Source organism: Vibrio sp. 10N.261.51.A4 (assembly GCF_041471945.1).
Lineage (GTDB): Bacteria > Pseudomonadota > Gammaproteobacteria > Enterobacterales > Vibrionaceae > Vibrio > Vibrio crassostreae_C.
The window spans coordinates 57,672-100,580 of the sequence record NZ_JBFRPJ010000067.1 but is presented as its reverse complement, the minus strand read 5'-3'; the positions used below and the strand labels follow the sequence as shown (position 1 = coordinate 100,580).

The window sequence follows — 42,909 nt, the reverse complement described above, 5'->3', positions numbered from 1 at the left end:
TCCAATTAGGAAACAAAGCCCTGCCTAGGATCAAAATGGTACTCACCTTGCTCATTCACATAATACATATCGGCTTCGACATGCAATGCATCGTAGGTTTTTGCTTTTGTTGATTTGCCAGAACCGGGCAACCCTCGAATGAGTATTAACTTCATCTGTCACTGTACAGGCTAATTTGAAAACATGAGTTTATCGTAAATAGTAACGAGTTGCTCTGATAACTGCCTCTGCTCAGCATACGAAAACCAAGTACTTACACACGACTCAGACAATCACTGAATACAATGAGACTCCCCTCGAAGTGCGTGGATTGCTTCTGATAGAAAACACAAATAATTTACATCTATCCATTTTGCATATCGACAAGCGTACCAAACTACTATAGATTTAGATGTATAGACGTCTACATATCTAGCTTAGGGAGAAAGCTGTGCCTATTCGCATTCCAGACCAATTGCCAGCATCCGATGTTCTTCGTGAAGAAAACATCTTCGTTATGCCGTTATCAAGAGCATCGACACAGGAAATTCGTCCACTTCGAGTCTTGATCCTCAACCTAATGCCGAAGAAGATTGAAACTGAAACTCAATTTTTACGCCTACTATCGAACAGCCCATTGCAAGTTGATGTAGAGCTGCTGCGCATTGATGATCGACCAAGTAAAAACACACCGACTGAACACCTTGATAACTTCTATCGCCAATTTGAAATGGTCAAAGGAAGAAACTTTGATGGATTGATCATCACTGGTGCGCCGCTTGGCTTGGTTCAATTTGAAGATGTTATCTACTGGGACCATCTGAAAACCATCATGGAATGGGCAAACAAGCACGTTACTTCAACTCTATACGTGTGTTGGGCGGCTCAGGCTGGTTTGAAATTACTGTATGATTTGCCAAAACGCACGCGTAAAGAGAAGTTGTCTGGTGTTTATAATCACGAGATACATAACCCATACCACCCTATTTTACGTGGCTTCGACGATACATTCTTAGCTCCGCACTCTCGCTATGCGGACTTCTCTCAAGAGTACTTAGCAGAGCATACCGACCTTGATGTTCTTGCGACTTCTGATGTTGCGGGTGTATATCTAGCGGCGACCAAAGATAAACGAAACGTGTTTGTAACGGGTCACCCTGAGTACGACTCTCACACACTTCACAATGAGTACATTCGAGATTTGGGTGAAGGCATGGAGCCTGTGATACCAATCAACTACTACCCGAATAACAATCCAGACAACAAACCGGTTGCAAGCTGGCGCAGCCACGGACACTTGTTGTTCTCAAACTGGCTAAACTACTGCGTTTACCAACAAACGCCTTACGATCTGGATCATTTCAGCGAAGACAACTTTACCAAAGACGATTAAGTTCTTTCTTCCGATTCACAAACACATAAACCGTGTTCAGTATGTTGTTGATAAAACGACGAATTGGACGCGGTTTTTTTATGGTGTGTGGGTCGCATTCCATGATAGATTTACGACTTCAATGGGTTTGATTTCATATGATGGGTTGGTGTTCATAAGGAGCTTCACATGCCTGCCAAGCCATCATTTTCAAATCCGATTTCGTTGTCCCGCCCTCTTTCGTTATCAAGTGTGGTACTACTTGCCTCGCTTTCCTTGGCCGGTTGTGTCTCTGTCACTGAAGGACCGCCAAAGATTGAAAGTGATCCTATCGCGATGTCTGAATCTCGAATCGAATTAGGTTTGGGCTATATGGGACAAGGCAATATGGTGAGAGCGCGTGAAAACCTTGAGCTCGCGATTAAACACGCACCTAGCTACTACCGTGCTCGGCTTTCAATGGCGCATTACTACGAACAAGTGGGTGAAGTAGATGAAGCGAGAACCACTTACCGCAAAGCACTCAGTCTTGATTCAAGAAATGGCAATGTATTGAACAACTACGGTACCTTCTTGTGTAAACAGGGCGAATACGAACAAGCCGATAATTACTTCAATCGCGCCATCGACCAACCCTACTACTACTTGGTGTCTGCAAGTTATGAAAACGCCGCGTTTTGCGCATTTAAGGCTGGCAATACAGACCAAGCGAAGTACTACTTCAGCAGAGCGATTGACCACGATCCAAACCGCGTGAAATCGATACTACAGTTATCAAAAATTGAAGTGAGTGACGCCGATTACAACGACGCTAGGCTTCGTTTATTCAAATTCCACCAGCGTTATGGCTACCAAATTCCATCGCTTAAAATCTTGGTCGAGCTCGAAAACAAAGCAGGTAACAGTGCTCTAGAGAAGAAATATCAGAGTAAGTTAGATGAGTTACTTTCTGCTTAGCGCATATGAAAAACACAAAAAACGGGCTTGTTGCGTTAACAACAAGCCCCTACGTAATTTCAACTTAATATCTTAACTAAGTGCAGCCGCTATTTTAGCGCGATCCACTCTTGTCTTTGTTCGTCATCCATAAAGGTCCATGCGATAAAGCGACTTACCTTCTGGCCTTGTGACATCTCGACGACTTTCACTTGTTTAGCTCTAAGCTTGCCAAGCTCTGAACGAACCATATCGACGTTATCTTTCTTAGAAATCAATGTCGTAAACCACAAAACTTGAGTAGCAAAAAGTTGACTCTCTCTCGCCATCTTCATAATGAAAGCGGCTTCACCACCTGGGCACCAAAGCTCGGCTTTTTGACCACCAAAGTTTAAGGTTGGTTTATTTTGCGTAGTTGATTTATCTAACTTAGCTAGCGTCTTATTCGTTTCTGGCTTGAATGACTTACCCGCTTTCTTAGCTCGGTTTGCCGCTAGGTTATCCAGTTTACGTTGTGATCCCTTTTCCGCCTCTTCTAGAGAGCTATGGAATGGAGGGTTACAAATTGTGACATCGTAACGTTCATTATCCTTAATCACGCCCTTAAAGATAGATTCTGAGTCAGCTTGTAGGCGAGCTCGGATCTTACCTTTTAGATTAGGGTTACTTTCCGCAATGAAGTTCGCTGTTTTGATGGAGACTGAATCAACATCTGTCCCTGTACAACGCCACTTATACTCTGTCGCACCAATGATTGGGTAGATACAGTTTGCACCGACACCAATATCTAATGCTTTCACAGACGCGTGGTTATAGGGTTCACCTTGGCCATCGCTATTAAGGATGTCGGCCACTCTGTGAATGTAGTCTGCACGACCAGGAATTGGCGGGCACAAGTAACCAGCAGGAATATCCCAATGTTTAACGCCATAGTGATGCGCCAACAAAGCTTTGTTGAGTAGCTTAACGGCCAATGGATCAGAGAAATTAATGGTGTCTTCGCCAACCGGATTCTTGATCAGATGCTCTTTTAGCTCAGGCAAGGCTGCAACTAGTAACTCGAAGTTATAGCGGCCAGTGTGCTGGTTTCTTGGGTGTAATCCACCTTGAGGTTTTTCAGCCGAGCGTCTTTTCTGAGCTGCGTTCTTGTTAAAAGCCGTTTTATTGAAAGAACCCTTATTCGATGATCCTTTATTTGCACCCTGCTTCCCTTTACTGTCTTTTGCAAAAGGTCGCTTTGCTTTGTTATTGCCCGCGCCTTTAGGTGCGCTATTCTTGCGGCTTTTATCAGATGTGTTCTTTGTAGAAATACGCTTGTCGCTGCTTGGCTTAGCTGTACTTGGCTTAACATCAGCTTGGTTGTCTTTTGTTTTTGCTGATGAAGTGCTGTTTTTCGACAGGCTTAGCGTCGTTCTATTTTGTGATTGGCTCATTGGGCTACTTCTTTAAATCTAAATACATCATGAATAAACGGGCATCCAACTCAAGTTGATGATATTCCGGTTCCATGTGACAGCATAGTTGGTAAAAGGCTTTGTCGTGCTCTTTCTCTTTGATATGCGCCAGTTCGTGTACCACCAGCATTCTTAGCAAAGGTTCTGGTGCATTTTTAAAAACACTGGCGATACGAATTTCATTCTTTGATTTGATCTTTCCACCGTGATTCTTAGCAACGTAAGAATGCAGACCTAACGCATTATTGATTAGGTGTATCTTGCCGTCGTAAATCACTTTGCTGATCGGTGGTGTTTTTTTCATGTAGCGATTTTTTATCTCAATCGCATAGTCAAACAGGGCTTTCTCGCTTTTTATTTCATGATTCTTTGGGTAGCGAGCTTCAAACCAAGGCACCAATTTACCCGACTCTACAAGTTGAGTAACAGGATCAAGAATGTGCTTAGGATAGCCTTGAATATAGCGTAAAGAAGGATGCATGCTGAAAGACCGTACAAGTTACACCACGACAATACGTTGTGGTCTTGAAAATTGAGCCGCATAGTGTAACTGATCACACTTTTCTAATCACCTAGGATTCGTTACACTTTAGCGAGATTCACCAAGAGAATGAAAAAATGAAACGTGTTGTATTGTACGTCGCAGACAAATGCCCGCACTGTAAAGATGCCCAAAGGTATTTAGACTCTAAGAAAATTGTTTACCGCCTGACGAATGCAAAGATGCAGCGTGGCCGTAAAGAATTGCAAGCAATGGGTGCTCGTTCTATCCCCGTGCTTAAAATCGGCGATCAAGTGATGGTCGGCTGGAATCAGAAAAACTTCGATAAGATGTATAACTCAAAGAACACCTAACGTGCTCTGAGCCAGTCATACTTCTATACAACAAAGCCCGAATATCCAATCTAGGATGTTCGGGCTTTGTTTATTTAAATCTTACTAAATCACACATACCGCTTAACGAAATCAATAAAGGTTCTGTCAGCTTTCGACAAATACCCTTCCTTTCTCCAGGCCAACGATAGATTCAGTTTTACAGGGTCTTTAAATGGCACGCCTATCACGTCTTTCTCATATTCCGTAACTAAGCTCAACAGCGCGGTGATCGCAAACTCTTGTTTAACGATAGAAAGAATCATCGGGAGCAAGTTGGTTTCAAACGCAATGGTCATATCAAGATCGTACTTCTTACAGGTCGCATCAATAAAATCGCGGTGGAAATAGCCCGATTTAAACATGATCAGCTCTTGAGCAAAAAATTCTTCAAAGGTGATGGATGGTTGCGTTGCCAGTGGGTGATCTTTGCCAACTACAGCTAACATTTCTGAGCTTAACAGATGATCCGTTTCCAAATCATCTGGAACGTTCTCATGATTAATTACGCCAATATCGAGTTCGCCGTTTAACAGCATTTCACGAATCGATGCGGTGCCAGCATCAATCAAGGTCAACTTTAGGTTTGGGTATTGGCTTTTAAATGCCATCACTACTTGGGGGAAAAAGTAACTGCCCATCATACTTGGAGCGCCTAATCGAACCTCGCCTTTTTCTAGCCCCTTTAGTTCATTCATCGCGAGCTGAGCATCATCAAACTGCTGGGCGATTCGCTTTGCATGCTCAAACAGTACTTTGCCCTCCTCCGTTAAAGTGACGGATTTATCGCCTCGACGAAATAGAATCAACTCTAGTGTCTGTTCTAGTTTTTTAATGGAGATACTCAATGCAGGCTGTGCGATATGCAGCGCTTTGGCCGCCTGGGTGAAGTTACCAAACTGAGCAACAGCCAGAAAATGTCGAAGTGGTTTTGATTCAAGCATGGCGATATATTTAATATATAGAGGTGATATTTTTAATATATTTCTTTAATCACACCTGTACTGATAACTTGTTCACAAATAGCTTACTAACTCGCGCAGGCACAACGTAAATGTTTGATAAAGGCAGTCCTCAATACAAACGTATCACTCAATCATTGGCGATTGGTTCATTTATCATTTTCTGTAACCTTTACCTCTTTCAGCCTATCTTGCCGCACATGGCGGAGCACTTCCAAGTATCTGAAACTCAGATCAACTGGTTATTTGCCGCGACAACACTTGGGCTTTCAATCAGTTTGGTGCCTTGGGCAATCGCTTCTGAAACCTTTGGTCGAAAACCCATTATTCTGTTCAGTCTGTTCGCTATTCCTTTGATTGGATTGAGCATGGTGTTCACAACCACTCTACTGCAACTTGTTATTGCCAGAGCATTCATGGGAATCGCCGTTGCTGCTTTTGCGGGCGTGGCTGTTGCTTATATGGTCGAAGAGTTATCACCCAAAGCATTCGCAGTCGCGATCGGCGGTTATATTGCAGCCAACTCATTGGGTGGAATTTTCGGACGTGTACTCGGGGGCTTAATCACGGATTACTTTGACTGGCACGCTACGGTAGTGTTTTTCGTGGTCGGCTCCTTAATCGGCGCACTCTATATTGCGTATAGCCTGCCTGACCAACAAAACTTCAAACCTCAGAAAGGGTTGTTCTTTCATCATAACCGCTCGGTTGTAATGCACTTAAGAAACCGTACCTTGTGGCTCGCGATGTTGATTGGTGGCGCTAACTTCGCGCTGTTCGTTAACTTGTATTCAGTAATGGGCTTTAGGTTGGTATCCGAACCTCACTCAGTGCCTGTAGGTTTAGCTTCACTGATATTCCTATGTTACTTGGCCGGAACGGTAAGCTCTAAGCTCTCGAACAAATGGACACTTCGCTTTGACCCGTTAAGCGGAATATTGATGGGTGTGTGTATTAGCTTAATCGGAATGCTAATTTCTGCCGTCGACAAAGTCCCGTTCATGCTAGCAGGCTTGTTATTGATTAGTGGCGGTGCGTTCTTCGCCCATACCCTTGCCTACTCTTGGGTAAGTCAAAAAGCACCAAGCGCTAAGGCGACAGCAACCGCACTTTACTTGGTTCACTATTATATTGGCGGGAGCTTAGGTGGTTTCTTACTCTTGTATTGCTGGCAACTGTTCGGTTGGAATGGCGTGATTGCGGGCGGTTCAATCTTCTATGTTGCGATATTTGCTTGGGTCTACCAGTTGAAACAGCTACAAGTATCGGCGTCTAAACTTGCACAAGCATAAGTACGACTAAGGTTGTAACTCAATTATTGCTTTTGATTGACGTCCGTTCTGATATCCTACGCAAAATTTCATTTCGGAACCTGTTATGTCGAACACTCAAAGCACAGATCTTCAAACCATCCACGACCAAGTAAAACAGTGGTTAGACGATGTCGTTATTGGCCTAAACCTGTGTCCATTCGCAGCCAAGCCACAACGTAATAAACAGATTAAGATCTTTGTGAGTGAAGCGAATACGGAAGAAGCGTTACTGGAAGACATCATGACGCATTTCGTAGAGTTAGATAATACGCCAGTTGCTGAATTAGAGACGACTTTAGTGGTGGTTCCTAACATGCTGCAAGATTTCTTCGACTACAACATGTTCATTGATTGGGTTGAAGCGTTGATCAAACAGCAAGACTGGGAAGGCGTTTACCAAGTGGCAACGTTCCATCCTGACTATTGCTTTGGTGGTGCGGATCCAGAAGACGATGAAAACCTAACGAATCGCTCTCCATACCCTGTTTACCATTTGATTCGTGAAGCAAGCATGGAAAAGGTACTGAAGCACTACCCTAACCCTGAAGCGATCCCAGACACCAACATCGCAAGAGTTGAGTCTTTAACGCCAGAAGAACGCCGTCAACTGTTCCCTTACTTGTTTAGTTAATAGTTCAGTTAATCGCTAACATGATGGCTCATATTCCTGAGCGCTCTTGATGATATGGACGAGAAATGAACTGATCTCGTCCATTTTGTTTCGCAATGTACAGACACTCATCGGCAACTTTGATGAGCTTATCTAACGCCGACATCCTTTCCCCTTTGGTATCCCCTGTACTCAACTCAAAATGACACGCACCAATTGATATAGTGACAGGCTTTCGATCCAGTGTGATTTTCTTCATCTCTTGCAAAAGAGTCATGAACTTATCTTCAACATAGTTTGGTGTTTTATTTGGATACCAAAGAATGAACTCTTCACCACCAAAACGCGCCACAAACTCACCCTTTTGAGTGTTATTGTTCAGCACGCTCGCCACTTTCTTTAATACAACATCGCCCATTTGGTGACCGTAAATGTCGTTAACCTGTTTAAAGAAGTCGATGTCGACAACCGCCAAGGTTCCCTTTCCTAAAGAGCCTTTTAACTGCTCGACTTCCGCATTCAACGTTTTAAACAAGCAACGTCTATTTGGCAAGTGTGTCAGAGGATCATACAGAGCTTGATACTCCAATTTCTCATTCAACTCTTTGAGTTTTCGTTCTTGCTGCCTTCTAACCAGCTCCACTTCGATCCATGATGCCATTAGTCTCATCACGTCGACATCGAACTCTTTGAACTCACGATGATAGGGTGCTGGGCTTGAAAAGTTTAAGGTGCCATAAAGCTCATCATTAACGAAAATGGGAACCCCAATATAAGACTCCAAGCCAAAAGACTGGTAAGCAGGATGCTTCGCATACTTATCGTGTTTGCCACAATGCTCAATACAGATAGGACCAATCGATTTACAGGTAATTTCGCAATAGGTTGAACGATAATCAAAAGTGTCACCGCTATTGAGTTCTACCCCTTCAGGCGTAACACAATGTTCAACAACATAAGTATTGCCATCGACTTTCGATAAGATACCAATATCAAGGTTGAAGCGTTCAAGCCCCATAATAAGCAGCTGAGCGATCTGAATATCGAAGCCCTTTCGATAATCATTGGTGATTTGATACAAGCGGCGTATAACAATTTCGCTTTCACTGGCTTGGTTCATAAATGGGATTCCACTACTGCTGACATTAATGGCAACATTAATATTTCGTATATTAAGAAGAGTAAAGTGTAAAAAAACATAATAATCAATTAGTTTGTATGCAAAATACCTCATTGGTCCAATGAATAAAAGTCGCGTTCTTCCACTTTGCGTTAGCACCCCATTACTACCTTTGTTAAAATGATCCATTAACGAAACAAAATGGATAGGAATATGAACCTTTCTCAACTAAACCAAGAAATCTACGATCACCTTTACCGCGACATTGAAGAGTTCCGCAGTACTTTTGATCTGCCGGTTGCTGCTCCTGAAACAATGGACGAAAAAGGCGATACGCTACATACCTCTCTAGCGATCGAAGAGCTAACAGAACTTGCAGAAGCTGACTCTAAAATCGAACAAGCGGACGCTATCGTAGACAGCGTTTATGTTTTGATGGGACGTCTGGTTCACCTTGGCCAAGCTAAGGTTGAAGACAACCTAGCAATCAGCTACCTGATCGACCTACTGTTGAATGTTTCTAAAAACCGCTCAATTGACTTCTTACCTTGCTGGGACGAAGTACACTCAAGCAACATGAGCAAAGTATGTCGCAACGAAACTGAATATGCTGAAACAGAAGCTTTCTATGCTGAGCAGAACATCAAGCTGATGGCGGTTCAAAAAGGCGAATACATCATCGCTAAGTGTGCGGAAGATTTCGTATCGGAAGGCAAGACAGTTCGCCAAGGTAAAGTACTAAAATCTGTACACTACCGTCCTGCGAACCTTGAGCCACTAACGGCTTAACTAAGTTTACGACTGAACTAAGGTTATGGCTGTAGCTCTTTAAAGCACCAGCGCACCAAAATAGCAAACGCCACGTTTAAATAACGTGGCGTTTTATTATCTGTCAGTTAATTCTAACTGTGTTAATCGTAGCTGTGTGTTAATCGTAGCTAAATGCTATACCAGTCGAGCCATATGATAAGCCGCCACATATTCGCCATTTCTGAAAGCGAACCCTGCGGACTCTCCTTCAATCACGAAACCGAACTTCTTATACAGGCTGATCGCTCTTTCATTATCGGTGTATACCGTTAACTCCATTCGCTTGATGTTAATCCAGTTATCACACAAGTCGATCGCGGTCGCGAGCAGCTGACTACCCACACCTTTGCCTAGCACATCGTCTTTAACACCCATACCAAATGAAGCCACATGTCGTCTTCTTGGATTCACGCACACTTCCATTCCCAAGTTGCCAACAATCTCATCGTCGATCATCGCGACATACGAGTACACGTTATCAGGCATATTAGAGATTCGTTTTTGCCAGCTTTCCAGAGATGGATTTGGGAGTTGCAGCGTACCGGTATAAGCATTAGTGCATTCGTAAACTTCTTTTATTCCCTTTGCATCTGACGGTTCAGACCGTCTCACTATAATACTCATCGCAACTCCTACTATTTTCATCGCTAAATATGAAACACATCCTTAATGTGCACCTAGACACACTATCAAATAGTGAATATTTAACAATAGGTTAGATGAACTTATCTTATTGGGCTTAATTGATACTGAGTAAACGCCCTCTCTCAATATCTTGCTCAAGTACCTCCGGTGTCAAGTCACCATGTCCATGGTGATCGTGATTATGGTGATGTCCATGATCGTGGCCGTGTGAATGACTTTGATGTTCATTTGATCTTTGAGCTAACTTATCTGAATCCAAATAAGTGTCAGTCAAATCAGCACAATAATCTTGAGTCCATAAGCGACGAGCGTCGTCATCACTCATAATTTGCTCCGCTTTAGGACCCAACTTATCCATGTAGTACATCCCCAACTCCTCACCCTCGACATTGGCATGGTTGATAAGGTTCATAAACGCAGGCTCTTGATTCTCATCTGATAGATGACCATTTTTGTAACACACGGTTAGACCAATAATATCGTCGCCAAGTTTCTCTAATTCAGGGTTAAAATGATTGTGACTATGATTATGTTCGGCAGCGGCGACATGCATTGGAGTAAGTAAAACACATGCGATAGCCAGTAGCTTAATGGTATTTTTCATGGGATAGACCTTCTGTATTTTCGAATACAAATTTGATTAGTTGGCTGACTTAGCTTCTTGTGAGATGAGCTAAGTTAAGGGGAACTTCAAGACCATTTCAGCCTGAGTACCCCTCTGTCTCACTACAAATAATCAATATGATTGGATAACGAGGCTCGATATAACGAGCGTTCTATAGACAAAAATCACTTATCAACTACGATTCTTGCTGGTGCGATGGTGTAAGTCATTGGCTTCACCTCCCATTCACCTTTTGCTTCCAATGCAACCGCTAGTGCTTGCGCCTCTTCACATACCTTCGCTGGTTTTCCGTCAGCCCAGTACGATGGACCCGAGGTGTAGCCGCACATCACTGAAAACGTGTGTTGGCCATTCTTTGTGGTGTATTCCGTCATAATGACACCACCTTCTCCATGCGTTATTTTTAGTGAGCCTTCATCGGCGACATGCATTGCATCGGAAGGATTCGGTTTAACATACGTTGTGTAGGTCCCGCCATCTGACATGGATTGGTTGTCATACATGGTGTAGCCTTCTTTTTCTGAAGGTAAGGTCAGTTCGTAGTTAGGATCAATATCCGCTAAACGTTCTGAGTTATTCGTCGCACCAGGTTGATAGTTGTGAGCATTTGATTGTCCGTTAGCGAAAACAGACGCTGACACTAAAGATAGAATGACGACCGCTAAAATTGATTTTTTCATAATGAACTCCAGATATTCTAAGCAAAGATGTTGTAAGCAATAGTTTTTATGATTGAGTAAGAGAATGGGTTTATTTACCTAACTTTTTAGGATGTGAGGGCAATATCAGCCCTCACTGCAAATACCCTATTTGTTGTCGGTTCCTGCTCCTTCACCAGGCTCAGTTGGACGACTTACCGACTTGCGCTCAAGGTTGTGGTGAGCACGCACTCTATCCATGTATTCTTGCTTGGTGTTCATACCTTGCTTCATTGCTTCTGGTACTTGTTCAGCTGGGATCACGATGTCACGGTCGACTGGCCACTCAGTTAACAGCTCTGGGTGGTAGCCTTCTGGATAGTACAGTTTTGGATCCAACTCTAAATCACGAATCTCTTGTTCTTGTATGTCTTCACGGCTGTTTTTCGGCAGCGGGATTCTAAAGTCAGACCCATCGGCCATATCAAATTGTGGCGCTCGCGCATTCGGGAAATCAGGTAAAATACCTTCACGAACCCACGCATTATCTTTAGTCATGTTAACGACAATGCCATCTGGCGCACCGAAGTGGTAAGGCCCTTGCCAATGGTGGCGAACCTCTGCAACGGTTTCCTCATTGAGATATGGGTCGAATGTCATGTGCGTTGTCATGAACAAGCGCGGTTGTACTTCATTCGCCACATAACCCGCCGCGTACGCTGGTGTATGGTGAGTATCAACGGTGTAACGTGCTAAGAATGGCGGTACACCTTGAATAATCGAAGACACACCAAACGTTTCGGTTTGCAGCTCAGTAATGAACAAGTCTGCACCTTTTGCGTATTTCAAATCCAACTCTGTTGGGCGACCGTCTCCTGTCCAAACAAATGAAAGCACTCGGCCGTCATCTTGAGTCCAATTCAAGCGGTAACCAGACGCGCCATCTTTTGCGTGACTGCGTCGCCAGTGAATCACTTCCACATTGTCTTGGTCATAGATAACGCCACCGTCGTCGCGGAAATCAAACTCGTGAACCACAATGTCGTTGCCTGATGGGAACACATCAAATGCATCGGTGTGCCAGTTCAACATTTGTTGCATGCCTTCAATCATATGACGAGTGCCATATTCTGGAGTCGCACCACTCGGACCATAAATGTTAAGCGGCTTTTCCCAGCGACCATTCCAACCACCAAATTGATACAGGTAAGGTAACGAGCCGTAATGGTCTACGTGTAAGTGAGTAATGAAGATATGGTCGAGTTCATTCATCGCGACACCCGCCGCTACGTAGTTCGCAATTGATCCTTCACCTAAATCAAAGACAAAGTTAGAGCCGTTACCCAATTCGACGTATATCGAGGTGTTTGCCTGCCCCGGGCGAATCATTGGTGATGTCCCCATGAACGTGACACGCATTTCATCCGGTTGAACTTCTTCAGTGCGTGGGAACCAGTTGGCGCCCGACACCATGTGATCGCCATAAGGTGCAATGCCCTCAAACATCAGGCCTTCTTTCCAACCTGAATTGGTTTCTTTGCGATAGTCACCATTGTTTACACCGCCCATTAACACAGAAAGCACTTCTTCTTCTGAAGAATACAAGTTCCCCTTAGGTTGAGTGCTCAGATACTCTTCAAGGGTTTCACCCTCGTGATATTCAAATTTCTCGAGTTTTTGAATATCAGAGTTAGTTTGCTTGGTGTTGTATTGCATCATTGGGTCAGCAGCAAAAGCGGTGGTCGTGATGATCATTGCTGAAGAGATGATTGATAATTTTGCGAAAGTTCTCATAGTTTCACCTATCGGTCTGAGTATTTAGTAAATGAATGAAGTTCCTTCCTCACTCCGATACAAACAAGTTTATTAATAAACAGAACCTTGATATATAGTGTAAACTTTACTTAAAACCTCCATTTCATTTATGAGTTAATAACGACTCCACCATGATTTGGATGAGTGGCAATAAGAATAGAGGGAACTGAATTTGGACCTTAATCTACTGACGACATTTTTGGCCGTTTACAAACACAGCTCTATCACCGTGGCATCAGAGCAGCTCGATATTTCTCAACCCGCGGTAAGCGCGGCGATTAAGAGACTCGAAGGTGTCGTGGGCAAGGCTTTATTTGTGAGAGAAGGACGAGGTATCGCGCCTACTGGAGCAGCGGTATCACTCGCTAATAAGATAGAAGACCCATTGAACATCATTGGAACGGTTGAGCAGCAAAAGAATGACCTTAAAGTCTATTGCACAGAGAGCTTGCTTCATTTCGTTAGCCAGGTTGAAGGCGTAAGCTTTACGGAAGCGCCACTCGAAGAGGAAGAACTGTTTGATGCGCTTACTGCACAAAAAGTAGATATCGTCATTGATGTACTTTCGAGTAAGAAACACTCATTGATTGAAGAAACCATCGTCGATGAGGAGCCCGTGTGTCTGACTCGAATCAACCACCCTCGAATTGGTGAGACACTAAGTAAAGAAGAGTATTTCCAAGAGGAACATATTGCGCTCAAGATCAAACGCGCCAACATGAACACGGTCGAGTTTTTATCAGAGAGCGATATCGAGCCGAGAAAAGTCAGAATTGAAACCAGCTCAATTTCAAGCATGCTGATTTTGGCAAGCACGACAGATTATATCGCCGCTTCTACTCGCTCTTTTGCAGAAATGCTTGCACCAGCGCTTGGCTTACGCGTTCACCCTATCCCCATCAAATTAAGACCGATCACGTTTCGAATGCTCTATCACCGCCGCTACGCTAAAGACGAACAGCACATCAAAACCCGTGAAGCAATCAAATCAGCATTAAGGAAACATAAATGAAACTGAGGTTTTAACTAAAGTTAACCCTATTAATATAAATTCAGTTTAATCACATACTCTCTAGCAAGTTAATTCAATAGAACGACACTGGAGAATCCATGAAAAAACTTAACCTTATTGCTCTACCACTTACGTTACTCAGCAGCGCAGCGTTTGCGACTTCGACTCAAGTTTACATCGAACAAAACGTTGCCTCTAATGCTGCTGATAACGGTGTCTACACCACAGAAGCTGGCGCATTAATCGATACCTCAGAAAATGGACAAGTCTATATAGGTTTTGATGACCAGGGTTGGCTAGCCGCGGGTTACGGACACGACTTTCACATCAGCGAATCCTTCACGTTCAACCTATACGGTGAACTCGGTAAATGGGACAACGGTGAAGAGTTATTAATCGAAGGTATTATCGATTATCAAGTGAACGACAACTTCAATGTATTCGGTGGATTGGGATATAACCAGTCAGGGCAAGTACTCGAGAATGTAAGCGACACCACGATCAACACCAATAAGTTCATCGCCGGTGCGGGGTACTCACTCGCAGGCTGGGATTTAGCTTATCAATACACTCACGAAAACAGTGATGGATCCAATGGCGGGTTTACCCACAACGATGACAACGTAATCTTTCATCAAGGCGACTACCGTACCAATGAGCACGAAGTCGTTCTCTCTAAAAGCATCGACGACTGGACACCCTACGTGAAATACACCTACTTCAATACCAACGAAGGTGACCTTTACTTGAACGGCCAATCGATGGGCCCGATCGACAACGACAATATCATTACGCTTGGTTTGTCTTACGACTTCTAAACATCTCAGATTCAATTCTCATAGGCAGATGGATTTGCCCACCTTTCGAGGGCACTACTATGAAAATGACTCCTCAACGCAACAAAGCCATTAATATCGCTGCAGCGATCAGTATCGTTTTGTTTTCTGCGATTCCCACCTACGTAAGTGCTGATCACTTAGACCCCCATTATCTAGAGCCGAGTCATCTAGAAACCAGCTATCTAGACTCCTCCTCCGTCGAATTTATGACACCAGATTTTGATCAGGGGTATCTTAACGATGAGATTAAAGAAAACCTTATTCTGAAATAATTCTTCAACACATTACAAAACGTTATATAGCTCTTGTTTTCTATATAACTCTCATCTTCTTATAGAGCCGTGCTGAGTGATTAAGACTCCGTTCCTGAATCACTTTTTCTAGGCTGATGACATTCAAAACCGCAAATGCAGACGCTAAAAAAGACACCACACTCGTCAAAAAGTGTGGTGTCTTGGTTATTATTGCAAGGCTAATTAACTAACAATAGTTAAGATTAGTTGGCTGGACGCCAAACGCCCCATTTGTCATTTTCGTAAGTCGCTTTAGGGTTAGTACCACCTTGAACCCACCATTGTGCTTTCCATGACTGGTTCGAGTAAGTCACGACTTCGCCACCAAGGTAAGTCGCTGATGAGTCCCACGTACCTGGATCTGGCGTAGGGTCTGGGTCAGGAGTCGGATCAGGATCCGGCGTTGGATCTGGGTCTGGTGTTACGCCACCTTCATCAGCAATTACTTCAAAAGTGAAGGTTTCAAAACTGTCGCTTTCAATCGAGCTAGCCATAAACGATAAAGTTTCGTTTGCAGTGATGCCAGTGGTATCAACTACGATAGAAGCCGTGCCGTTATTTTGAATGCTTACAGAAGTACCTTGAGTTTGAGTCAATGTCGCCGCTTCGCTTGTTGCAATTACAACTTTGTCGCCAGCATTCACTACGTTGTCACTCTTCACTAGCTCGTAGATGTCGCCTTTTAATGGTTCAACACCACCGTCGCCACCATCAATCAGCGTTAACTGACCAGAAGCACGGCTATCTTTTGAGTTAAAGAAGTTACGTGAAGGATCGTTTTGGAAGTACATGTAGTGCTGCATTTCAGCGTGCCAATCACCAATGAAGATCGCGCCATCTTTAAACTCTTCGTGCCAGCCGTTAATCTCTGAAGCCAACAAGCGAGCCCAATCGTTAACGTTTGAAGCGTCGATAACGATGTCGAAGCTACGCGCGACTTCACCGTACTTGTTGATGATGTCGTACTTAACCGTATCACCAATTTCTGGCGTACCAAACTGGTCAGAAACAAACAGGTCGCCACGGACTAGATCAGGTTGAGGTGTAGGCTCTGGTGGAGGGGTTGTGCCACCCGCGATAGTGATGTCTGAACAGTTGTAGAAGCCTTCGCCCGCAGCATCATCACGTTGCCAACGAACGAATAGAATCGCATCGCCAGAACGGTCTGAAGGAATAGTGACATTAATGCGGTACTTGCTGCCATTAACCGGAACGTTACCCTCTTCTTGGATAAGATCTAAGTCTCCCCACGCTAGGCCTTTGCTTAGGTCCGCGTTTGGTTTCGTTAGGTAGAACTCCCAGAAAGAAGGGTTGTGTGGCGCTGTCGCATTGAATACATATTCAAACGTACCAGTATTTAGCTCGGTACGAGTCCAACCAGTATGAGGCGCACCCATGCCGCGTTTTTGCGAATCGTTGGCATAACATAACGTGCCGTCAGGAATCGCCGCTTTTACAGCATTGATATTATTGAAATCTTGGACATTTTTCGCGTACTCGTTACGTTGAACAAACGGGTATGAACCCGAAATGTCTTTTGCTTGAGCACACGCAGCATTAGGTGGTGTACCCGACCAAATCCCGCCTTGCTCGTAACACGTGTTCTGACGCGCGCTTGGAAACTCAGACCAACCATGAGCATTTGCCACTGACGGCACACTCGATAGCATAGCCATACCCACTGCTATTTTTAGAATATTATTATTTATTGTTGTCACTTTCCCACTCTCTATTATTTTACCCTAAACACAAAACCAATTGGTTACTAACCAACCAGCACCGTAATTCGAAGGTTTATAGTTTCCGACTTAAAGAACAACGAAAAATATATACGTCAATTTTATCAATAACAGCGGGTTTTATATTAATAGGAATCAGCATCACACAACTCAAACAAATGCGTTGTAGATAGATGATATTGGTTCGAATTATCAATTTTTACCGACAAAAATTACGCATTCCCTAAGAAAATAGATCGCTAGGAAGGTATTTTTTCATTGAATTAATTGGAGTGAAACGCTCGCATAAATAATGATATTGAGTGCTTTTTATCATCATTATTATTACGTTGTTGAGACTGCTGTAAAGTCGCTAAGCTATTGAGCGTATACGTTTATAAATGGATAAATCATTAAACGTTAATTTGAACGAGCTAAACTAATAGCGGCTATTCATGCCAAATCGATTCGACATATCATCGTCCATACGACCGCCCTTCCAACCGCCACCGCCCAACAAATTAAGTACATCACGCGCGTTATATTCCTCACCACCGAAGAAGTCATTAGACACATTATTACGCAGCAATTGAATGGCTGGAGCAATTTCAGCAGCAAGGTCTTGTGGATCAGCAAACAATGCTAAGGCAACCAGTTGTTGGCGCTTACTTAATTCACATGAACTCGTTTCTACTTGCCCAATAGAGAAAAAGTCACTGCTTCCGTACGCTTTCACCAACTTTGCAGAAAGTGATTTGATTACTTTCTTGATTCGTCGTCGTTGAATATATCTAAACATATAGATTGCCTTGTATTGATGAGCTTAAGTTAACCAAACAGCAGATAAGTTTGATTGTCGACCGAGATGCTTTTTACTTGCGTGTTAAATACGGATTCTAGCTGTTCAGGCACAAGCACTTGCTCTGCACTGCCAGATGCTTGTAGTACGCCCTTTTCGAGCAGCAGTACTTGGTCGGCATGCCTCAAGGTTCGGTTCAGGTCGTGGTTAGCCATAATAACCGCAATGCCCTTCTCAGCCACTCGTTCGATAAGCTTGTACAACAAGGCTTCTTGAGCAATATCCAACGGAGCTGCGGGTTCGTCGAGGATCAGCAGCTTCGCGTATGGGTTAAGTGTCGGCCAAATTTGCAGGCACATTCCCGCCAAACGTACGCGTTGCCATTCACCACCAGACAGTGTCTGAATTGAGCGATGAAGTTTGTCTGCAATGTCTAGCATCTGGCTGATTTCTTCCAAAGCTGCGTTGATTTCAGCATCAAGGCCGTGTGAGGAGCCTGGCAGTGACAATGCAAGATATTGGAACACTTCTAAGTTGAAGGCTGGCCTTGCGCTTTGGCACAAGTAAGCGCGATGCAATGATAAATCTTGTAAAGACAGCTCCGACAAATCCTGCCCGTCGATCTTTATATCGCCTTTGTAACCATCACCAATTCCAGATATCGCTTCGAGCAAGGTACTTTTACCGCTGCCATTAGGGCCGATAACGTGAGTCACCTGCCCTTGCTTGAGCTCAAATGATAGTGGTAATAAACGAGCGCCGACGCTCAGGCTCTTAATTTGAATCATGATTTTTAATTAACATCCAAATGAAGATAGGCGCACCGATACTGGTGGTCATCACACCCAAAGGCAGCTCTGCGGAATCTAATAAGGTTCTTGCACAGATATCAGCAAACACCAACAACGCAGCGCCAGCAACGGCAGACAAAGGAAGAAGGTATTTGTTATCAGTACCAATCGCTAAACGCAACAAGTGTGGCACAACCAAGCCAACAAAGCTGATCACGCCACCTAAAGCTACCGCGCAGCCGACTAAAATAGACACGGCGAAAATTAGACGCCAGCGCAATCTCGGTACGTTTACGCCTAACTGTGCGGCATGCGTTTCGCCAATCATTAACTTATCTAGCTTACTACCTTGCAGGCACAGCCAAATAATCACGGGGATCATCACCAACGTGAGCGAGTGTTGATACCAAGTGACGCCACCTAAGCTGCCCATCAGCCAATACATCAATAAGCGTAGACTTAAGTCATCACTAAAATAGAACGCCCATGTCACCATCGCGCCAGAAAGAATGCCTAACGCGACACCCACTAGCAGTAATTTAGCCGTGGTGAGTCGCATGGTTTTTACCATGCTCACTAGAATCACGGTAAAACAAAGTGACCCTAAAACGGCGGCAATCATGAACAGTTCTGGGGTAGGAGCAAACGGCAAGAAGAACAGTACGATAACCATCGCCAAGCTTGCACCACCAGAAATGCCGAGCACACCGGGCTCTGCTAATACGTTACCCAATAAGACTTGTAAACTTGCGCCAGATACGGCTAACCCTGCCCCGATAGCAATAGCCGCCAATAGTCGAGGTAAGCGTAAATCAACCAGTAGTTTTTGTTCTAACGTGGACAATGTGCCCAGAGGGGAAATGAAAAGATCGCCAACCATTAGGTAAATCGCACTCAGCGCGACAAGCAGTGCTGCCATCAGATAAATGGCTCTAGTCCATTTGCGCTGTTTTTGGTGAAGAAGTTGTTGGAAATCCATATCAAGCTACTTTGAAAATGTTCGCGTAACCTTACCTGTATCCCCAAATAAACTCAAGGCTCACACCGTAATGTGAACCTTGATATTTCAACCAGTTGAGCGGTTGTTTTCGTCGTTTAAACCCGAGTCGATATTAATCGTACACAAGCTGACCATGGTCGAATCGCGTTTCAACTTCACACACCATTAAGGCTGCTCGTTGACCGATAGCAACATTACGATTAGGGAACACCACCGCTTCGTTTTCATTCTTAGCCATTAACGGTTTATCACCATCATGACCGAATACTTCACCGTGCTTGAACGCGGTAAAGTTCTCTACAGAATCTGAGAACATGAAATCGAAGTCATCATGTAAACGAACAATGGTTCTGCTCACGCGATAAGTGATGGTTCGCTTAGGTAAATGCTCTGGCTCAACTTCAGCAATCAAGTTACGCATCGCCAAGTCAAAAGCCGTTAGCTTATCAAGTTGGTTCTCACCAATTCTCGCGACCTGCCCTAGTTCCATTGTCAGTGCTTGCGCTTCGAAGTTTTCAGCACTGTACCAACTGAATGTACTGGTTGGCGCATTTGACAACAACACTGCTTCCACGTGCGCACTGTTAATGAAATCAAACAGCTCTTTACTGCGTACTTCGTGGCGAACTTTAGGGCTCACTGCAAACGAGTAATGCTTAGATAAACGGATTGCACAGTGCAAATCTAGATGCCAACGAGTGGCAGGTTCCGTTTCTTTGTAAAACTCAGTCACCAAGAACTTCAAGTTCTTCGCGATATCCACTTCTCGATTGCTCTCGTACTGCTTTTCATCAAACAGACGATTCATGTTCACATCAAGAAAACGAGTATGCGCGTTAGTGGCTTCTGGGTGAGCTATGATAAACAAGCATCTCGCGTTTACTACTTGGAAACCTGTTTCAATATCCTCAATGAGCTTATCGATCAGCTCCATTGGTGAAGTTTCGTCGCCATGAACACCGGTTGAAAAAATGATGTTCTTGGTTTCAGAATTAAAATCCGCGGGAATCACTTCCAAGACACCGCGTTGATGAAGCTTAATTTGAACACCGTTACTCAGTACGGTCTGTCCTGCAAACACTTCTTGCTCAAGATCTAGGCTGTCAAAAAGAAATGATTGGCGAAAGAGGGTCTTCGTCATGCGCTACTCCTTAATTGCACGGCCGTATGTTAATAAATTGTACATAGAAATTGTGTTGCTAGGATCGCACTTATCAACAGAAACTCCGTTATCACTCACAAATACTACCCATATATTTTTATATTACCTGCTGACTTTACTAACCGACATCTGTTCCAAATAACTTTCTCTATTTAAAGAGACTTTTGGTTGTTTCGGCTTATCTCAGGTTATGCCAGCAAGATAAGAGCCACGTAAGCTAACACAGCTCTTACCTGCTATGAACAGATTGAGATCAATTAATCTTCCTGATCGAGCAATCTTTCAAATTCATCGATTTGAACTTTGACCATGTCGATGCTTTGTTGCCAAAAATCAGCTTGAGTCAGGTCCATTCCTAAGTGCTTTTGAACGACTTCTTCCGCCATCATGCTGCCCGTATCACGAAGCAACGAAACGTAATCGCCGTAGAATTGCTCACCTTTCGCATCGCGCTGAGCGTAAACACCTTTACTGAACAGGTAACCGAACAAGTATGGGTAGTTGTAGAAGCTTACTTGAGAGATGCTGAAATGCAGTTTGCTCGCCCAGAAGTAAGGGTCAGCTTCTGTCATTGCATCGCCATACCACTCTTTCCAAGTCGTTTCCATCAAGTCACACAGCTGCTGAGCCGTTAGCTCGCCTTTTTCACGCTGCTCGTAGAAGGCTTTTTCGAATTCGAAACGCACTGGAATGTTCACCATTAAAGCGAGTGAAGAAGACAACTCTTCCCATAACATCTCAAGTTTCTCGTTACGTGTTTGAGCTTGCGTTAACAAGTGATCACGAACGATGTTTTCAGCAAAGATAGAAGCGGTTTCTGCTAGCGTCATTGGGTAGCGTGTTTGACACAACGGCATGTCTTTCATTACCCAGTTGTGGAACGCATGGCCTAGCTCGTGTGCCAATGTCATTAAGTCAGAGCGGCTGCCGCTCCATGTCATGAACACAAGCGGTGTGCGTGTCGCGGCAAACTTAGTACAGTAAGCACCTAAACGCTTGTTGGCTGCTGGTGCGGCATCAATCCAACCATTCTCAACCATCAAAGCAACGAAGTCAGCCATCTCTGGGTTCACTTCAGCGAAGGCAGTTTTGATCACTTCAATCGCTTCATCAAATGGATAAACCTTAGATTCAGCGTCACCAAGCGGCGGCATCGCAGCTAAGTGGTTCCATGGCTTCATTTCATCTAAGCCATGAACTCTTGCCATCAACAGACCCGCTTTCTGGCCTACTGCGCGATTAGCTTTCGCCACAGACATCATGGTGTCTAGCGTTTCAGGCACAATTCGGCTGCCGTGCAAGCTTGGATCTAAGAAATGTACATCTGAGATTTTCGAACGCTTTTTGTTTTCAGTCAGGCGCCAACCTGCAAGCGCATTTAGAATCGAAGCAAATGACTCTTGGTGTGTCTTCATTGCACCTTGAACAGCGCGCCATGCAGGCTCTTGTTTGTCGAATTCGCTGCCGTACAACAAGCTCGCCGCTTGTGAGAAACCAAGCGCTTCTTCTTCACCATCAAGTTTTAGCGACAGTTTCAAAGAGCCCGTTAGGTTGTCGTATAAACGACCCCATGCATCACGGCCATCCACTTTCATTGCTGCTAACAGCTGTTCTTCAGCCACACTGAGTCGGCTGCTTGAAAGCTTACGTGAACTCTCAATCGCGAAGCGTTGGCCTGCAACATCTGCACTCTCGTGTTCTAAAACCGCATCAATAAACTCTGGTTCAGCGTGAATCAGCGTGTCTTCATAAGGGCTAAACGCTTGAGACATTTCAGAGTTAAGCTTTGCAACACGGCCAAGCAACGCTTTGGCTTCTGTGTGGGTCGCGTCGACCGATGCGTGGCAATTAGCGAAGGTGTTGATTGTACTCAGTAACGTGCCTGCCGCTTCTGAAGTATGAATCGCGTTTTGCATCGCTAGAATGATATGACGCTTTTCAACGTGTAGGTTCAACAGCTCAATGCACTGCTGAATGAGTTCAATGTCCTGTTCGATTTTTGCATCATTAAGATCGCTATAAGCAATGCTTAGATCCCAACTTGGTGTTGTCATGACTAAATTCCTTTCACGTAGGTAGTAATACCAATCAGGTATAGCGGCTGTGAACGCCGCTTTATACTTCTATTTATATTTCTGTTTCTATTTACAGATCTAAAAGATTGTTAATTCTTAAACTGTGTTTTTTGAACACTCAGAGAACAGGTATCCCTATCGATTTAACGCTGATAAAGCTCTGCGCAAACTGAGTGATTTGAATATGCGTTATCGATGCGTTTTCTATCGATAACTTCGAGTACAAACTCGGGTTTTTCCAATCAATATTAAGGCAGTGCGCTAGCAGTATGCGAATCACACCACCATGAGTAACCAACAATATATTGTCACTTGAATCATTCAAAAGTTGCGACCAAGCTTGAGTTACTCTGTCGTGGAAGCTCTGTAAACTTTCTGCGCCAGTTAATTGATGATTAGCAGGGTCTTTCCAAAAGGTTTCTAACATTCCCCACTTGTCTTCAAGTTCATCAAATGGGACACCATCTACTTCACCGAAGTTCATTTCCTGAAAACCCGATGCAACTGATAAAGGCACAGACATACGCTCTGCAAACAAGCTCGCGAGATCACCACATCGTCTTAATGGAGAGCTAACTACGCTATCAAAGGTAATGTATTGTGTAGTTAGTGCCTCACATATCTGTTCTTGAAGATCAGAGTTGACCAGCACATCAGATAAACCATTGAGCGCAGCTTTTCCTTGGACTTTGCCATGTCTTAACAAATAGATGTTTTTGGTTGTTCCATTGACCATGTGTGCGACCTAGCCTTGAATATCAAGCAAGTGATTAGATGGTTTTAAGTGCAGCGGCAATCCGGCAGCAACCAGCGTGACGCGCTCAACGACGCGAGCTAGCGCTTGGTTCATTCGTCCTGCATTGTCCACAAACAAGCGAGACACTTTACCCAGCGGCACCACACCTAAACCGACTTCGTTAGAGACCATGATAATTTGCGCCGGACTTTGCTCGACGCTTTTGATCAATACTTCAACCACGGCTTCAACCTGTTCATTAGTTGCGTCATCACCCAGTTCAAAGATGATGTTGTTCAACCACAAGGTTAGGCAATCAATCAATACCACATCTTCTTTCTCAAAAGACTGCAGTTTTTCGGCTAATTCGACGGGTACTTCATGCTCAATCCACTGCTCGCCACGACGTTGTTGATGGTGCGCGATTCGTTCTCGCATTTCATCATCAAGATATGTCGCTGTCGCAATATAATTGAGGCGTCCATTTGAACATGCTTCAAGCGCACATAATGCTTGTTGCTCTGCAAAACTTGACTTGCCAGAACGAGCGCCGCCCAATACCAGATGGCTGTTTCGCTGTCTTGCTTGATTAGTTTGATTCGTGTTTGTCATAGGAAGCCGTTATAGAAAGTCATTGTAAAATGCAGTAATGAATACAAGGTAAGTCAGCAACTCCATTAACTGTTGAGCCGCACCCAAGCAATCGCCAGTAAAACCGCCAATTCGAGCCATTAACCACTTTTTGAATCCGGTTCTGAACAGATAAGCGACGACAGATAAAACCAAAGCGAATTCAAGACCAAACCACAGGCTAGGCAGCACGCCTACAAGCAATAAGAAGACAAGTTCGCCTTTGGTTTGCTTGTTGGCCAATGGTTTACTTTTACTGGTATCTAAATCACTGACATAAGGCATGTCGTAAATTAGCGATGCAGCAATCGCGCGGCTAAAGGTATAACTGGTCACGATTACCATAAACAGTCCCGTCATGCTTATGAGTTCATTCAACAGCACCCACTTGCCAAGCAGAGCCATAATCAGAGCAGACGCACCATAAGTACCGATTCGACTGTCTTTCATGATGGTCAAACGGCGTTCTAGGGTCATGCCGCCACCAATGCCATCGGCCATATCAGTCAAACCATCTTCATGGAATGCGCCAGTGAGCATCAGGCTAAAACTCATCATCAAAAAGATCGCTACTGCACTCGGCAGTACCACATCAAGTAGCAAGAACACACCGCCACACAGAACACCAAGCAACAAACCAACCGTTGAAAAGTAGCGACCAGAACGGTTCATTCGCTCTGTAGAATAGGGCGTGTTTTTCGGCATTGGCAAGCGAGAAAAGAAACCCATCGCCAGCGCAAACAGCTCCCACTGGTAAGTGACTCGATCTCTCAACGATCTTTCTGGTACATCACTCATTAAACAGTGACTCCGGCACTTTCGAAACTTGCCATGTTGTTGTAGAACTCGGCTGCCGCACGAATAATTGGCATAGCTAGCGCAGCACCTGTGCCCTCGCCTAATCTCAATCCAAGATCGAGCAGTGGCTCAGCGTCGAGCAGCTCTAACAGAATTTTGTGTCCTGACTCTTCAGAGCGATGGGCGAAGATCATATAGTCTCGGCAACTCGGTTCAATTAAAGTCGCGACATACGCCGCAACCGACACGATAAAGCCATCGACTAATACTGGGGTTTTGTTTTGGTAAGCGCCAAGGAAAGTACCGACCATTTGAACGATTTCATAGCCACCGACTTGTGCGAGTACCTCTTTAATATCTTTAACTTCATTCGCATCTAAACCTTTGCAACGCGCGACACCTTGCTCAACCACAGCCACTTTACGTGCAAGCTGTTCATTGTTGATGCCAGTGCCTAGGCCAACACACTCCGCTGCAGCACGATTCGCTAATGCACTTAAGATCGCTGATGCGCTGCTGGTATTTCCGATACCCATTTCACCAAACATGATGATATTGGTGCCATTCGAAATGGTTTTAGATACAAGCTCAGTACCCAGTTCAATCCCACGTTCAACCGTTTCTAAACTCATTGCCGCTTCATTGGCAAAGTTATTGGTTCGCGTACCCAAACGCTGAGAGATCAACATGTCACTGTCTGATTCCACAGGCAACAATATCCCCGTGTCGACTACCGTGATATCGATATTATTCACCGCACAGAAGCAATTGATCGCCGCGCCATCGCTTAAGAAGTTCAACACCATCTGTTGTGTTACCGCGCTTGGAGCAATACTCACGCCTTCGTCAGCAATGCCATGGTCGCCAGCAAAAATAATGATACTTGGCTTATTCAATTCGATGTGTTCAACCGCAGCTTCTTTGCCTTGGCTCTGAATCAAAGCCAGTTGATGTGCGACTTTTTCTAGTAAGCCAAGTACGCCAAGTGGCTTGGTTTTTTGGTCAATTCGGTGTTGGATGTACTGCGAGTATTGGGTATCTAACATAGTTTTTAAAAACGCTTATTCTGGGTACGTTGATATAGGGCTGCTACTTAGGTATTGCTACTTAGGGCGTGCGACAGAAAACACATTGGAAAGCGTCGCGTATTCACCGCCACCCAATCGAGATAAAGGATCAAGTGCTAGTGCATCAATCTTCAAGCGTTCGCTCTCTTTATCGATCACACCTTCAGAGATATACACCTGTTCAACTTGAGCAAAAATAAGGCTTTGCGGTACCTCACCGACTTCTTTTACTTCGTACAAGGTGCATCCAAAAGCGACCGCGCACTCTTTCAATCTCGGTAAAGAGAAGCCTTCAAATTCAACCAGATCAATGTTATTCGCGGTGACTTCCGAATCACCATGTTCAAGGGTAGCTGCTGTCGCCGTCATGGTTTCGGCAGAACTTGAAGAAGCAATGTGAATCACTAGCTTACCCGTTTCTAGGGCATTACGAGTGGTATCTTTGATTTCGCCGGACGGCTTCTTCCCAACCGATAACATCAGTAACGGCGGATTACTAGAAACAGGCGTGAAATAAGAGAAAGGCGCGAGGTTGTACTCTTGGTCAGAAGATTCCGTCAATGCCCACGCAATCGGGCGAGGAACAACGGTTTGTGTCATCAGGTGATAAATCTGAGTGGGAGCAAGAGTATCAAGCTTGAGGTTCATAGCACGTCCTTGGTCTATGTGAATTACGACTCAGTTTACGTGTTAAGCAAGGCTGTATCTATGGCTATGTGGCAGAAACCGCAGAGAGTGTTCTTAATTTAAACAGATCACACTGGTTTTTTCTCAGATTGACAGTCAAATTGACGAACCCTAAAACACAAATAATACTGATAATAGATTTATCAATAACTTACATTTTGGCATCGTTTATGCCTTATCTAAATTACTTATTAATCTCTCCATTGATAAGTACCCATACAGTGAATGCCCACAACACTGACGCTACACGAAGAAAGACAATCGATTGAAAGACAAAACAGAACAACGATTTAGGAGGTGTAATGATTCCAAATTCAAGTAAAAGAAAACCAAATAAATCAAGTAAGAAAGCTAGCAAAAAGGTAAGGAAAATCCCACTGTCCTTTACCTAGTAAGAAGCAAGAAAAGTAACAAAGCCCGTCGCCCAGCGGGATTTGTTATGTTTAACGCCTAACTTAAGTTTCAAACCGCATTTATCTTTCCCACCGCCATTATGTTTCATATCGTACTTATGCTTCAGACCGTACTTATGCGTCGAGCCAAACTAAATCATCTCTTTTTCCATAAACAGGCGACTCCCCACATACTACTGACCACTCGTTTAACAAACTTTTATTCGCTTAAAATTCAAACACTGTTTATATTAAACAAGCACTTGTGGAGTGAAGAAGGGATTAAAATGAGCATTTCTGGAGACAAAACATCGGTCGTGGTGGCTGGTGCAACCGGGTTAATTGGTCATCATGTGATGAAGTTGCTCATCGATGAACCCGCCGTTGATCATATCTATGCCCTATCTCGCCGAGCGTTAGATTCACAGTTTGATTCCAACAAGCTCCACACACTCATTCACAGCGACCTGCAAGTTACCAGTTGGGATGACACGAATGCGACGCCTAATCTTGGCGTTATCTGCTTAGGTACGACTAAGAAAAAGGCAGGATCAAAAGAAGCGCTTCGCAAAATCGATGTGGAACTGGTTAGCCAAGTCGCACAGTCGATGAAGTTTCTTGGGGTTCAACGCGTAGCGGTCGTTTCTAGCTATGGCGCTTCACCAGATTCCTATTCGCACTACCTTCGCTGTAAAGGACAAATGGAACAAAATTTAAAACGTATTGGCTTCAAGCAGCTTTTCATCGCACGCCCTGGGCCTCTGGTGGGTGAGCGTGATGAACCTAGAGCTGATGAAAAACTCCTGCAAAGTGTCTTTCCTCTGCTGTCTCCATTTATGCTTGGTAAGTTCAAAAACCTACGCCCTATTCAGTCGGAAGACGTAGCCAAAGCAATGTTGTTCCGGTTATTCGAAAATAATTTCCAAAATATCGAAATTTACTCGTCAAGTGACATGCTCAATTTATTGGCAAAATATCGCTAAAAAGCTCACCTATTCATCACAATGTTGAATATCCACCCATCCTATTGAGTGGATATTACTAATCGTTCTAATAAATTACTTTTCCTTATTTTACGTTTTGTTACAGGTCGCTACTGTAGCTAACAGTATTTGCGCCCATATATCTAAGCGCCCTATCGATTTAAAGAGATTCATAAGGAAAACAAATGTCATTTTCAGCTATCGCTGCCTTAGCGGTATTCACTGGTATCCTCTTTTTTCTCTACGGACAGCAGAAAAAAGAAAACACACTTTCTCGGCTCGTTTTACTCGGTTTAGTATTTGGTAGCGCATTTGGTCTTGGTCTACAGCTGTTATTTGGTGAAGGCAATCCGGTCATCAACGAAACACTAGACTGGGTAAATATTGTTGGCCGTGGTTATGTTGGCCTACTGAAAATGGTGATCATGCCATTAGTATTGGTTTCAATGATTGCAGCAGTAGTGAAGCTTGAAAAAGGCGGCTCACTGGGCAAGATTTCTGGTATCACCATTTCTGTACTGTTAGCAACAACCGCGATTTCTGCGATTGTTGGTATTGTTGTAACGCAAGCATTCGGCCTGTCTGCTGAAGGTTTAACAGAAGGCGCTCGCGAAACAGCACGTATCGCAACACTTGAAAGCCGCATCGGTAGCGTTTCAGACCTAACAATTCCACAAATGCTGATCAGCTTTATTCCGACTAACCCATTTGCAGACCTAACGGGGGCTCGCTCTACGTCTATCATCGCGGTTGTTATCTTTGGTGTGCTAACGGGCATCGCTGCTCGTAAAGTGATGGCAGAGAAAGAAGAACTAGAATCTCCAATCCGTACTTTCGTTGAAGCGTCACAATCTATCGTTATGCGCTTAGTTAAGATGATCATGGCACTAACGCCATACGGCATCGCAGCGTTAATGGCGAAGGTAGTTGCAACATCAAGTGCTTCTGACATCCTCAGCCTACTGGGTTTCATCGTTGCATCTTACGTTGCGATTCTACTGATGTTCGTCGTACACGGTGTGTTGGTTTCTTTTGTTGGTGTAAACCCGAAAGAGTACTTCCAAAAGATCTGGCCTGTACTGACGTTCGCTTTCACGTCTCGTAGTTCTGCAGCAACAATTCCACTGAACGTTGAAGCTCAAATCACTAAGCTAAACGTGCCACCAGCGATTGCTAACCTGTCTGCCTCTTTCGGTGCGACGATTGGTCAAAACGGTTGTGCGGGTATCTACCCTGCAATGCTAGCAGTCATGGTTGCGCCTACAGTTGGCATCGACCCAATGGACATCAACTTCATTCTGTCTCTGATTGCTATTATCACAGTGAGCTCATTCGGTATTGCTGGCGTAGGTGGCGGTGCAACGTTCGCGGCGCTTATCGTACTTCCTGCTATGGGCCTTCCTGTAACGATTGCAGCACTGCTTATCTCTATCGAGCCACTTATCGATATGGCACGTACGGCGCTTAACGTATCTGGTGCTATGACAGCCGGTACGATCACAAGCCGCCTATTGGGTAAGAAAGACAAGCAACAAGATCTGGAACAAGCGAACGCTTAATGGGTTCGATTGATTCAATCACTTGGGTCTCTTAAGCAAAAAAACCGATGCACATGCATCGGTTTTTTATTATCTGTTACTTCCAATTACCATTACTTCACAAGCAACAGCACTTAGAGCACAAGTTGAATCACTTTCTCAGCAAGTGCTTCATCGTCCTCTTCACTCAATCCGCTGATACCAATCGCGCCAATCACCTGCCCATTTAATTCAATGGGAACACCGCCTTTAAAGCCAGTGATCTTTGGGTCAGTCCAGTAACTTAAGTCTTTACCAGTTTCTCTCGCCCAAGCACCTAAGTTACCGCTTGGCTGTCTATCTCTTGCAGATGTATAAGCTTTGTTCTGTGCTAACAATCCGGCTTGAACACTCACATTATCCATGCGAATAAACGCCAGTAACTCACCGTGCGTATCACACACGCTCACCGCGATTGCTTGCTGATTGCGCTCAGCAATATCGAGAGCATTAAACACCAATTGTTGCGCGATCTTTTGATTCAACATATTCATTCCTTATGGCAGAGCTTGACCACGTGAGTACACGTATAGGTTGTACCACTCTTCACGCGACAGATTTATCTGAGTCGCTACCGCTGAAGCTTTGATTCGCTCTAGATTTGTGGTGCCAATAACAGGCTGAATACTTGCGGGATGACGAAGCAAAAAGGCCAACACAATCGCTTCACTTTCTACCCCATATTGGTTCGCTAACTGAGCCACGTAGTGTGCCGTCTTTTTCACGTGTTCATGTTCTGAATACAAACCTTGCTCAGCAAATCGGCCTTGTGCCAAACAGCCCCAAGCTTGCAGTTGGATGTTATTCATTTGGCAATGTTCTAGTGTGCCAGCGGCGAAATCTGATTGATGGTGCCCTTGCGAGTTAATCATCACCCCATCGTTCAACCAATCCAGTTTGGCTAAGCTCATCTCAACTTGATTCGCGACAACGGGCTGCCCAAGTGCAGATTGCAGGTACTGAATTTGATGACTGTTCATGTTCGACACACCAAAGAAATCGACCTTACCCTTCGCTTTTAAGTGCTCTAACGCTCTTGCCAGGTCATCGAGTTCCATCAAAGGATCAGGGCGATGTAATAACAGCACATCTAGCTTTTCAGTATTCAATCGGTTGAGAATACTGTCTACCGATTGGCTTACCCAATCAGCCGAGAAATCATAACGACCAACATTCCCCCCACCTTCAAAACGAATCCCACACTTAGATTGAATGAACATCTGCTCTCGCAGTTCAGGCGCTTGTTGTAATGCTTGACCAAAGGCTTGCTCAGCTTTGCTGAAGGTATAGATGTCCGCATGGTCGAATAAATTAATACCCGATTCTAATGCTGTGTCGATTACGTTTCGTGTTTGAGCAACATCCGCACTCGTCACTGGATTATCATTCCAACCACCACCTAACCCCATGCAGCCATAGGCAACTTGCCCAACATTCGGCAGATAGTTTGATAATGGGATACTCTTTTTGTCATTCGTTTTGTTTGTAGATTCAGTGCTGTTCGTCATGTCGATTCTCGCTTAGAAGATTTGCTGACCAGAAATATGCCTCTATCATATTGTTCTTTTTAAAAAACAGAATATGCTAGTTACGAAATGATTGTTTGATATGACGAACAATAGATTGGTAGGAACGCGCGAATGAACGAACACAAAAGAATAGAACGACTGATCCTGTTTGTAGAACTTGCTCAACAACTTAACTTTACCAAGGCAGCCGAAAAGCTCGGTATCTCTAAGAGCTACCTTTCTGAGCAGATCAAACGTTTAGAGAATGATTTACAGTGCCCGCTTTTGGTCAGAACCACGCGCAGTGTTCGTTTAACCCAAGAAGGCGAACGCGCGTTGCAACAAGGCTTAACGATTCGCTCGCAAGTTTTACAGCTTGAACGCAGTGTTTCTGAGCAACACGACATCGTAAAAGGTCTATTGCGCCTCACCGCACCAAAGATGTTTACTGAGGTATATCTATTCGATATCTGCCAACAGTTTAGGCAACAATATCCAGAAATCCGCTTTGAGATAAACAGCAGCTACACCAACTTTAATCTCAATCAAGATGATATCGATATCGCGTTTCGTGCCACCAACACGCCACCTGACAACATGGTGGCGAAACACTTGATTAGCTATCAGCATGATTTAGTCGCAACTCCCAGTTATCTTGACCAATTTGGCCGCCCAACCAATGTGAGTGACTTAAGTGATCATCAATGCTTAGCAACGCTGCACCAAACCGAGTGGCCTTTAAAATCGGCAAATATTGATGTGTCCGGTTGGCTTTCAAGCAATGACAACCACTTGCTCAAACAACAAGCTATGGCAGGCAGTGGCATCATCCGTATTGCAAGTTACTACGTTGCGAAAGAGGTCGAGCTTGGAGAGTTAGAGCAAGTGCTGCCTGATGAATGTCTGCAACAAGGCAACAGTATTTACCTTTTCTATCCGCAAGTTATTTATCCGGCAAAGAAACACCAAGTGTTCGTTAAATTTGTTCAGAATTACTTTGAAAGCTTAAGTCGATAAAATGATGCACAGCTCACTAGGGCTTGTTGGTTTCATCTGGCCAACATATTCGTCGTAGCGAGCTCTACTTCAACCTCTTCGGCTGAATGTGATACCAGTGAAAGTCGACTATATGGCCGATCTACTTTCAAGCCTACTCGTCCTAGTTCTTTTATTTTTTCTTGCTCTTACATTTACATTAATACCTAAACATTCACTCTACGAATCGTTTTTCATTGACTTAAAAATGAAATCATAACGACACACTAATTTGCGTAACTTAGGGTGCAAATAGGCAATCAGATTACAGTGCCTATCAGGAGGATGTATGAAACCAAATCGATCTACGGTACTCACTGGACATGTAAAACACTGCCCATGCTGCTCTACCGAACTGGTCATCAAAGACCACATTCACGTTTGCCCGCGCAATGAAATTGGCGACTGTTACTTCGATGGCTATGACCAACACGAACAGCGCGTTAATACCGATTTTATCGATCATGCAAGTGCCAATGATAGCCTTGTTTACGGAATGTCAGAACACTAAGCTTTATTCAAGATTTGTTGAAGTCATTTCGCGCCAAAAAAAATGCAGCGCCAATCGAGTGATTGTTCGCTGCATTCTTAGATCCTGTAAACTTAGCTAACCATTAAAATGGAGCTAGGTAAAACGGATTACCACATTAGATCATCTGGGATCACGAAGTCTTTGTACGGGTCATCTTCGTCTACTTCGTCTGTGCTACCTGCCTGCGTATCAACGATAGATTCTTCGTCGCGCATAGCAATCTTGTTCGCTACTGCTGTTGGAATAACAACATAGCTCTCGCCTTGACGAGCAATACTTAGAATGCCTTTACTTAGTTGCTTTTGAGTCAGCTCTTCTACGTAAAGATATTTAACTAGCGTACCGTCGGTGAAGTTGTATTTGATCTCACCGTTCTTCTGTTCGATCTTGTTCATCTCAATCAGTTGCTTCACTTGAGCTTTAATTTCTTTGCTCAACTGTTGTTCTTTCAACTGTTGGTTTAGCTCTTTGTCTTTCGCTTGCTGCGCCAGTTTAGTTTCTTCAGCTGCCGCTTTTGCTTCACGAGACTGAACGCGAGACTTTTTAGAGCCTTTCTTCGCCTTCTTTAATTTTTTCTCATTTACCAAGCCAGCTTTAAGCATCTGCTCTTGGAGTGTTAACTTTGCCATGACTTTCCCAGTTCAGGATTAAAAACGGCACTATCATACCTGTTTTTGAGGTTTCTGTTTACTGAACAAGAGTAAATTAAAGAACAATCGCAAAATTTATGCTGATAGCTCTAAGCTGTGTCCATATTCCCTTCTTGTTGCTCACAACCTCCACTTTACCGCGACACACAGTTTTCACTTAAGCACGCCAATATTGGCTGTTCCACCGACTCGAAAGCATTAACTGACCCTATTATTCGCGCGCGTACCACTTATCATTCCGATAAGACAATATGTTAATTTTCAATGGTTAATCAATTTTATAAAACCTTGGCATATATCTCATATTTGAATAAATGCCATAGAGTTATAACTCCAATGTCATAACTCTTGACTACGTTATTCTAGACATCAATCAATAAGGATAACGTAAACGATGAAAACTCAATGGACTTGGTTAGCTGCACTTGTGGCATCCACATCAATCGCTTCGACCTCTGCGATCGCAGACACCGACGTGTATCTCACCAATAACACCAATCAAGTGATGACCATTCAAGCCAACCACACTGGTACCGACCTGCTTCAACTCGGTGATGAGTGGCAACAGCATGTTGAACAGATTGGTCCTTGGGAGACGAAGAAGCTGATCAGTTTCAACCGCTGGACTGGTGTGAAATCTGGGAAGACCTATGAGTTTGACACTGTGGTATCAAACGCTGTGGGCGAAAGTGTCACGCTCAACCAAGCCATGAAGGGACATTGGTATAACTCGACACTGCAACATGGTTTGAGTGCCGCAGACGTCAACCTAACATTGCATGACGATCGTAATATTCATCGCAGCACAACCGATGCGTTCGGGGTCAATGCAGAGCTAGCCCTCAAAGCCGATTCTACAGCGCGCTATGATGATATTTATTACACCATCACCCCACCAAAAGTGGATGAGCAACCAGAGCCGGATGCCAATACACTCAAGGTCATGACTTACAACATCTGGGCGCTGCCTGCCATCGCTTCACATATTGGTGACCGCTATGACCTACTCCCTCAATATGTAAAGGGCTATGACGTGTTGGCGCTTCAAGAGGTGTTTGCTAACGGCAGAGATGAGTTCTTGCGTGAGCTTGCGAAAGAGTATCCTTATCAAACTAAAATGCTCGATAAAGATGGGATTAACATATACGACGGTGGTGTGATCATTGTCAGCCGCTATCCTATCGTTAATGAAGCGCAGTATGTTTTCCCTGATTGCACGGGCACAGATTGCTTTGCTGATAAAGGTGTTAACTACGCGGAAGTTATCAAGAATGGTCAGGCTTACCATGTTTTCGGTACCCACACGGCATCATTCGATACGGACACCGCTCGTGATTACCGACAACGTCAATTCAAGCAGATGCGTGCACTGGCGCAGTCTCTGAATATCCCGGCATCAGAAACTGTGGTTTACAGCGGTGACTTCAACGTGAACAAGCTCAAGTTCCCAGACGACTACCAACAGATGTTCGCTAACCTGCAAGCTGACGAACCAACCTACTCAGGTTACACCGCTTCTACCTTTGACCCACGCATCAACAACTTTGCGGGCGAACCTATGTCGGGTGGTGAAAACGTTGAGTATCTCGATTATGTGGTAGTAAGCTCGGAATATGGCGCCAAAGCTCATAACGACAATCGTGTGGATGTCCCAAGATCAACAAGCAGTGAGTTATGGAAGCACTACAACCTTTCAGACCACTTCCCTGTTAGCGCCGTGATCAAGTAACTCGGTGAACCAATAATGCATCGAGTTATATTAATCCTAATGCTCGTCTTAACGGCTAGCATTATTGGCTATTCGTGGTCATCAAAAACGAACGAAACAGCGCTATCTTCTGCTCAACACACAGAACCTAAGCCGCGTGTTTCTACGACAACTAATGACGATAATTTCACACCAACGGCAACCACCAGTTCGGGAAATTCAGCATCGCAGAACAATCTATCCCTAACTGAATCATCGGGCGGAGAAACGCATGTTGAAAACTTAAGCGAACTTGAAGGTAAAGCTCTATTCGATGAACTCGATGGGTTCTGGAAGCTTTGCCAACAACGTGATGACTGCACTGAGCAACTCGCACGATTGAAATCAGAGTTGCCGAGTATATGGTTTGAGTTACTGAGCGACTATCCGCAGCTATCAGTCGACTGGCAATTAGCCCAAAGTACCATCCCACTTGAATCCATAGAGACACTTGAAGAGCGTGTTGCCCTATTCAAACAGTCTGCACAGCAAGTATGGGGAGAGTTGGCCCACCAACTATTCGCAGACCAGTTTGCGCATTTAGATTTTACGCTCGACGCAAACACCCTTAAAGAAAACGAAGCGAGCCAGTTTTTGGCCAATTATCAAGATTTGCTTAGTGAATGGCAAAACAATACGGGCACGTTAAACGCCGAAACACAGCTTCAAAAATATGAACTGGCAGTCTCTTTGATACCCAGCAGCTATAGCCCTGCTGAAGTTGCATCAGTCAAAGCCGACCTCCAAGGTGCCTACTTAGATGAAGCGCAGGCCAGCAACATTGCCGTGCGAGAACAACGAGTCGCACAACAGCAACAAACCGTGATGAGCTATCACAAGCAACTGGATCAGCTCAAAATGACCTTAGACTCTCAGCGAAGCTCGAGTTATGCCACTTGGACTCAACAAGATTGGGACAGTTATTATCAACAGCAAGTCACCGATTTCAGGGAGCAGTTTTTTAGCAAGTAACGCTTTAACTTAAACCGTCACGAAACTGCGCGGGCGTCTTATTGAGCCACCCTTTAAACGCCCTTCTGAAATTTGCGGGGTCGCTATAACCGAGCCTTTCACCGATGTCATCGATACTCATGGTTGTGCCGAGTAACAGCTCTTTGGCCAGTTCCACTCGAACTTCGGTAAGCAATATTTGATAACTGGAATCATGGGTCACTAGCTCTCGCCTGAGTGTACGAGAGCTACAACCAAACTCATCCGCGAGTTGTTCAATATTCGGGAAACTGCCTGCGGTTTGATAAAAGATCGTTTTGATTTGGTTAGTCAGCAGATGCTCAGAGTCCAGCGTTTCCACTATCGACTGGCAAGACGCGAGATAGCGCTTCAGTGTCGCGGCATCATGAGTCAATAAGGTTTGTGATAAAACCGAGGCATCAAAACGCAGTTCACAATGGCTTTGCTCAAAAATCACCGGGCACAGGAAACGGTTGTCATAAAGCTTGGCGTAGTTAGGGCGAGCATAAGGCAAAGCCAAAGTGTGAATATTCAATTCATGACCAGTCAGTTCTTTGAACAAAGAGACGATTGAACTTAAGAAATATTCACTGCAGAAAGGAAGGAGATCACCCACTTCCAAGGTGTTCTCAATCTGAATCACCGCTTGCTCGGAATCTAGAAATAATTTAACCGAGAAAATAGGACCGTTCAGGCGCAGATATTTAAAGCCCGACTTGATGGCCTCCCCGACATTTTGACTGGTCGATAGCGCATAACCCAACACACCAAAGTGACTCAAGCTAGCGTGTTCTCCCAGCCAAAGCCCTAAGCCATCGTGAGGAAAACTCTGATTCGCCAAGCTAAATAACGCAAGTTTATCAGCGTAAGTCAGCTTTCCATTCGGGTCTCGCCAATCCATGTTCGGCAAACCCACATCATTGAGTAGCCTTTCAATATCGATACCTCGTTGCTCTAACGTATTCAACAGCAGCGCGATATCTAATGTACCCAACTGATGCCGATGTCCGGTCGGCTTATACTCCGCGATAATCTCCAATCGTCTCTCCTTATATCGAGCCCATTCCCATAAACATGACTACTCAGCTTCAACAACACTACTGACAAAATCGTGATTGGTAACGCGCTCTTGTCCGAATATGACCTCCCAATTCTACGCTACTCATCGCACAATGGCTTTAGTTGTTAAATTTATGTGAACTATCGCAATGATAAAAACGAATCCTGCTCCACACAGTTTGATTGATTCTAATGGTCAGCCGATCATTGGGCATTTCGATGGCATCCCAAAGCACCTGAACATCGAGAACTTTGACTACCGAAACTCGATGGATGCAAAAGCAAATCTTTGGCAGAAGCACTTCCACTACAAGCAATTTCAATTTGTCAGCATCGTCACCGACACACACATTATCGGAGTCGCTATCGCGGATATTCGCTACTTAGGCTCGGCATTTTGTTATCTGTACGATATTGAAAACAACCATCTGGAAGAGTCATCTTGGTTGAGGCTATTAGGGTTTGATAAGCATGTAACGCCTTCACCATTCGAAGGAAAGACAAGCATTGCAGATCAAAGCATCACCTTTGATATTGAAGACGGACAATGGCGAGTTTGCTTGAATACCAAACTCATCAAGGCCGATATCGCTTTAGAGCCTGAAGCCGACAGCTTGCCCTTGGCGATGTGCAGCCCAACGGGTTATTCAGGTTGGACTTACACCCAAAAGCACAATGCTTTGCGCATCAGCGGTGAAATCCAAATCAAAGGAGAATCACTCGTTCTCGAACAAGCTCGTGCCGGTTATGACTTTTCAGCGGGCTACATGAGACGTGAAACCAGTTGGCGCTGGGCAAGTATCAACACGCAATCCAATGGCACAGATATTGGCCTAAATCTCGCTGCGGGCGTGAATGAGACTGGAGGCTGCGAAAACGTATTGTGGGTCAGTGGAACCAGACACTTACTTAACCCGGTACAGTTTACGTTTAGTCGCCAAGACACGAATTTACCTTGGCAGATAACATCACAAGATGGACGTATAAACCTGACCTTTACGCCCTTAAATAACCGCAGCGAAAAGCTCAATTTATGGCTGTTAAAGAGTAACTTTCGTCAGTTCATTGGTCACTTTTCTGGCTCGATTGAAGACAACAATGGAGTGACACATCAACTCGATGGTGTTCTTGGCCTAACAGAAGATCACTTTGCTCGCTGGTAACGTAATTCTGCTGATTGAATCTCAGGCGAGCAAGTCTAAGTAAACTTGATACTAAGAACGCGTATGGCGTCTCAACAAGGATAAAACATGAATATCGACGCATTAATCAATCACCCAGAATGGCTACTGCTGGTATTAGCGCCCTTATTCGTGGTGTGCATGTTGGCTGAGTATTTTATCGGTCAGAAGCAAGGTCGATTGCCAGATAATTCCAGCTATAAACTTTCAGAAGTGATGTGTAACTTCACGCTTGCGGGAATGCATCAACTCTCCGATTTGCTCACCGGGTTATTGGTCGTGCAGTTGTATCTCTTGATGTTTGGTTGGCGTTTAATGGACATTGAAATGGGCGTGCTGAGTTTCATTGTGTTGATGGTGTTGCAAGACTTTTGCTATTACTGGTTCCATAGAGCAAGCCATCGTGTTCGCTGGATGTGGGCAGCGCACGTCGCGCACCACAGTTCAGAACAGATGAACTTCAGTACGGCTTTCCGTCAAAGCTTAATGTACCCATTCGCAGGCATGTGGTTGTTTTGGGTGCCGCTCGTCATCATAGGTTTCGACCCTAAATGGGTCATCTTTGTGGTGCTTCTCAATCTAGGTTTGCAGTTCTTTGTACATACTCAATGGATACGAAGCTTAGGACCACTTGAATACATCTTTAACACCCCATCACACCACCGTGTGCATCACGGCAAAAACCCGCAATACATCGATAAGAACTACGCCGGTGTTTTGATCATTTGGGATAAGTTGTTTGGTACGTTCGAACCGGAAGTTGAAACCGTACGTTACGGCGTCACCAAACCCGTAAACAGTTTTAACCCGATAGTGGTCACCTTTCAAGAATGGAAGGCCATATTCAAAGATTTGAAGAACCGAGAGCTAACCATGAAACAGAAAGTCCAATTGATACTCTCGCCTCCTTCAGACTAATCAAAGCGATCAGGTCTAATACACCTTATGAAAATCGATGAGGTTGAATGTGAGATCGCTTACCCAGAAGTCGCCGTTCAAGTCGGCACCTTGCACGTATCGCTTGTCTCCCATTTCTAAAGTCACAATATATTTGCCCGCGATGAGTCCCTCTACCATGTAAAAGCCATCACTCTCAATCTCGCTCGAATACTCAGTGCCTTTCTGGATATGTTTAAAGTGCAGATAAGCACTATTTTCTAGGTCACCTTCCACTGTGCCATCGACGCCAAATGACACCACCATTTCGATGTGAGCATGAGTTAGCCCGACTTGCTTAGTGTTTACAAACACAGGGTTTTGAATCGGCGTGAGATTGAGGTCGAGTGCCCCTTCATCAATATAGATAGGCAAATTGTCTCGAGCCGGAACACTTGAGAATTCAAATCGGCCTTGTGCATCACTGACCGCTCGTTGGTCCAAGATTTGTAGGCTTACGCCTGGTATGGGTTGTTTGTGGTGATCGTAGACAACGCCCGTCAGCTTAGAATGGTTGTAACGATTCCACTCAACAAACTCACCAATACTTTCATCAAAGTAAGTTTTAGCACCGAATTCTGTCGTCATCTCGACACCGTATCGGTCTTCGGTTCCTTCTAGCTTAAAGAGTAAATAAGGGTTCACTCGAGCTTCTAAAGAGGCGGAAAACGAAACTTCCTGTTTCTGATAGCGAGCCGATACGTTCGTCGTGAGCTCTTGAAAAACCTCCAGAGGATCGAGCAGGCACTCTTTACAGGCATTCCTTAGGGATAATTCTGTTCGTTCATGATGACCAGATCCATCAACAGTTCCAGAAATATTCCACGACGTATCTGAGAAACCGCTTTTGGCCAAACCAATAGTGTGTAGATAGTCTTCTTGATGAGAAGCTTTGGTGTATCGATAGTCGCCAGCGTATGAGACAAACAGATTACGAGCCACTTTCGAGTTCAACTTGGGTTCAACGCTCAACTCATCTTCATCATCCCTTACCGTCAAAAAGGCCGTTAGATTGGCAAGCGACAGGTTGTATTTGAAAACATCGTACTCCATCGACTCTAAGTCCAATTCATCGGTTTTATTCAACTCTATTGATGCCGACTGGTCGCCGTTGATCAAGATATCAAACTCCATTGGAAAGTGATTGAACTCAGGTAACCAACCGATATGACCTGCAAACCAATGCGCCGGTAAGTATCGTCCTTGAACACCAATCAAGTCTTTGCCATTTTGCCTCATAAAGGCACTACCCACGGTGAAGTAATCGGCAAGCCCATACTCAAGCGACACTGCACCCGCTCGGTCTGCACCTTCATTTCCCACCACTTGAACGCCCCACTCGTTGCTTGGTAGAAATGCATCTTCTAAACCGGCGACGGTGATCTCTTCTTCCTGCCAGACACCTTTCGACAAGTAGTAGCGAAACTTGATGGTGTCACCGGGGGAAATATTGTCTTCTTCAACAACGAAGCGTCCAAACTCATCAGAACGATAAGTGGTTTGATAGATGCCATTAACCAAAACATCGATGCTGATGTTAGGTTGAGTGGTTCGTTCGAGTTGAAGGTTGCCGAACTCTGTCTGTCGCTTTCGGTTGGTGTAATAGAGCCCATCTTCGAGGGTTTGATTCACGGTAAAGACACTGCCATCTAATAACACATGACCGACTTCCAAAGAGCCTTCACCGTCATGAGCTTCTACCGCAATGTTGTAATAAACGATGGGGTTATCTTCTCGTGAATCAATCGACAAGCGAGACAAGGAGTGTTCAGTGCTTAATATGGTGTCTGAAATTGCGTAAACATCACCGCCAGTTTCACTGTCGTGATAAACCGAAGTCGCTAACCGAGTCGCCAAACCCACGGCGGCAACAGGTTCGAAAGCTGGCGTGTTTTCAGCTCGCTTGAGATCCTCGGCCTTCTTACGTGATTCATTTTTCATCTTAGAAATAGCGGCTTCCAGTTCAGTCAATGAACTGAATTCTGGAGTAACGGTGAGCCGATAATCATCAATATCCCAACGCACTTTTGCCGGGATACAAGCTTGTAAGCTGTACCAGTGAATGTAAGTTTCTGAGTCTATGACTTGATATTTGATCGACTGAATATTGTTGTCATCGCGATAGCAGATGGCTTGTTCGGTATCAACAATATACGGCGGGGATTCTCTTCCCACATCTTGTGGCAAGTACAGTTCGCAATATCCACTTTCATCACACTGACCATTCATTTCGAGCAGATAAAAAGCGGCATTGGATATCGAAATAAAGGGCTCTTCGTAGTCATCCATCATGACACGATAAAAGCTATCCCCCACTTTCCCGACTCGAACTTCAACATGGGCTGGATAGAGTTCACTCGCCTCACTTTCTGCTTTAGATTGCGAATACGCACCAAAAGGAAACAGTGAGGCGAGCAACAAAAGTCGCCAAACCATGCAATTGAACACAGGCTTTTACAGAGTCAGCGACAATGAAACGAGCACTACAGAACACATTCGTACAGAGGCTGTTCGTTCTGAACCACTGAGATCTTTGAGCCTTTTGGGAAAGGCTTGGTTAATTCAGCATTACGAAGTAGCACCACTTTTTCGCTATGCTCGTCTACATTCAATTTCGCAGTAAACTGAAAGTTACCATCGTTACGAATCTTGATGCTTTGGTTGTCGCACGCAAACTTAACATCTTGCACCTGCTCACCTTTCTGAACATAAACGGGTACATAACTGTTGATGTGAAAGTTCAGTTGAAAGGCTGAACCATCATTGTTGGTTTTACTTGAAGACAACGCAATGTCTGATAGCTCTGCAGCTTTTGCTATTGGGGAAAACCACAAGTAAGCACGATATTCACCATCAGCCATTTCAGCAGGCAGAGCATTCATACGTAAGCGAACCGTGCGTCTTTGATTGGGTTTAAGTTCACGAATTATTGGTGGTGACACTTTAATCCAACTCGCGATATCTTCTGATTGCGCGATATTAGCGTCCGTTCGAACTAAGCCACTCGCCTTTACCGGGCGATAAATCGGTTTTATCTCCAAGCGAATCGGTTGATCTGAATTGTTTTCGACGACGATTTTTTCAGTCACCGAAGTGTCGGCATCCAGTACAAAACGAGTCGGTGCGATAAGTAGCTGAGCATAGGCTTGTGTTGTGAAGGTTAAGCCGAGAACACATGAGATAAACAACTTCATTTATAATTAACCTCAAAAGGGATTGTACTGGTGTAAAGGCCTGCTGGGTGGTTAGCGCCGATTTTCACTTTGGCACCAATACACAATAATTTGCTTCTTCCATTCCCTTTGATTTTGGCTCTACCACGCTTTGATAAGCCACAACCAAAATAAAACTTTCTAATACGCAGGCGTTTGGATTTACGAGAATGGTTTAGATATTGCTTGGAAGGGAGAGAAACCACGATTTTTTTACCAGGCTCACCTTCAACATAAAAACGAACCACATAAACCTGACTATTGGATGGGTTTGAATCCGCATTCTGGCCCGACCCAGAGATATACATACCCGGAAATTTCACTTCCATATTCTCAGGAATAATTTCTAGCGCATGAAAAGGGCTG

43 protein-coding genes and 1 pseudogene (1 of these 44 cut by a window edge) are annotated in these 42,909 nt (G+C 44.4%); 17 read left to right on the top strand and 27 right to left on the bottom strand.

Features of this window, described 5'->3' with window-relative positions; translation table 11 throughout:
* Nucleotides 1-20: 20 nt before the first annotated feature.
* A pseudogene (locus tag AB4384_RS15205) lies at nucleotides 21-155 on the bottom strand (ATP-binding protein); the annotation flags it as partial.
* Between the two features lie 275 nt (nucleotides 156-430).
* On the opposite strand from AB4384_RS15205, the gene metA reads away from it, so the two are divergent.
* The gene (metA, locus tag AB4384_RS15200) at nucleotides 431-1,372 is read left to right on the top strand and encodes a homoserine O-succinyltransferase (RefSeq protein WP_017059174.1); all 942 of its coding nucleotides are present in this window, start codon (nucleotides 431-433) and stop codon (nucleotides 1,370-1,372) included.
* Nucleotides 1,373-1,540: 168 nt separating this feature from the next.
* Entirely contained in the window at nucleotides 1,541-2,308 is a 768-nt protein-coding gene (gene pilW, locus AB4384_RS15195) for a type IV pilus biogenesis/stability protein PilW (protein WP_372129760.1), read from the top strand.
* 89 nt (nucleotides 2,309-2,397) lie between these two features.
* On the opposite strand, the gene rlmF is transcribed toward pilW, so the two are convergent.
* Together rlmF and AB4384_RS15185 are read right to left on the bottom strand one after the other, a co-directional pair.
* On the bottom strand, nucleotides 2,398-3,720 hold the full coding sequence (rlmF, locus tag AB4384_RS15190; protein ID WP_372129759.1) for a 23S rRNA (adenine(1618)-N(6))-methyltransferase RlmF: 1,323 nt from the start codon (nucleotides 3,718-3,720) through the stop codon (nucleotides 2,398-2,400).
* A 4-nt stretch (nucleotides 3,721-3,724) separates the two neighbouring features.
* A complete protein-coding gene (locus AB4384_RS15185) occupies nucleotides 3,725-4,222 on the bottom strand; it encodes a YgjP-like metallopeptidase domain-containing protein (RefSeq protein WP_004734935.1) in 498 nt (165 codons plus the stop codon).
* Nucleotides 4,223-4,359: 137 nt separating this feature from the next.
* Here AB4384_RS15185 and AB4384_RS15180 point away from each other — a divergent pair, with 137 nt between their 5' ends.
* The gene (locus AB4384_RS15180; protein WP_016786183.1) at nucleotides 4,360-4,596 is read left to right on the top strand and encodes a glutaredoxin family protein; all 237 of its coding nucleotides are present in this window, start codon (nucleotides 4,360-4,362) and stop codon (nucleotides 4,594-4,596) included.
* A gap of 89 nt (nucleotides 4,597-4,685) precedes the next feature.
* Here the strand turns inward: AB4384_RS15180 and AB4384_RS15175 are convergent, their stop codons facing one another.
* Entirely contained in the window at nucleotides 4,686-5,558 is an 873-nt protein-coding gene (locus AB4384_RS15175) for a LysR family transcriptional regulator (RefSeq protein WP_372104381.1), read from the bottom strand.
* 110 nt (nucleotides 5,559-5,668) lie between these two features.
* Between AB4384_RS15175 and AB4384_RS15170 the strand changes: the two genes are divergently transcribed.
* Nucleotides 5,669-6,868, top strand: a complete 1,200-nt coding sequence (locus AB4384_RS15170; protein ID WP_372129758.1) for an MFS transporter — start codon at nucleotides 5,669-5,671, stop codon at nucleotides 6,866-6,868.
* A gap of 85 nt (nucleotides 6,869-6,953) precedes the next feature.
* Nucleotides 6,954-7,520, top strand: a complete 567-nt coding sequence (locus tag AB4384_RS15165; protein WP_102393884.1) for a DUF1415 domain-containing protein — start codon at nucleotides 6,954-6,956, stop codon at nucleotides 7,518-7,520.
* 28 nt (nucleotides 7,521-7,548) lie between these two features.
* On the opposite strand, the gene AB4384_RS15160 is transcribed toward AB4384_RS15165, so the two are convergent.
* The gene (locus tag AB4384_RS15160) at nucleotides 7,549-8,619 is read right to left on the bottom strand and encodes a diguanylate cyclase domain-containing protein (protein WP_017070903.1); all 1,071 of its coding nucleotides are present in this window, start codon (nucleotides 8,617-8,619) and stop codon (nucleotides 7,549-7,551) included.
* A 213-nt stretch (nucleotides 8,620-8,832) separates the two neighbouring features.
* On the opposite strand from AB4384_RS15160, the gene AB4384_RS15155 reads away from it, so the two are divergent.
* Nucleotides 8,833-9,408 (top strand): nucleoside triphosphate pyrophosphohydrolase family protein, encoded by a 576-nt coding sequence (locus AB4384_RS15155; protein ID WP_304564037.1) that lies wholly within the window; start codon nucleotides 8,833-8,835, stop codon nucleotides 9,406-9,408.
* Nucleotides 9,409-9,564: 156 nt separating this feature from the next.
* Here AB4384_RS15155 and AB4384_RS15150 read toward each other — a convergent pair whose 3' ends face one another.
* The 4 genes from AB4384_RS15150 to gntH form a co-directional block, all read right to left on the bottom strand.
* Entirely contained in the window at nucleotides 9,565-10,053 is a 489-nt protein-coding gene (locus tag AB4384_RS15150; RefSeq protein ID WP_017068284.1) for a GNAT family N-acetyltransferase, read from the bottom strand.
* A gap of 115 nt (nucleotides 10,054-10,168) precedes the next feature.
* The gene (locus AB4384_RS15145; protein ID WP_102398476.1) at nucleotides 10,169-10,678 is read right to left on the bottom strand and encodes a hypothetical protein; all 510 of its coding nucleotides are present in this window, start codon (nucleotides 10,676-10,678) and stop codon (nucleotides 10,169-10,171) included.
* A gap of 185 nt (nucleotides 10,679-10,863) precedes the next feature.
* Entirely contained in the window at nucleotides 10,864-11,379 is a 516-nt protein-coding gene (locus AB4384_RS15140) for a hypothetical protein (protein WP_017068282.1), read from the bottom strand.
* 126 nt (nucleotides 11,380-11,505) lie between these two features.
* Nucleotides 11,506-13,131 (bottom strand): guanitoxin biosynthesis MBL fold metallo-hydrolase GntH, encoded by a 1,626-nt coding sequence (gntH, locus tag AB4384_RS15135; RefSeq protein ID WP_102393882.1) that lies wholly within the window; start codon nucleotides 13,129-13,131, stop codon nucleotides 11,506-11,508.
* A 193-nt stretch (nucleotides 13,132-13,324) separates the two neighbouring features.
* Here gntH and AB4384_RS15130 point away from each other — a divergent pair, with 193 nt between their 5' ends.
* The 3 genes from AB4384_RS15130 to AB4384_RS15120 all read left to right on the top strand — a co-directional run bounded on the left by AB4384_RS15130 (nucleotide 13,325) and on the right by AB4384_RS15120 (nucleotide 15,275).
* Nucleotides 13,325-14,164: a LysR family transcriptional regulator gene (locus AB4384_RS15130; protein ID WP_017068280.1), complete on the top strand. Its 840-nt coding sequence runs from the start codon at nucleotides 13,325-13,327 to the stop codon at nucleotides 14,162-14,164.
* 98 nt (nucleotides 14,165-14,262) lie between these two features.
* Nucleotides 14,263-14,982, top strand: coding sequence for a hypothetical protein (locus AB4384_RS15125; RefSeq protein WP_102393881.1), 720 nt, complete (start codon nucleotides 14,263-14,265; stop codon nucleotides 14,980-14,982).
* Between the two features lie 59 nt (nucleotides 14,983-15,041).
* Entirely contained in the window at nucleotides 15,042-15,275 is a 234-nt protein-coding gene (locus AB4384_RS15120; protein WP_102393880.1) for a hypothetical protein, read from the top strand.
* Nucleotides 15,276-15,499: 224 nt separating this feature from the next.
* Here the strand turns inward: AB4384_RS15120 and AB4384_RS15115 are convergent, their stop codons facing one another.
* The 11 genes from AB4384_RS15115 to AB4384_RS15065 form a co-directional block, all read right to left on the bottom strand.
* Nucleotides 15,500-16,966 carry a lytic polysaccharide monooxygenase gene (locus AB4384_RS15115; protein ID WP_372129763.1) on the bottom strand — a complete coding sequence of 489 codons (1,467 nt, stop codon included), beginning with the start codon at nucleotides 16,964-16,966 and terminating at the stop codon, nucleotides 15,500-15,502.
* Between the two features lie 487 nt (nucleotides 16,967-17,453).
* The gene (locus AB4384_RS15110) at nucleotides 17,454-17,813 is read right to left on the bottom strand and encodes a DUF6559 family protein (protein WP_102320089.1); all 360 of its coding nucleotides are present in this window, start codon (nucleotides 17,811-17,813) and stop codon (nucleotides 17,454-17,456) included.
* Between the two features lie 29 nt (nucleotides 17,814-17,842).
* A complete protein-coding gene (btuD, locus tag AB4384_RS15105; RefSeq protein ID WP_102320088.1) occupies nucleotides 17,843-18,601 on the bottom strand; it encodes a vitamin B12 ABC transporter ATP-binding protein BtuD in 759 nt (252 codons plus the stop codon).
* On the bottom strand, nucleotides 18,588-19,583 hold the full coding sequence (gene btuC, locus AB4384_RS15100) for a vitamin B12 ABC transporter permease BtuC (protein ID WP_017065523.1): 996 nt from the start codon (nucleotides 19,581-19,583) through the stop codon (nucleotides 18,588-18,590). Before btuC ends, btuD begins: the two co-directional genes overlap by 14 nt.
* Nucleotides 19,584-19,716: 133 nt before the next feature.
* Complete coding sequence (locus AB4384_RS15095) at nucleotides 19,717-20,745, bottom strand: succinylglutamate desuccinylase (protein WP_017059157.1); 1,029 nt, start codon at nucleotides 20,743-20,745, stop codon at nucleotides 19,717-19,719.
* Between the two features lie 278 nt (nucleotides 20,746-21,023).
* Nucleotides 21,024-22,820 (bottom strand): M3 family oligoendopeptidase, encoded by a 1,797-nt coding sequence (locus tag AB4384_RS15090; protein ID WP_372129757.1) that lies wholly within the window; start codon nucleotides 22,818-22,820, stop codon nucleotides 21,024-21,026.
* 139 nt (nucleotides 22,821-22,959) lie between these two features.
* Complete coding sequence (locus tag AB4384_RS15085) at nucleotides 22,960-23,577, bottom strand: histidine phosphatase family protein (RefSeq protein WP_372129756.1); 618 nt, start codon at nucleotides 23,575-23,577, stop codon at nucleotides 22,960-22,962.
* Between the two features lie 9 nt (nucleotides 23,578-23,586).
* Nucleotides 23,587-24,189 (bottom strand): bifunctional adenosylcobinamide kinase/adenosylcobinamide-phosphate guanylyltransferase, encoded by a 603-nt coding sequence (gene cobU / locus AB4384_RS15080; protein WP_372129755.1) that lies wholly within the window; start codon nucleotides 24,187-24,189, stop codon nucleotides 23,587-23,589.
* Nucleotides 24,190-24,198: 9 nt separating this feature from the next.
* Nucleotides 24,199-25,005 (bottom strand): adenosylcobinamide-GDP ribazoletransferase, encoded by an 807-nt coding sequence (locus AB4384_RS15075; RefSeq protein WP_372129754.1) that lies wholly within the window; start codon nucleotides 25,003-25,005, stop codon nucleotides 24,199-24,201.
* Nucleotides 25,005-26,051 carry a nicotinate-nucleotide--dimethylbenzimidazole phosphoribosyltransferase gene (gene cobT, locus AB4384_RS15070; protein WP_372129753.1) on the bottom strand — a complete coding sequence of 349 codons (1,047 nt, stop codon included), beginning with the start codon at nucleotides 26,049-26,051 and terminating at the stop codon, nucleotides 25,005-25,007. Before cobT ends, AB4384_RS15075 begins: the two co-directional genes overlap by 1 nt.
* 57 nt (nucleotides 26,052-26,108) lie before the next feature.
* Nucleotides 26,109-26,720 (bottom strand): flavin reductase family protein, encoded by a 612-nt coding sequence (locus tag AB4384_RS15065; protein WP_372129752.1) that lies wholly within the window; start codon nucleotides 26,718-26,720, stop codon nucleotides 26,109-26,111.
* 718 nt (nucleotides 26,721-27,438) lie between these two features.
* Between AB4384_RS15065 and AB4384_RS15060 the strand changes: the two genes are divergently transcribed.
* Nucleotides 27,439-28,134, top strand: coding sequence for an NAD-dependent epimerase/dehydratase family protein (locus AB4384_RS15060; RefSeq protein WP_017059149.1), 696 nt, complete (start codon nucleotides 27,439-27,441; stop codon nucleotides 28,132-28,134).
* Nucleotides 28,135-28,319: 185 nt separating this feature from the next.
* Nucleotides 28,320-29,693, top strand: a complete 1,374-nt coding sequence (locus AB4384_RS15055) for an L-cystine transporter (protein WP_017059148.1) — start codon at nucleotides 28,320-28,322, stop codon at nucleotides 29,691-29,693.
* A 113-nt stretch (nucleotides 29,694-29,806) separates the two neighbouring features.
* Here the strand turns inward: AB4384_RS15055 and AB4384_RS15050 are convergent, their stop codons facing one another.
* Both AB4384_RS15050 and AB4384_RS15045 read right to left on the bottom strand, forming a co-directional pair.
* Entirely contained in the window at nucleotides 29,807-30,199 is a 393-nt protein-coding gene (locus AB4384_RS15050) for a heme-binding protein (RefSeq protein ID WP_372129751.1), read from the bottom strand.
* Nucleotides 30,200-30,208: 9 nt separating this feature from the next.
* A complete protein-coding gene (locus AB4384_RS15045) occupies nucleotides 30,209-31,219 on the bottom strand; it encodes an aldo/keto reductase family oxidoreductase (protein WP_372129750.1) in 1,011 nt (336 codons plus the stop codon).
* Nucleotides 31,220-31,351: 132 nt separating this feature from the next.
* Between AB4384_RS15045 and AB4384_RS15040 the strand changes: the two genes are divergently transcribed.
* A complete protein-coding gene (locus AB4384_RS15040) occupies nucleotides 31,352-32,236 on the top strand; it encodes a LysR family transcriptional regulator (protein ID WP_372129749.1) in 885 nt (294 codons plus the stop codon).
* A gap of 307 nt (nucleotides 32,237-32,543) precedes the next feature.
* Nucleotides 32,544-32,765 carry a hypothetical protein gene (locus AB4384_RS15035; RefSeq protein WP_102393872.1) on the top strand — a complete coding sequence of 74 codons (222 nt, stop codon included), beginning with the start codon at nucleotides 32,544-32,546 and terminating at the stop codon, nucleotides 32,763-32,765.
* A gap of 128 nt (nucleotides 32,766-32,893) precedes the next feature.
* Here the strand turns inward: AB4384_RS15035 and AB4384_RS15030 are convergent, their stop codons facing one another.
* Entirely contained in the window at nucleotides 32,894-33,415 is a 522-nt protein-coding gene (locus AB4384_RS15030) for a DUF2058 domain-containing protein (RefSeq protein WP_010441213.1), read from the bottom strand.
* A 415-nt stretch (nucleotides 33,416-33,830) separates the two neighbouring features.
* Here AB4384_RS15030 and AB4384_RS15025 point away from each other — a divergent pair, with 415 nt between their 5' ends.
* Entirely contained in the window at nucleotides 33,831-35,165 is a 1,335-nt protein-coding gene (locus AB4384_RS15025; protein ID WP_372129748.1) for a sphingomyelin phosphodiesterase, read from the top strand.
* Between the two features lie 39 nt (nucleotides 35,166-35,204).
* On the top strand, nucleotides 35,205-36,155 hold the full coding sequence (locus tag AB4384_RS15020) for a chromosome partitioning protein ParA (RefSeq protein WP_372129762.1): 951 nt from the start codon (nucleotides 35,205-35,207) through the stop codon (nucleotides 36,153-36,155).
* Between the two features lie 4 nt (nucleotides 36,156-36,159).
* Here the strand turns inward: AB4384_RS15020 and AB4384_RS15015 are convergent, their stop codons facing one another.
* Nucleotides 36,160-37,194: an AraC family transcriptional regulator gene (locus tag AB4384_RS15015; RefSeq protein ID WP_372129747.1), complete on the bottom strand. Its 1,035-nt coding sequence runs from the start codon at nucleotides 37,192-37,194 to the stop codon at nucleotides 36,160-36,162.
* Nucleotides 37,195-37,363: 169 nt separating this feature from the next.
* Between AB4384_RS15015 and AB4384_RS15010 the strand changes: the two genes are divergently transcribed.
* Nucleotides 37,364-38,377 carry a DUF2804 domain-containing protein gene (locus tag AB4384_RS15010; RefSeq protein WP_372129746.1) on the top strand — a complete coding sequence of 338 codons (1,014 nt, stop codon included), beginning with the start codon at nucleotides 37,364-37,366 and terminating at the stop codon, nucleotides 38,375-38,377.
* A gap of 87 nt (nucleotides 38,378-38,464) precedes the next feature.
* A complete protein-coding gene (locus AB4384_RS15005; protein ID WP_280532941.1) occupies nucleotides 38,465-39,313 on the top strand; it encodes a sterol desaturase family protein in 849 nt (282 codons plus the stop codon).
* A 15-nt stretch (nucleotides 39,314-39,328) separates the two neighbouring features.
* Here the strand turns inward: AB4384_RS15005 and AB4384_RS15000 are convergent, their stop codons facing one another.
* The 3 genes in view from AB4384_RS15000 to AB4384_RS14990 are tightly spaced (at most 47 nt apart) and all read right to left on the bottom strand, a layout consistent with a single transcriptional unit that may run on beyond the window.
* Nucleotides 39,329-41,767: a carboxypeptidase-like regulatory domain-containing protein gene (locus tag AB4384_RS15000; RefSeq protein WP_372129745.1), complete on the bottom strand. Its 2,439-nt coding sequence runs from the start codon at nucleotides 41,765-41,767 to the stop codon at nucleotides 39,329-39,331.
* Between the two features lie 47 nt (nucleotides 41,768-41,814).
* Nucleotides 41,815-42,525 carry a molecular chaperone gene (locus AB4384_RS14995; protein WP_372129744.1) on the bottom strand — a complete coding sequence of 237 codons (711 nt, stop codon included), beginning with the start codon at nucleotides 42,523-42,525 and terminating at the stop codon, nucleotides 41,815-41,817.
* On the bottom strand, nucleotides 42,522-42,909 hold the 3' portion of the coding sequence (locus tag AB4384_RS14990) for a DUF4402 domain-containing protein (protein WP_004734872.1). 50 nt of this gene lie beyond the right edge of the window; only the last 388 of its 438 coding nucleotides appear in the window; its start codon lies beyond the right edge, outside the window — the gene reads right to left on this strand; the stop codon is at nucleotides 42,522-42,524. The genes AB4384_RS14995 and AB4384_RS14990 overlap by 4 nt, the downstream gene beginning before the upstream one ends.

Excerpts from the sequence above, each read along its gene's own strand:
- AB4384_RS15055 (WP_017059148.1), top strand. The coding sequence starts at position 28,320 with ATGTCATTTTCAGCTATCGCTGCCTTAGCGGTATTCACTGGTATCCTC.
- btuD (WP_102320088.1), bottom strand. The coding sequence starts at position 18,601 with ATGATTCAAATTAAGAGCCTGAGCGTCGGCGCTCGTTTATTACCACTA.
- AB4384_RS15125 (WP_102393881.1), top strand. The coding sequence starts at position 14,263 with ATGAAAAAACTTAACCTTATTGCTCTACCACTTACGTTACTCAGCAGC.
- AB4384_RS15065 (WP_372129752.1), bottom strand. The coding sequence starts at position 26,720 with ATGAACCTCAAGCTTGATACTCTTGCTCCCACTCAGATTTATCACCTG.
- cobT (WP_372129753.1), bottom strand. The coding sequence starts at position 26,051 with ATGTTAGATACCCAATACTCGCAGTACATCCAACACCGAATTGACCAA.
- rlmF (WP_372129759.1), bottom strand. The coding sequence starts at position 3,720 with ATGAGCCAATCACAAAATAGAACGACGCTAAGCCTGTCGAAAAACAGC.
- AB4384_RS15090 (WP_372129757.1), bottom strand. The coding sequence starts at position 22,820 with ATGACAACACCAAGTTGGGATCTAAGCATTGCTTATAGCGATCTTAAT.
- gntH (WP_102393882.1), bottom strand. The coding sequence starts at position 13,131 with ATGAGAACTTTCGCAAAATTATCAATCATCTCTTCAGCAATGATCATC.
- AB4384_RS15160 (WP_017070903.1), bottom strand. The coding sequence starts at position 8,619 with ATGAACCAAGCCAGTGAAAGCGAAATTGTTATACGCCGCTTGTATCAA.
- AB4384_RS15050 (WP_372129751.1), bottom strand. The coding sequence starts at position 30,199 with ATGTTGAATCAAAAGATCGCGCAACAATTGGTGTTTAATGCTCTCGAT.
- cobU (WP_372129755.1), bottom strand. The coding sequence starts at position 24,189 with ATGACAAACACGAATCAAACTAATCAAGCAAGACAGCGAAACAGCCAT.
- AB4384_RS15140 (WP_017068282.1), bottom strand. The coding sequence starts at position 11,379 with ATGAAAAAATCAATTTTAGCGGTCGTCATTCTATCTTTAGTGTCAGCG.
- pilW (WP_372129760.1), top strand. The coding sequence starts at position 1,541 with ATGCCTGCCAAGCCATCATTTTCAAATCCGATTTCGTTGTCCCGCCCT.
- AB4384_RS15000 (WP_372129745.1), bottom strand. The coding sequence starts at position 41,767 with ATGGTTTGGCGACTTTTGTTGCTCGCCTCACTGTTTCCTTTTGGTGCG.
- AB4384_RS15150 (WP_017068284.1), bottom strand. The coding sequence starts at position 10,053 with ATGAGTATTATAGTGAGACGGTCTGAACCGTCAGATGCAAAGGGAATA.
- AB4384_RS15045 (WP_372129750.1), bottom strand. The coding sequence starts at position 31,219 with ATGACGAACAGCACTGAATCTACAAACAAAACGAATGACAAAAAGAGT.
- AB4384_RS15020 (WP_372129762.1), top strand. The coding sequence starts at position 35,205 with ATGCTCGTCTTAACGGCTAGCATTATTGGCTATTCGTGGTCATCAAAA.
- AB4384_RS15120 (WP_102393880.1), top strand. The coding sequence starts at position 15,042 with ATGAAAATGACTCCTCAACGCAACAAAGCCATTAATATCGCTGCAGCG.
- AB4384_RS15030 (WP_010441213.1), bottom strand. The coding sequence starts at position 33,415 with ATGGCAAAGTTAACACTCCAAGAGCAGATGCTTAAAGCTGGCTTGGTA.
- AB4384_RS15110 (WP_102320089.1), bottom strand. The coding sequence starts at position 17,813 with ATGTTTAGATATATTCAACGACGACGAATCAAGAAAGTAATCAAATCA.
- AB4384_RS15115 (WP_372129763.1), bottom strand. The coding sequence starts at position 16,966 with ATGCTATCGAGTGTGCCGTCAGTGGCAAATGCTCATGGTTGGTCTGAG.
- AB4384_RS15180 (WP_016786183.1), top strand. The coding sequence starts at position 4,360 with ATGAAACGTGTTGTATTGTACGTCGCAGACAAATGCCCGCACTGTAAA.
- AB4384_RS15175 (WP_372104381.1), bottom strand. The coding sequence starts at position 5,558 with ATGCTTGAATCAAAACCACTTCGACATTTTCTGGCTGTTGCTCAGTTT.
- AB4384_RS15095 (WP_017059157.1), bottom strand. The coding sequence starts at position 20,745 with ATGACGAAGACCCTCTTTCGCCAATCATTTCTTTTTGACAGCCTAGAT.
- AB4384_RS15010 (WP_372129746.1), top strand. The coding sequence starts at position 37,364 with ATGATAAAAACGAATCCTGCTCCACACAGTTTGATTGATTCTAATGGT.
- AB4384_RS15040 (WP_372129749.1), top strand. The coding sequence starts at position 31,352 with ATGAACGAACACAAAAGAATAGAACGACTGATCCTGTTTGTAGAACTT.
- AB4384_RS15085 (WP_372129756.1), bottom strand. The coding sequence starts at position 23,577 with ATGGTCAATGGAACAACCAAAAACATCTATTTGTTAAGACATGGCAAA.
- AB4384_RS14995 (WP_372129744.1), bottom strand. The coding sequence starts at position 42,525 with ATGAAGTTGTTTATCTCATGTGTTCTCGGCTTAACCTTCACAACACAA.
- AB4384_RS15060 (WP_017059149.1), top strand. The coding sequence starts at position 27,439 with ATGAGCATTTCTGGAGACAAAACATCGGTCGTGGTGGCTGGTGCAACC.
- AB4384_RS15005 (WP_280532941.1), top strand. The coding sequence starts at position 38,465 with ATGAATATCGACGCATTAATCAATCACCCAGAATGGCTACTGCTGGTA.
- AB4384_RS15185 (WP_004734935.1), bottom strand. The coding sequence starts at position 4,222 with ATGCATCCTTCTTTACGCTATATTCAAGGCTATCCTAAGCACATTCTT.
- AB4384_RS15075 (WP_372129754.1), bottom strand. The coding sequence starts at position 25,005 with ATGAGTGATGTACCAGAAAGATCGTTGAGAGATCGAGTCACTTACCAG.
- AB4384_RS15165 (WP_102393884.1), top strand. The coding sequence starts at position 6,954 with ATGTCGAACACTCAAAGCACAGATCTTCAAACCATCCACGACCAAGTA.
- AB4384_RS15155 (WP_304564037.1), top strand. The coding sequence starts at position 8,833 with ATGAACCTTTCTCAACTAAACCAAGAAATCTACGATCACCTTTACCGC.
- btuC (WP_017065523.1), bottom strand. The coding sequence starts at position 19,583 with ATGGATTTCCAACAACTTCTTCACCAAAAACAGCGCAAATGGACTAGA.
- AB4384_RS15170 (WP_372129758.1), top strand. The coding sequence starts at position 5,669 with ATGTTTGATAAAGGCAGTCCTCAATACAAACGTATCACTCAATCATTG.
- AB4384_RS15035 (WP_102393872.1), top strand. The coding sequence starts at position 32,544 with ATGAAACCAAATCGATCTACGGTACTCACTGGACATGTAAAACACTGC.
- AB4384_RS15145 (WP_102398476.1), bottom strand. The coding sequence starts at position 10,678 with ATGAAAAATACCATTAAGCTACTGGCTATCGCATGTGTTTTACTTACT.
- AB4384_RS15025 (WP_372129748.1), top strand. The coding sequence starts at position 33,831 with ATGAAAACTCAATGGACTTGGTTAGCTGCACTTGTGGCATCCACATCA.